Source organism: Flavobacterium sp. AC105, assembly GCF_979258495.1.
Window position 1 is genome coordinate 3,286,644 of the sequence record NZ_OZ409860.1, and the last position, 57,671, is coordinate 3,344,314.

Annotated in this window: 44 protein-coding genes and 1 pseudogene (2 of these 45 cut by a window edge); 21 read left to right on the forward strand and 24 right to left on the reverse strand. The window is 35.1% G+C overall.

Annotation, left to right across the window (positions count from 1 at the left end; genetic code table 11):
- The 5 genes from ACZ0AH_RS13390 to ACZ0AH_RS13410 all read right to left on the reverse strand — a co-directional run.
- Positions 1-1,665 carry the 5' portion of a glycoside hydrolase family 2 protein gene (locus ACZ0AH_RS13390; protein WP_463476297.1) on the reverse strand. Its footprint begins 156 nt before the window's first position, so 1,665 of the gene's 1,821 nt are visible here — the first part of the coding sequence; it begins with the start codon at positions 1,663-1,665; its stop codon lies off the left edge, out of view.
- Between the two features lie 177 nt (positions 1,666-1,842).
- A complete protein-coding gene (locus ACZ0AH_RS13395; RefSeq protein WP_463476298.1) occupies positions 1,843-2,865 on the reverse strand; it encodes a glycoside hydrolase family 43 protein in 1,023 nt (340 codons plus the stop codon).
- A 376-nt stretch (positions 2,866-3,241) separates the two neighbouring features.
- A complete protein-coding gene (locus tag ACZ0AH_RS13400; protein WP_463476299.1) occupies positions 3,242-4,360 on the reverse strand; it encodes a cellulase family glycosylhydrolase in 1,119 nt (372 codons plus the stop codon).
- An 82-nt stretch (positions 4,361-4,442) separates the two neighbouring features.
- Positions 4,443-5,969, reverse strand: a complete 1,527-nt coding sequence (locus ACZ0AH_RS13405) for a RagB/SusD family nutrient uptake outer membrane protein (RefSeq protein ID WP_463476300.1) — start codon at positions 5,967-5,969, stop codon at positions 4,443-4,445.
- A gap of 16 nt (positions 5,970-5,985) precedes the next feature.
- Positions 5,986-8,991, reverse strand: coding sequence for a SusC/RagA family TonB-linked outer membrane protein (locus tag ACZ0AH_RS13410; protein ID WP_463476301.1), 3,006 nt, complete (start codon positions 8,989-8,991; stop codon positions 5,986-5,988).
- 387 nt (positions 8,992-9,378) lie between these two features.
- Here ACZ0AH_RS13410 and ACZ0AH_RS13415 point away from each other — a divergent pair, with 387 nt between their 5' ends.
- Positions 9,379-13,329 carry a hybrid sensor histidine kinase/response regulator transcription factor gene (locus ACZ0AH_RS13415; RefSeq protein WP_463476302.1) on the forward strand — a complete coding sequence of 1,317 codons (3,951 nt, stop codon included), beginning with the start codon at positions 9,379-9,381 and terminating at the stop codon, positions 13,327-13,329.
- Between the two features lie 242 nt (positions 13,330-13,571).
- Positions 13,572-14,853 (forward strand): annotated as a pseudogene (locus ACZ0AH_RS13420) (acetyl-CoA C-acetyltransferase).
- A gap of 444 nt (positions 14,854-15,297) precedes the next feature.
- On the opposite strand, the gene ACZ0AH_RS13425 reads toward ACZ0AH_RS13420, so the two are convergent.
- Positions 15,298-15,909: an FMN-dependent NADH-azoreductase gene (locus ACZ0AH_RS13425; RefSeq protein ID WP_463476303.1), complete on the reverse strand. Its 612-nt coding sequence runs from the start codon at positions 15,907-15,909 to the stop codon at positions 15,298-15,300.
- 114 nt (positions 15,910-16,023) lie between these two features.
- Between ACZ0AH_RS13425 and ACZ0AH_RS13430 the strand changes: the two genes are divergently transcribed.
- A complete protein-coding gene (locus ACZ0AH_RS13430; protein ID WP_463476304.1) occupies positions 16,024-16,395 on the forward strand; it encodes a winged helix-turn-helix transcriptional regulator in 372 nt (123 codons plus the stop codon).
- Positions 16,396-16,458: 63 nt separating this feature from the next.
- Positions 16,459-19,374 carry a PQQ-dependent sugar dehydrogenase gene (locus ACZ0AH_RS13435; RefSeq protein WP_463476305.1) on the forward strand — a complete coding sequence of 972 codons (2,916 nt, stop codon included), beginning with the start codon at positions 16,459-16,461 and terminating at the stop codon, positions 19,372-19,374.
- Between the two features lie 172 nt (positions 19,375-19,546).
- On the opposite strand, the gene ACZ0AH_RS13440 is transcribed toward ACZ0AH_RS13435, so the two are convergent.
- The gene (locus ACZ0AH_RS13440) at positions 19,547-21,145 is read right to left on the reverse strand and encodes a Na+/H+ antiporter (protein WP_463476306.1); all 1,599 of its coding nucleotides are present in this window, start codon (positions 21,143-21,145) and stop codon (positions 19,547-19,549) included.
- 548 nt (positions 21,146-21,693) lie between these two features.
- Here ACZ0AH_RS13440 and ACZ0AH_RS13445 point away from each other — a divergent pair.
- From ACZ0AH_RS13445 to ACZ0AH_RS13470, 6 genes are all read left to right on the forward strand, one after another.
- Positions 21,694-23,148, forward strand: coding sequence for a sulfatase family protein (locus ACZ0AH_RS13445; RefSeq protein ID WP_463476307.1), 1,455 nt, complete (start codon positions 21,694-21,696; stop codon positions 23,146-23,148).
- A gap of 194 nt (positions 23,149-23,342) precedes the next feature.
- The gene (locus ACZ0AH_RS13450; protein WP_463476308.1) at positions 23,343-23,777 is read left to right on the forward strand and encodes a DUF1810 domain-containing protein; all 435 of its coding nucleotides are present in this window, start codon (positions 23,343-23,345) and stop codon (positions 23,775-23,777) included.
- 238 nt (positions 23,778-24,015) lie between these two features.
- On the forward strand, positions 24,016-24,342 hold the full coding sequence (locus tag ACZ0AH_RS13455; protein ID WP_463476309.1) for an ArsR/SmtB family transcription factor: 327 nt from the start codon (positions 24,016-24,018) through the stop codon (positions 24,340-24,342).
- A 59-nt stretch (positions 24,343-24,401) separates the two neighbouring features.
- Complete coding sequence (locus ACZ0AH_RS13460; RefSeq protein ID WP_463476310.1) at positions 24,402-24,869, forward strand: DUF6428 family protein; 468 nt, start codon at positions 24,402-24,404, stop codon at positions 24,867-24,869.
- A gap of 130 nt (positions 24,870-24,999) precedes the next feature.
- On the forward strand, positions 25,000-25,416 hold the full coding sequence (locus tag ACZ0AH_RS13465; protein WP_463476311.1) for an arsenate reductase ArsC: 417 nt from the start codon (positions 25,000-25,002) through the stop codon (positions 25,414-25,416).
- A gap of 210 nt (positions 25,417-25,626) precedes the next feature.
- A complete protein-coding gene (locus ACZ0AH_RS13470; RefSeq protein WP_463476312.1) occupies positions 25,627-26,301 on the forward strand; it encodes a VOC family protein in 675 nt (224 codons plus the stop codon).
- 29 nt (positions 26,302-26,330) lie between these two features.
- Here the strand turns inward: ACZ0AH_RS13470 and ACZ0AH_RS13475 are convergent, their stop codons facing one another.
- A complete protein-coding gene (locus ACZ0AH_RS13475) occupies positions 26,331-28,907 on the reverse strand; it encodes a CotH kinase family protein (protein ID WP_463476313.1) in 2,577 nt (858 codons plus the stop codon).
- 135 nt (positions 28,908-29,042) lie between these two features.
- Between ACZ0AH_RS13475 and ACZ0AH_RS13480 the strand changes: the two genes are divergently transcribed.
- From ACZ0AH_RS13480 to ACZ0AH_RS13505, 6 genes are all read left to right on the forward strand, one after another.
- Positions 29,043-29,441: a tautomerase family protein gene (locus ACZ0AH_RS13480; protein WP_463476314.1), complete on the forward strand. Its 399-nt coding sequence runs from the start codon at positions 29,043-29,045 to the stop codon at positions 29,439-29,441.
- A gap of 237 nt (positions 29,442-29,678) precedes the next feature.
- Positions 29,679-31,355 carry a circadian clock protein KaiC gene (gene kaiC, locus ACZ0AH_RS13485; protein WP_463476316.1) on the forward strand — a complete coding sequence of 559 codons (1,677 nt, stop codon included), beginning with the start codon at positions 29,679-29,681 and terminating at the stop codon, positions 31,353-31,355.
- Between the two features lies 1 nt (position 31,356).
- A complete protein-coding gene (locus tag ACZ0AH_RS13490; protein ID WP_463476317.1) occupies positions 31,357-31,653 on the forward strand; it encodes a circadian clock KaiB family protein in 297 nt (98 codons plus the stop codon).
- 3 nt (positions 31,654-31,656) lie between these two features.
- Positions 31,657-31,956, forward strand: coding sequence for a circadian clock KaiB family protein (locus tag ACZ0AH_RS13495; protein ID WP_463476318.1), 300 nt, complete (start codon positions 31,657-31,659; stop codon positions 31,954-31,956).
- A gap of 1 nt (position 31,957) precedes the next feature.
- The gene (locus ACZ0AH_RS13500; protein ID WP_463476319.1) at positions 31,958-33,211 is read left to right on the forward strand and encodes an ATP-binding protein; all 1,254 of its coding nucleotides are present in this window, start codon (positions 31,958-31,960) and stop codon (positions 33,209-33,211) included.
- Positions 33,212-33,613: a response regulator gene (locus tag ACZ0AH_RS13505; protein WP_463476320.1), complete on the forward strand. Its 402-nt coding sequence runs from the start codon at positions 33,212-33,214 to the stop codon at positions 33,611-33,613.
- A 103-nt stretch (positions 33,614-33,716) separates the two neighbouring features.
- Here the strand turns inward: ACZ0AH_RS13505 and ACZ0AH_RS13510 are convergent, their stop codons facing one another.
- The 3 genes from ACZ0AH_RS13510 to ACZ0AH_RS13520 all read right to left on the reverse strand — a co-directional run bounded on the left by ACZ0AH_RS13510 (position 33,717) and on the right by ACZ0AH_RS13520 (position 37,263).
- Positions 33,717-34,109 carry a hypothetical protein gene (locus ACZ0AH_RS13510; RefSeq protein WP_463476321.1) on the reverse strand — a complete coding sequence of 131 codons (393 nt, stop codon included), beginning with the start codon at positions 34,107-34,109 and terminating at the stop codon, positions 33,717-33,719.
- A gap of 198 nt (positions 34,110-34,307) precedes the next feature.
- Complete coding sequence (locus tag ACZ0AH_RS13515) at positions 34,308-36,224, reverse strand: tetratricopeptide repeat protein (RefSeq protein ID WP_463476322.1); 1,917 nt, start codon at positions 36,222-36,224, stop codon at positions 34,308-34,310.
- A 160-nt stretch (positions 36,225-36,384) separates the two neighbouring features.
- On the reverse strand, positions 36,385-37,263 hold the full coding sequence (locus ACZ0AH_RS13520) for an NmrA family NAD(P)-binding protein (protein ID WP_463476323.1): 879 nt from the start codon (positions 37,261-37,263) through the stop codon (positions 36,385-36,387).
- A gap of 96 nt (positions 37,264-37,359) precedes the next feature.
- Here ACZ0AH_RS13520 and ACZ0AH_RS13525 point away from each other — a divergent pair, with 96 nt between their 5' ends.
- The gene (locus ACZ0AH_RS13525; RefSeq protein ID WP_463476324.1) at positions 37,360-37,719 is read left to right on the forward strand and encodes a winged helix-turn-helix transcriptional regulator; all 360 of its coding nucleotides are present in this window, start codon (positions 37,360-37,362) and stop codon (positions 37,717-37,719) included.
- Positions 37,720-37,792: 73 nt separating this feature from the next.
- Here ACZ0AH_RS13525 and ACZ0AH_RS13530 read toward each other — a convergent pair whose 3' ends face one another.
- The 6 genes from ACZ0AH_RS13530 to ACZ0AH_RS13555 all read right to left on the reverse strand — a co-directional run bounded on the left by ACZ0AH_RS13530 (position 37,793) and on the right by ACZ0AH_RS13555 (position 46,285).
- Positions 37,793-39,787, reverse strand: coding sequence for a heavy metal translocating P-type ATPase (locus ACZ0AH_RS13530; protein WP_463476325.1), 1,995 nt, complete (start codon positions 39,785-39,787; stop codon positions 37,793-37,795).
- A gap of 299 nt (positions 39,788-40,086) precedes the next feature.
- Complete coding sequence (locus tag ACZ0AH_RS13535) at positions 40,087-41,316, reverse strand: efflux RND transporter periplasmic adaptor subunit (RefSeq protein ID WP_463476326.1); 1,230 nt, start codon at positions 41,314-41,316, stop codon at positions 40,087-40,089.
- A gap of 1 nt (position 41,317) precedes the next feature.
- Positions 41,318-42,589 (reverse strand): TolC family protein, encoded by a 1,272-nt coding sequence (locus tag ACZ0AH_RS13540; protein WP_463476327.1) that lies wholly within the window; start codon positions 42,587-42,589, stop codon positions 41,318-41,320.
- Positions 42,570-42,725, reverse strand: a complete 156-nt coding sequence (locus tag ACZ0AH_RS13545) for a hypothetical protein (RefSeq protein WP_463476328.1) — start codon at positions 42,723-42,725, stop codon at positions 42,570-42,572. Before ACZ0AH_RS13545 ends, ACZ0AH_RS13540 begins: the two co-directional genes overlap by 20 nt.
- A gap of 19 nt (positions 42,726-42,744) precedes the next feature.
- Entirely contained in the window at positions 42,745-45,864 is a 3,120-nt protein-coding gene (locus ACZ0AH_RS13550) for an efflux RND transporter permease subunit (protein WP_463478111.1), read from the reverse strand.
- Positions 45,865-45,961: 97 nt separating this feature from the next.
- Positions 45,962-46,285, reverse strand: coding sequence for a DUF6660 family protein (locus tag ACZ0AH_RS13555; RefSeq protein WP_463476329.1), 324 nt, complete (start codon positions 46,283-46,285; stop codon positions 45,962-45,964).
- Between the two features lie 316 nt (positions 46,286-46,601).
- Here ACZ0AH_RS13555 and ACZ0AH_RS13560 point away from each other — a divergent pair, with 316 nt between their 5' ends.
- Both ACZ0AH_RS13560 and ACZ0AH_RS13565 read left to right on the forward strand, forming a co-directional pair.
- Positions 46,602-47,723, forward strand: a complete 1,122-nt coding sequence (locus ACZ0AH_RS13560; RefSeq protein WP_463476330.1) for a hypothetical protein — start codon at positions 46,602-46,604, stop codon at positions 47,721-47,723.
- Between the two features lie 10 nt (positions 47,724-47,733).
- The gene (locus tag ACZ0AH_RS13565) at positions 47,734-48,507 is read left to right on the forward strand and encodes a porin family protein (protein WP_463476331.1); all 774 of its coding nucleotides are present in this window, start codon (positions 47,734-47,736) and stop codon (positions 48,505-48,507) included.
- On the opposite strand, the gene ACZ0AH_RS13570 is transcribed toward ACZ0AH_RS13565, so the two are convergent.
- From ACZ0AH_RS13570 to ACZ0AH_RS13595, 6 genes are all read right to left on the reverse strand, one after another.
- Complete coding sequence (locus ACZ0AH_RS13570; protein ID WP_463476332.1) at positions 48,504-49,094, reverse strand: chemotaxis protein CheB; 591 nt, start codon at positions 49,092-49,094, stop codon at positions 48,504-48,506. The genes ACZ0AH_RS13565 and ACZ0AH_RS13570 overlap by 4 nt on opposite strands.
- A complete protein-coding gene (locus ACZ0AH_RS13575; protein WP_463478112.1) occupies positions 49,076-49,624 on the reverse strand; it encodes a CheR family methyltransferase in 549 nt (182 codons plus the stop codon). The genes ACZ0AH_RS13570 and ACZ0AH_RS13575 overlap by 19 nt, the downstream gene beginning before the upstream one ends.
- Before the next feature lies 1 nt (position 49,625).
- The gene (locus ACZ0AH_RS13580; RefSeq protein WP_463476333.1) at positions 49,626-49,886 is read right to left on the reverse strand and encodes a hypothetical protein; all 261 of its coding nucleotides are present in this window, start codon (positions 49,884-49,886) and stop codon (positions 49,626-49,628) included.
- 18 nt (positions 49,887-49,904) lie between these two features.
- The gene (locus tag ACZ0AH_RS13585) at positions 49,905-50,270 is read right to left on the reverse strand and encodes a response regulator (RefSeq protein WP_463476334.1); all 366 of its coding nucleotides are present in this window, start codon (positions 50,268-50,270) and stop codon (positions 49,905-49,907) included.
- 189 nt (positions 50,271-50,459) lie between these two features.
- Positions 50,460-54,029: a response regulator gene (locus tag ACZ0AH_RS13590; RefSeq protein WP_463476335.1), complete on the reverse strand. Its 3,570-nt coding sequence runs from the start codon at positions 54,027-54,029 to the stop codon at positions 50,460-50,462.
- A 15-nt stretch (positions 54,030-54,044) separates the two neighbouring features.
- On the reverse strand, positions 54,045-55,259 hold the full coding sequence (locus tag ACZ0AH_RS13595; protein WP_463476336.1) for a hybrid sensor histidine kinase/response regulator: 1,215 nt from the start codon (positions 55,257-55,259) through the stop codon (positions 54,045-54,047).
- A 322-nt stretch (positions 55,260-55,581) separates the two neighbouring features.
- Here ACZ0AH_RS13595 and ACZ0AH_RS13600 point away from each other — a divergent pair, with 322 nt between their 5' ends.
- Positions 55,582-56,430: an SDR family oxidoreductase gene (locus ACZ0AH_RS13600; RefSeq protein WP_463476337.1), complete on the forward strand. Its 849-nt coding sequence runs from the start codon at positions 55,582-55,584 to the stop codon at positions 56,428-56,430.
- A gap of 143 nt (positions 56,431-56,573) precedes the next feature.
- On the forward strand, positions 56,574-56,834 hold the full coding sequence (locus tag ACZ0AH_RS13605; RefSeq protein WP_463476338.1) for a SemiSWEET family sugar transporter: 261 nt from the start codon (positions 56,574-56,576) through the stop codon (positions 56,832-56,834).
- Between the two features lie 227 nt (positions 56,835-57,061).
- Here the strand turns inward: ACZ0AH_RS13605 and ACZ0AH_RS13610 are convergent, their stop codons facing one another.
- On the reverse strand, positions 57,062-57,671 hold the 3' portion of the coding sequence (locus ACZ0AH_RS13610) for a hypothetical protein (RefSeq protein ID WP_463476339.1). The gene runs 221 nt beyond the window's last position; only the last 610 of its 831 coding nucleotides appear in the window; its start codon lies beyond the right edge, outside the window — the gene reads right to left on this strand; the stop codon is at positions 57,062-57,064.

The following is a 57,671-nucleotide window of genomic DNA, read 5'->3' on the forward strand; positions in this document are numbered from 1 at the left end:
TGTTTTTACAAGGTTTTTCAAGGTTTGGGCGTATTTGATATATTCAGCCGTAACTTCATCTTCATTTTTGAATTTAATGTAACCCCAATTGTCATTGGCGCGCCACAAATGCCCTTCAAGAGGCAAACCAATTCCGCCGTATTCTCCTAAAACCGTAACTCTGCGGGCATCATATAAATACAAATCAGGTTCGGGATAATTGTGTAAATCTAAGATATCTCCAGTTTGAAAATGATTTCCTCCGCTTGATGAATTCGTTAATCTGCTTGGATCGTAATTCTTCGTCCATTCTGTAATTTCAACGGTTTTAAATTGTCCCCAGGCTTCGTTAAACGGAACCCAAACCACAATACTTGGATAAGAATACAAATGATCCATAATCTCTTTCCATTCTTTTTTATAGATTTCTTCTGATTTTGCGGTTCTTTTTAATTCATTTCCTTCAAAATACATCGTATTCTGCCAAACCGGCTGATTATCACCGCTTGGCATATCCTGCCAAACCAAAATTCCTAATTCATCGCAATGGGTATACCAGCGCTCCGACTCTACTTTTACGTGTTTGCGGATCATATTAAAACCTAATTCTTTGGTTTTGATAATGTCATATTTCAACGCTTCATCTGTTGGCGCAGTATATAATCCGTCAGGCCACCAGCCTTGATCTAATGGGCCATATTGAAAATAATCTTTGTTGTTTAACTGCATTCTCAAAATACCAAATTGATCACGTTTGGACGAAATTTTTCGCATGGCAAAATAACTTTTTACCTCATCAACTACTTTATCATCGCTAATTAAACTGATTTTTGTCTGATATAAAAAAGGATTTTCTGGTGACCATAATTTTGGATTATTCAAAACAATATCCAAATTTTCTCCAACAACCGCTTTTTCTTTTGCAATTTCTTTTCCACCGTCAAAAACCGAAATTTCAATAAAATCCCCTGCTTCTGCTCCGGCAACATTTGCTTTTACAGTAACACTGTTTTGATCGATATTTGGTGTGATTTTTAATTCGGTAATACTAGTTTTATTGACAGGTTCTATCCAGACTGTTTGCCAAATTCCGGTTACGGGCGTGTACCAGATTCCTTCGGGATTTTTAACTTGTTTTCCTCTCGGCTGCGTTCCATCGTTTGACGGATCCCAAACTTTTACCACTAATTTCTGCTTTTTTCCTTTTTTTACAAATGGTGTAATATCAAACGAAAACGGCGCATATCCGCCTGTATGCGAGCCTACTTTTATGTTGTTTATCCAAACTTCGGTTTTCCAGTCAACCGCGCCAAAATGCAATAAAATATTTTTCCCTTTCCATTTTGAATCTAAACTGAAATTGGTTTCATACCAAAGTTCTTTTTCGGCTCCCACTTGTTTCATAACACCCGACAAACTGGACTCTACAGCAAACGGAACCAAAATTTGTCCGTCGTATTTTGAAGGCGCTGTTTTTCCAAAATCCTGAATGGCGTAATTCCATAAACCATTCAGGTTTTTCCACTGACTGCGCTCCATAATCGGACGGGGATATTCTGGTAATGTTTTAGCCGGATCGACTTGTTCTGCCCATTTTGTTTTGATTTTATCTCCCTGTGGTTTCCATTGTGCGCTTGCCATAACTCCAAAAAAAAGGAATAGGAAAAACGTTATTTTATTCTTCATATTATATATTTTCTACGATTTTTTCTTTTAATCCTAATAAATCACCAGGTTATATTTCCCTTATAACCTGGCAATTACAAAAACTAACTTAACTAACCAAATCTTTTGAATTTTGAGTTATAAATTATGAATTAATAGTTCAATTCAAATCCTAACTCAAAACTCATAATTTATAACTCATAACTTTTTTCCAAATTTCTTCACCAGACTATCATATTCGTTTCTTGAAATCGAAATCATGCAGCCGTGGCGTACTTTTTCAGGCAAACTGTATTTATCCCAATCGGCAAAAAAAGTATAACCAGACGCTTGAAACCAAGGTCCGTTTAAATTATCTGCAATCGATAATCCGTATGAAACTCCGGGATATTGTTCGTAATACATGTACCAAATTTTATCATCAGGAGAAGGAATCAACATGGGAGCTTCTCTAAAATTGGGGCTTATCGATTGTTGGGGCAAAGAATAAGGGCCTAAAAGTGATTTTGATTTTGCAATTCTGATCGTTTTTCCGGTTGTCCAATACAAAGTTGGGTAGGTTTCATCTTTAAGAACTGCGTAGTAGGAATCGCCAACTTTACGGATAAAAACGTCAATTGTTCCCATATCCCAATCGAATAAACGTTTTGGGGTTCCTTCAAAAGTTTTTAAATCTTTAGATAAAACATACAACGTTCTCTGGCTAGCCCAATACTGTTCCGGATCTTCTTTTGTTCCGTCCAGATGTGGCGTGTGCCAAGTCATAATGAACTTTTGAGAATCTTTATCGTAATATAATTTTGGCGCACCAATTCGCTGTAAAGCGTTTGCGTAATCGGGCGTACTTTTTAAATCCGGCGTATAATCAGCGTGTTTTTTCCAGGTAATTAAATCCTCCGAAACCCAGATGTTGATACTTTTGGCATCATCGCCTGTATTTCCGGCAATATAATATCTTCCGTCAGGACCTTTGCAGATATCCGGATGTCCTTTATAATCTTCAAAAACTCGTTTTCCGTCGTTCAGATTATCCCAATGCAATCCGTCAAGACTGACTGAATAATACAATCGGCCGTAATCGCTGTGCGTCATGTGCGCAAATAAATAAGCTTCGTTCTTCGGTTTTTCGCTGCCTTTTACTTGTCCCGGCGGATCTGGTTGTTGCGCTTTCGCGGAAATTCCAATCCACAATATTCCCAGAAAAATAAGTTGTTTCATCATAAGTTTAATGTGTTAATGTGCCAATTGAAAATGTGTCAATGTGCCAATTAGATAATTAGATAATTCTGCAACTGTGTTAATTATCTAATTGATACATATTCTAATTATTTTGCCATAGGTTAAATGATTAAAATTATTTTTTTTAACACATAGAAACATAGCTTTTTGGTATGCGTAAAAGACGTTTCACTTGTAATAACGCTCATAGATTGCTATGTGTGAAAGCTTGCTTTTTTTGTAACCTTTTTTAAAAAAGAAATTAAACGAGAATCAGAAAATCTATGTTCCTATGTGTTTAAATTTTTCGCATCAAAAATTATCTAATTTTCTAATTGACTAATTTTCTAATTGACTAATTTTCTAATTGACTAATTTTCTAATTTTTTGCGCTAGTCATTTTCCTGATCAAATCCGTTTCTGCTTTTATGTATGGCGTTCCATCCGTATGAAATACTTCGTGAAACCAAACTTCAGGATCTGCGTCGTATTTTTTAGTCCAGCTGTCCCAGGCAAATTTGGTTTGGGTTTTTCCGTCTACTAATCCCCAGTTGATCATACCTACATTGTATTTTCTGGCAATTGGCAAAAAGCCTTCAAACGTACTTCCGTTTGGTCTTGCCATGTATTCCGTACAGATTAATGGTTTTCCGTAACGCTGTAATTGCTTGATTACTTTTTCGAAATCTTTTGGTGTATTGTAATTGTGAAACGTAATCACATCTGATTGTTCGATTTGCAGTTTGTGCATTGGCAGCATTTTTTTAGGATCGCTCCAATCTCCTACCCAAACTCCGGATGTCAACGGTTGCGACGGTTTGCTTGCTCTTGCCCAAACGAAAACTTTCTTTAACAACGGCAAAATCAATTCGGCTTTGTTTTTAATTTCAACTGCTTCATAAGATGGTCCGGTCATATTATCTGGTTCGTTCCATACATCCCAGCCTAAAATACGATCGTCAGCTGCAAATTCTGAAACCGTTTCTTTTACATATTTCTCTAAACGAGGATATTGCAAAGAATCTTTCAACACTTTTTGTCCCGGACTTTGCACCCATCCTGAATTGTGTGTGAAAGGTTTTGGCGCTCTTTGTTTGCCTAATGCCGGAAACGGATCCCAACACGAATCAAACAAAACAAATAAAATTTTAATGTGATGTTTTTCGGCAATTTGCAGGAAGGTGTCCATTCGTTTATAAAGTCCTTTTGCATCTTGTTTGTGTAATAAATCGTGCAGGTAAACGCGCATTACGTTCATGCCAATATCTTCGGCCCAGCCTAATTCCTGATCGATTCTTTTGGGGTCAAAACTATCGGCCTGCCACATTTCTAACTGATTAATGGCTGTACTTGGGTAATAATTGGCACCAACTAACCACGGTTGTTTTCCGTACCATTCATTGGCTTGTTCTTTTGTCCAGATTTCTCTTTTTTTATCGCAGCTAAACAATAATAGTCCGGCTAACACTAAAATTAGATACAGTTTTATCTTTCTCATTATAAATTTTCTTAAGTATGAACAATCGTTCTTTTATGATAAGGAAATCAGATTTTGAGGTCTGATTTCCTTAAAAATGTTTTTAATATTCTGGGTGTTGTTTTAAGTTTGGATTGTTCTCTACTTCTACCTGCGGAATTGGTAATCTTTGATTTTTACCAACTGTAAAGTTTTTGAAATCAGGATCACGAAGCGAAATCTTATCTACAGAAGCCTGAGAATCTAAATCTCCCCAACGTTTTAAATCTTCCCAACGAACACTTTCGCCAGCCAATTCAAGAACTCTTTCTGTTTTTAATCTTTCTAAAAATTTATCGTGATCGTTGCCAATTTCAGGATGTGCAACGGCTAAAGTGTTCATGTTTACACGCGCTCTAACCTGATCTACATATTGATACGCTTGCGCAGTAGCGCCTGTTTCGTTTAAAACTTCTGCATAACGAAGCAAAATATCTGCATAACGAACCAATCTGTAATTGACCTGATTGTAATAATCTTCGTTTGTTCTGTAATAATCTCTGGCCCCTTTTCTGAACCACGCTTCATCAGCGCCCCATTGCCAGTCTTTACCGTATACTTTATCACCAAAATCAGCCAATAAACCAGGATAAAATAAAGTATGTTTTAATCGGATATCGATTCCGTTGTTTTTATCTTTTTCTTGTTTAAAAGCATTTACCAGCCAAAAACGAGCTTGTCCGTCAGACCATCCAATACTTCTTGGCGCAAAAAACTGAGCGCGGTTGCTGGAAACTGCCGCACTTTGGCTTTCGTCTGTTCCTCCTTTTCTCTGATCTCCAAACTGAATTTCAAATACAGATTCGCTGTTGTTTTCGTTAGCGTCTGTAAAGTTGTCTTTGTAGTTCGAAACCAAACTGTATTTAGCGCCCGGACCAGAAATTAAATATTCTAAAGCCGCTTTTGCTTCCGGCCATTTGTGCTGTTGCATGTATACTTTTGCCAGAAAAGCTTTTGCAGCACCTTTATCCGGTCTTCCGGTTTGGTCTGATGCCCAGTCTGTTGGCAAATCGGCGAAAGCCTCATTTAAATCGGTTTCGATTTGAGCCCAAACTTCGGTTACATTTTTTTGTTCCGGTAAATCATTTGGTGATGACGGCGTTAAGACAATCGGAATGTTTTCCCATAAAACCGCTGCATAATAATAATGTAACGCTCTTAAAAATTTAGCCTGAGCCAGAATTTGTTTTTTATTTTCTTCGTTCTGAAAAGTAATATTCGGAACATTTGCCAAAACCTGATTGCATCTAAAAATAGCTTTATACGTATCTCTCCACGTTACTACGTTTCCTTCCCAGAAATTATAATTGATATAATTAAATCTTGTCCAGTCTGCTAGTTCTGTCCACGGGCTGTTGCTAAATCCTTCATCAGAGGTTAAATCCAAACGGAAATAAATCCATCTTGCCCATAATCCGTCTTTATAAAACATCGCATAAACAGAATTTACGCCTGCTTGTGCATCACTTTCGGTTTTCCAATACTGATCTGTTGTCAGCGCATTTGGGTTGGTTAGTTCAAGCTCATTATCGCATGAAGATGTGAACATGAGACTAACTAAAACTGCCGTTATTACTATTATTTTTTTCATTGCTATTTTTTTAAAATTAAAAGCTAAACTCAACACCAAAAGAATACGTCTGTAAATTTGGGAAAGCGCCGTTATCAACACCTCTTTCAAAAATATTAGGATTACTAAACTCAGGATCCAATCCTTTGTATTTCGTAATCGTAATCACGTTTTGCGCAGACAATGTTAATCTTGCTCTTGTAATACCAGATTTAGCTAAAACACTTTGCGGAATATTATATCCAAAACCAATGTATTTCAGGCGGATGAAATCGCCGCTTTCTAAAAATCTGTCGCTGTCTCCTCTTGAGTTCAAAGTTGTTCCTTTTACAATTCTAGGAAAATCAGTATTTGGGTTTTCAGGCGTCCAGGGCTGAATTCCTGTTCTGTAATTACTATTGTCATCAAAACGGTCCACAACGCTTCTAAATCCGTCGTAAACAGTAGCTCCGTGAGATGCAATCCAGTTCATAGAAAAATCAAAACCTTTGTATTCTGCTCCGGCATTGAATCCCATTTCAAATTCCGGCCACGGACTTCCTACGATGTCTTTGTCTTCGTTTGTAATTTCGCCATCGCCGTTAACATCTTTAAAACGAATATCTCCGGGCTGCGCGTTTGGCATAATTACTTTTCCATCAGCATTTTTGTAGTTTTGAACTTCTGCTGCAGATTGAAATAATCCGTCAGTTTGCAACACATACCACATTCCTACTGCATTTCCGGCTCTTGTGATGGTATTTCCCTGAATACTTTCGTTTTGTCCGTTTCCTAATGAAACCAGTTTGTTGTTTAATTTTGTAAAATTGATCGAAGCATTAAAAGAGAAATCATTGATTTTTTTGCTGTAAGCCAATTCTAATTCAAAACCTTTATTTTCTACAGTTGCAGCGTTAGAAATCGGGTTTCCACCGTCATTTCCAGTTGTAAATAAAATTGGGAAACCAAATAATACATCTTCTGTACGTGCTATAAAATAATCTCCTGTAAAACGTAAGTCATTGTTTAATAAACCTAAATCAATTCCAAAGTTGGTTTGTTTCAGTTTTTCCCAACGCAATTGCGAATTCGCTAATCTTACCTGTGCTGCAGATGGATACAAAGTTTGTCCGTCGCCCAAAACAATGGCTCCAAAAGTATTCATGAAACCCTGATACTCATAATTTCCGATGTTTCCGCTTCCTAATTCTCCGTAACTTGCTCTAAATTTTAAATCTTTAATAGCATCCACTTTAAAGAAAGGTTCGTTGCTTAATCTCCATCCGGCAGAAACAGAAGGGAAATTGCCCCATTTATTTTCATCGCTGAATTTTGATGAACCGTCACGTCTGATAACGGCATTAAATAAATAACGATTATCGTAGTTGTATTCTAATCTTCCTAAGTATGAAGTTAAGGCAGCTTCGTTTTTAAATCCACCAACTTCCGGTAAATCTCCTAAATCCAAAACATCAAAATACTGACCTGTACTTGGGTTTACCAAAAGATTTCTTTTTGTTCCGTAAATTTGGTTGTAATTGTCTTTCTGAAAAGTTTGTCCCACTAAAACTGTAAGATCGTGTTTGCCAAATGCTTTTTTGAAAGTCAGCGTATTTTCATAAAGAAGCGTTTCAGATCTTCCTTTATTTTGGTTGATAAATGATTGTTCTGCTGGTTGATTTAAAGTCCAGTTTCCTAATTTTCTCATGAAATTATAGCTGTCAAAACTAGTTTCATATCCTAAATTGAAACGGTATTTTAACCACGGCGCAAATTTTAATTCTGTCCAGACATTTCCTCTAATTCTGAAATTTTCATTTGTAGCATTAGAAAAATCGGCAAGTGCCAGCGGATTTGTACCAAAAGTATCTGCAACACCTTGTTTTCCATAACCATAACCTCCAGGATTAGAAGCATCGTAAACCGGAATTGTTGGTGTTAATCTGTACACATCAATAATTGGATTTCCGGACATTTCATCTGTTTTAGAATTGCTGATGGCTAAATTTTCACCAATACTAAAAATTCCTTTTGATCCGCTTGAATTTACACGGAAAGAGATTCTGTCAAAATCAGTTCCCACAACGGTTCCGTCATTTCCAAAATAATTTCCCGACATAAAAAACGAAGAGTTCTCGCCACCTCCGGCAACACTTACGTTATAATCCTGAATCAATCCGTTTTCAAAAACTTCATCCTGCCAGTCTGTATCGACAGCCATATTCAGGTTTTGTCTTGGGATTCCGGCATTATCATACGCCTGATTGTTTAATTTTGCAAACTCTTCTGTTTTCATTAAACTATATCTTGGAATAGACGTAAAACTTGATTTTGCAGAAGCTTCTATTACAAGAGGTCCTTTTTTACCTTTTTTAGTCGTGATGATAATTACACCATTTGCCGCTCTTGAACCGTAAATTGCCGCTGCAGATGCATCTTTAAGAACCTGAATCGTTTCAATATCATTCGGGTTAAAATCTCGGTTTGCAGAGGTAACCAAACCATCAATTACGTATAATGGGTTTGTGTTTTGAAGATTTTTAAGACCACGAATCTCAATATTGGCTTCCTGTCCGGGTCTTCCGCCGCCACGAACTTTTACGCCCGTAACCAGACCCTGCAATCCGTCAGCAACTGTTGTAATTTGTCTTTTTTGAATTTCTTCGGCTTTTACTATAGAAATAGCGCCTGTTAAATCCTTTTTTGCCTGCGTACCATACCCCACAACTACGACTTCATTTAATGAAAGTGCATCGGGTGTCAAAGCAACATTTATAGAAGTTTGATTGTTTATCGAGACTTCTTTCGATTTGTAACCCTGCGAGCTAAACACCAAAATATCTGTTGGTTTTGCCGGAATCGAATAACTTCCGTCAAAATCTGTAACAGCACCATTTGTTGTGTTTTTGATTAACACATTAGCAAACGGAATCGCTTCTCCGGTTGTCGAAGCAACTCGGCCTTTAATCGTAATTTGTTGTGCGTACGTTTGCTGTAATAATAAACTAAAGAAAAACAAGAGGTAATATCTCTGCTTTAAAATTTGAGTGAACTTTGCTTTCATTGATTTTTCATTTTAGATAATTTCTTTTTTGGTTGGTTTTGTAAATGTGCTGTAAAAATTTAATCATCTCTGATACGAGCGAAAAAATAGTTAATATTGCTCTTTAGTAATAATGTGTTCATTTAATTTCAAAATTATTAAAGGTGTATTTTTTCAAACATAATTTTATTGATACTATATTTTTTAGCCTTAAAAATTATCAATATCATTTATTTGAAAATCCAAAGTAGACGATTTTTATTCAAAATAAAATGCTTGATTTGTGTCAATTTCTATCTCAAATGATTCAAATTGTATAAAAATTGAGAACAAATTAAAGTTTTGCAACATTTTGTAGAAGATTGACACGATTTGCAGAAACCTATTTTTATTATAAAAAACATAACAATGCGTAAATTCTTTCTTTTTTTATTTTTCTTTCTTTTTTCGATAAATTTTATTCAGTCGCAGGAATATTATTTTAAGCATTTTCAGGTTGAAGAAGGACTTTCTAACAATACCGTAATCACCTCAATTCAGGACGAAGACGGATTTATGTGGTTTGGTACAAAAGATGGTTTAAACCGTTATGATGGCTATCGTTTTAAGACTTACCGAAGCCAAAACGATCCCATACACAGTTTAGGAAGCAATTATATACAATCGCTGCACGCCTATCAGGGCATTATTTGGGTAGGAACTGATAAAGGTTTGTATCAATATGATAAAAAAACAGATCAGTTTACGGTGCTAAACGAAGCGATAAACGACAGAATTAATGATATCAATCACGATAAAAACGGGAATATCTGGTTTATTTCGGGAAATATTTTATACAAATACGCCATCAGTAAAAAAGAAACCAAAACTTTTAATCCGAATAAATATTTTATTGCAACCTCGATTACCAGAGATGCAAACGGCGAAATCTGGGCTTCGTCCTTAAATAAATTATACCATTATTCTGAAGAAAGTCTTTCGTTTGAAAATATCGCTTTAAATCCGTCGGCCAATAAAGCCAGTTTTAGAATTACAATTGTTTACGCTTTAGATAAAGACAATATTTTGATTGGCACACAAGATCACGGCGTTCTGGTTTATACAAAAAGCACCAAAACGACGTCGTCGCTTCAATTTGCGGATAAAGAACCTGTTTTTGTACGTCAGTTTAAAAAGAAAGGAAATCAGGAACTCTGGATTGCAAGCGAATCCGGCGTGTATGTCTATAATCTTAAAACTAAAAAAGCTGTAAATCTCAGAAAAAATTACAATGATCCGTACGCGATTTCAGATAATGCGGCTTATTCTATTACTATTGATAAGGAAAACGGGGTTTGGATTGGAACTTATTTTGGCGGAATTAATTACCATCAAAAACAATACACGCAATTCAAGAAATATTTCCCTCAGAAAAATCAAAATTCAATTAGCGGAAGCGCCGTTCGTGAAATTCATAAAGATGATTCAGGCGATTTCTGGATTGGTACCGAAGATGCCGGTTTAAACCGATTTAATCCCAAAACAGGAAAATTTACATCTTATTTACCAAACGGAAGCAAAAGCGGTGTTTCCTATTACAATATTCATGGTTTATTACCAAGGAAAAATAAAATTTGGGTGGGAACTTTTGAGCACGGTTTGGATGTTTTAGATCAAAAAACCGGAGCCGTTCTCAAACATTATAGTGCAAATGATCCTTCGACAGGTTTGCGAAGTAATTTTATTTTTTCGTTTTCCGAAACAAAAAAGAAGGATTTAATCGTCGTAACTACGATGGGAATTTATCAATACAATGAAAAAAATGACAATTTTGATATCCTGAAAATATTCCCGGAAACCACACATTACACCAATTTTAAAGAAGACAGCGACGGAAATTACTGGGCCGGAAGTTATAGGGATGGTTTGTTTTTTTATAATCCGAAAACCAATAAAAAAGAGGTTTTTATCTACGATTATAAAAACGCAAAAGGAATCAGCAACAATTCGATCAATTCTATTTTTGAAGACAGTTATAAAAATCTGTGGTTTGCAACCGAAAACGGCCTGAATTTATTCGATAAAAAAACAAGGACTTTTACCAAATTCACCACCAAAAACGGACTTCCGAGCAATGTTGTGTATTCGGTTTTAGAAGATGATACCAAAAACTTGTGGTTAACGACTTCTAAAGGTTTGGTAAAATTTAGTCCAAACCATAAAAAGATAAAAATTTATACCACGGCAAATGGTTTATTGAGCGACCAGTTCAATTATAGTTCGGCTTTTAAAGACAATAACGGCGATATGTATTTTGGAAATTTAAACGGAATGATCAGTTTCAACCCGAAGAATTTTACCAAAAACAAATACACGCCTTCTACTTTTATTACCAATCTTCAGATTAACAATAAGGATGTCGATGCCAACGAAAATGATTCGCCCATAAAACAATCTATTTCGCATCTTGACGAACTTGAACTCAACAACGATCAATCGTCTTTTAACCTTGAATTTGCTTCGTTAAATTATACCGCGCCTGAACTTACAGAATATTGGTATAAACTCGAAAACGTAAACAATGACTGGGTTTATCTCGAAAGAAACAATAAAGTTTTTTTTACGGAATTAGCGCCCGGAGATTATGTTTTTAAAGTAAAATCGCTGAATAGTTTTGGCGTTTGGAGTAAAGAAGTCGAACTAAAAATCGTCATCTTGCCTCCGTTTTGGGCCAGTTCGTATGCTTATTTCTTTTATTTTCTGTTGATTTGCGGTTCGTTTTATTACATCATTCGTTATTCTCAAAATCTGACTCAGATCAAGAATAACCGAAAAATAAAACACCTGAACGACGAAAAAGAAAAAGAAATCTATCAGGCAAAAATTGACTTTTTTACGAATGTGGCACACGAAATCAGAACGCCTTTAACGCTTATAAAAGGACCATTGGAAAAGCTTTTGATTATGGAACATCAAGCGCCGGAAGTGCCGCAGAATCTTTCGATAATGAAGAAAAACACGTCGAGATTATTGAAATTGGTAAACGAATTATTAGACTTTAGAAAATCCGAAATTGGCGGTTTGAAACTCACTTTCGTGGAAGCAAATATTTCGTCAATGGTTCGAAATTTACATTTGAGATTTAGTCAGTTAATCGAAGAAAGAGGAATTGAATTTGATTTGGAACTGGGAGAAAAAGACATTTTTGCTTTTGTCGACAAAGAAGCTTTCAAAAAAATATTGAGCAATTTAATTAGTAACGCTATAAAATATTCGAATGATAAAGTTTCAATCACGCTTTTTAGAGATGAAAAGAAACTGACTTTAGTGGTTAAAAACGACGGAAATTTGATTCCGTTTCAACTAAAAGACAAGATTTTTGAGCCTTTTTTCAGAGTTGATAATATGAATTCGACATCCGGAACCGGAATTGGACTTTCGCTGGCGCATTCGTTAACGCAATTGCATAACGGAACTCTTCTGTTGATTGCGGATCCAAAACTGAATATTTTTGAACTTGCTGTTCCGTTACATCAGGAAGAAGAATTTATGTTTTACAACGAAAATGAAAATGAAAAAACACAAAAGGAAACCGAAAAAATTGAAACTGAAAATAAAAATGAAAAACCGCAAATTTTAGTCGTTGAAGACAATGAAGATCTTCTCAATTTTATTACTGCAGAATTGGCTTCGTCATACACGATTTTAAAAGCTGATAATGGCGAAAATGCACTTAAAATAATCCACAACGAAAACATTCAGCTTGTTATAAGCGATGTTTCGATGCCTGTTATGGACGGAATTACGATGTGTAAAAACATCAAAACCAATCTCGAAACCAGCCATATTCCGGTGATTTTATTAACGGCAAAAAACTCCCTGAAATCGCAAATTGACGGACTTGAAGTGGGTGCAGATGCGTATATCGCAAAACCTTTTTCGATGGATTATTTGAAAGTTCAGGTTAATAATCTGATCGAAAACCGAAAACAAATCATGAATTATTATGCGAGTTCGCCGCTTTCGCACATTAAAAGCATCGCACACAACAAAACCGATGAAAAATTCCTGAAAAAACTCGATGACGAAATCCTGAAAAACATTACTGATCCTGATTTAAGCGTAGAATCTCTCGCCGAAATCATGAATATGAGCCGCTCAACTTTATATAGAAAAATCAAGGATATTTCGAATTTGAGTCCGAACGAATTAATTAATATTGTTCGCCTAAAAAGAGCCGCAGAATTGCTTTTAAACGAAAACTATAAAATGTATGAAATCGCCGAAATGGTAGGTTATAAATCGCAGACAAGTTTTGGCAGAAACTTCCAGAAGCATTTTGCGATGTCGCCGTCTGATTATATTGCAATGAATAAATAGAATTAGAGAATGTGTCAATTAGATAATGAGATAATTTAATTTATGATGTTTATAATTTTTTAATTGAAACATTCTCTAATTGACTCATTTTCTAATTGGCACATTCTCTAATTGACACATTTTCTAATTGGCACATTATCTAATTGACACATTCTCTAATTGACTCATTTTCTAATTGGCACATTTTCTAATTGTCACATTTTCTAATTACCTTTAATTTTCAAAACAAATCTAGTTTTAAGATGAACAATACCACCACAATCAGAAAAGTAGCCATTGTAGGTTATAACCGAATTCCTTTTGCACGCGCCAATACCGCTTACGCAGAAGTTGGAAATACTCAAATGATGACCGCTGCACTAAACGGACTTATTGACAAACACAACCTTAAAGGAAAACTGCTTGGCGAAGTTGCCGGAGGAGCCGTTATCAAACATACGTATGATAATAATCTGATCAGAAGAATGTGTTATGAAAACGTCTCTTGATCCTGCAACTCCAGCTTGTGATTTGCAGCAAGCCTGCGATACCGGAATTGAAAGTGCGGTTTATATTGCCAATAAAATTGCGCTTGGACAAATAGAATCCGGAATTGCCGGCGGCGTAGATTCTATCAGCGATATGCCCATCGCGGTAAGTGAAAAATTGAGAAAGACGTTGTTGAACGCCCGAAAAGCAAAATCATTAGGCGAAAAAATAAAACTATTTTTAAGCCTTCGCCCGAAGGATTTATCGCCTTTGGTTCCTAAAAACGAAGAATCACAAACGGGACTTTCGATGGGCGGACATACTGAAATTACGGCCAAACATTATAACATATCTCGTGAAGATCAGGATAATCTGGCGCTTAAAAGTCATTTGAATATGGCAAAAGCGTATGACGAAGGTTTTTTTGACGATATGATTACGCCCTTTAACGGACTTGAAAAAGATAATAATCTTAGAAAAGACAGCACAATTGAAAAATTAGCGTCTTTAAAACCTGCTTTCGATAAAACAAACGGAACGCTGACAGCAGGAAACTCAACTCCGCTTACGGATGGCGCATCATGTATTCTTTTAGCCAGCGAAGAATGGGCAAAACAACACGGACTTCCTGTTTTGGCGTACATTACTTTTGCTGAAATTGCAGCAATTGAATATGTCAAAAATCAGCAAAATCTTTTATTAGCGCCTTTATTTGCTGCCAGCAGAATGCTCGAAAAAGCAGGATTAGAATTGCAGGATTTCGATTATTATGAAATTCACGAAGCTTTTGCCGCACAGGTTTTAGCTACTTTAAAAATCTGGGAAAGCCCTGAATTAAGTCAGCAATTGGGTTTAAAGAAAGCACTTGGCGCCATTGACCGCAATAAACTAAACGTAAAAGGAAGCAGTCTTGCTGCAGCACATCCTTTTGCCGCAACCGGAGGAAGAATAATTGGCGTTATGGCAAAATTATTAAATGAAAAAGGCTCAGGAAGAGGTTTTGTTTCGATTTGTGCCGCAGGCGGACAAGGTGTTACGATGATTATTGAGAAGTAATTACGAATGTTCTACGAAAGACCTAACAGGTTTTAAATACCTGTTAGGTCTGTTATGCGCAACTATCTTTGTCAAAGTTTTTAAACTTTGACAAAGATTCGACAATCTATAAATTCTCCATCTACAGCAAACCCGACAGGTTTTAAAACCTGTCGGGTTACTGATTTTATACAAATTAACTCCCAGCGGGACGAAATATTTATAGAAAAATAGAAATTCACACAATCGAACCCCATCGGGGTGGTATTACAATTTTCAATAAAATTACTATATCGCTCCGCTGGAGCTTTATTTCAATATCCGTTCTTAACATTACTATAAATATGGTGCTCCTATGGAGCTTGACAAATACATTAACTATTCTACAACAAAACCCGATAAATTTTAAAAACTTATCGGGTTTACTACTTACGAAAATGTCCAACTCTCGTAATTATATTTCATTTAAAAAGCAAATTCTTCAACAGCTGTTATAGCTTTTGGTAAAGCGGTTTCAGCAAAAGCGGGCATTGCGGTTCCTTCTACACGAAAAGTGGTAACATCGGTAATTCCTAAAAAACCTAATACGGTACGCAAATACGGTTCAGAAAAATCATAACTTTTATACGGACCTTCAGAAAAGATAGCGCCGGAAGCAATCGATAAATATACTTTTTTGTCTGTTAATAAGCCTTTTGGTCCATTTTCATCATAACTAAAAGTCTTGCCTGCTCTTGCAACCTGATCGATCCAGCCTTTTAAAACTGCCGGAATTCCAAAATTATAAAGTGGTACGCCAATTACAACAATATCCGCTTCCAAAAGGTCTTTTGTTGCTTCATCAGAGTTTTTAAGGATTTGTTTTTGTTCTTCTGTATGCTGATCAGCAGGCGTATAAACTGCATTTATATGCGAATCATTCAAATAAGGGAAAGGTGTTTTTGAAAGGTCAAGCGTTTGCACTTCGGTTTCGCTATATTCAGTTTTTAATTTTTCCAGGATAGCATTCGATAATTGGTTACTAAATGAAACAGCACCTTTGGTACTTGTTACTATATTCAGAATTTTTTTGCTCATAATATTACGATTTGTTTTATGATACAAACTTATATACATTTGCTATACATTTTATAGTACTATCCTTGAGGATAGCGCTATACTTGAGGATAGTAACATAAATACAGTATAAAAATGTTTAATAAAACAGATCAAATTGAAGACGTGGAGCACTCTCAACAAGCTTGCAACGGAGCATTAATGGCCGTTAGAGATGCTTTGGAAGTTTTAAGCGGACGATGGAAATTACCCATTCTGATCGCTTTGGCTGAGGGACCAAAACGTTTTAAGGAAATTTCAAAAGATATAGACGGAATTACAGATAAAATGCTTTCGAAAGAACTCAAAGATTTGGAAATAAACAAATTGGTAATCAGAACTGTTTACGACACATTTCCGCCCACTGTTCAATATAAAAGAACAGAACACAGTCAATCTTTGGGTAATGTTATTATGGCTTTAAGAGAATGGGGCGTTTTACATCGCAAAGAAATCATTGGAAATTAAATAATTAGGAAGAAAAAGATTAAATTTGGTTTACCCAAATTATTAATCCTATTCTGAATAGTTATGAAAAAAAATCTACTTCCTAAATTCAAAAGGCGACAATTAACACCTTTATTGTATGCTTTATTCTTCTTGATTTCGTGGCAGGCAAACTGCCAATACATCACACAAAACCTTGCTCCTACTGCTGTTATTAAAGAAGGACTTTCTCTGGAACAATCTTCTGATGGCCGAATATTTATTGCAGAAAGGGGCGGAATTGTAAAGGTATTTCAGAATGACGCTGTTTCAACTGTTTTTACCGTAAATACTGTTACGGACAACGAACAAGGTTTGCTTGGATTAACTTTGCATCCTGATTTTGCTACAAACGGCTACATTTATGTGTTTTATTCGATCAACGACGGCGTAATCAGACATAGAATCGAAAGAATAAAAATCGACAATGCAAATCAGGTCGTTAACAGACAAGAAATCCTATTATTAGAACCTATTGGTGCGGGATTTCATAATGGCGGCGATCTAAAATTCTTTAACGGATTTTTGTATGTAACCGTTGGTGATAGTCAGCAAAACACCAATTCTCAGGATTTAGATACTTACAAAGGAAAAATCCTCCGACTTACGGAAGACGGACAGCCAGCGCCCGGAAATCCCTTTTACGGAAGTGGTTCTGTACAAAAACAAAGCATCTGGGTTTATGGTTTTAGAAATCCGTGGAGATTAGTTGCCAATAAAAAAGCGAATAAATTATTTGTTTTGGATGTTGGAACTTCATGGGAAGAAATCAATGAAATCAGTAATCCCGCCATTCGCAATTATGCCTGGGGACATCCGCAAGGAGGCGACGGAAAACAAACGGAAACCAATTTATTTACCAATCCCATCTTTACCTACGCAACCGGAAGTATTGGTAATGCTTTGACCAACGGTGTTTTATACAACCCAACTATTCCTCGTTATCCTAATCTTGACGGAAAATTTATCATTAAGGATTTTGTTCGAAATGCAATTCGTTGGTTCGATCCTAATGTTGCTGATCCCGTTTCTACAGAATTTTACTCGGCACCACAACAGCAAGCCCTTGGAATGATGTTGGGCAATGACGGCTACATTTATTACTGTGCTTACGGAAATAACGGTGCTTTAATCAAACTTGATTATATCGAAACTGCTGCTCCAACAATTGTAAATCATCCGTTATCGCAATCTGTAATGGAAACAAAACCTGCAACTTTTACGGTTTCGGCAAGCGGCACAGGATTAACGTATCAATGGCAATTTAACAATGTAAATATTCCAAATGCAAATGCGGCAACGTATACAATCGCAAATGTTACAAATGTAAATGCAGGAGTATACAAAGTTATTGTGACGAATACTGCCGGAAATGTAACCAGTAATCCTGCAACTTTAACAGTAACTCCTTTTAGTAATGCACCAACGGTTTCGATAATTTTGCCGTTACCCACTTTAAAATGGAATGCGGAAGATATCGTTCATTTTGAAGCCACAGCAACAGATGTTGAAGACGGAACTTTGCCTGCAAGTGCCTATTCCTGGAGTATTGATCTTTTTCATGAAGACATTCCCGGAGCCGGACATTCACATCCCGGAGGAAGTCCGCAAGGTGTTAAATCCGGTGATTTTATCGCATCAAATCAAGGCGAAAAAACACCAAATGTCTGGTATCGCTTTACGGTAAAAGTTACTGATAGTAATGGTTTAACGGCTACTACTTTTGTTGATATCAAACCTAATTTAGTCGATGTTACCGTAACCAGTTCTCCGGCTTTATTGGCTTTAGAATTCAATCAAAAACCCGTTACAGCGCCTTCAACCAAACAAGTTGTGGCAAATGCAACTGTACAAACCCTCAATGCGCCTACTCCGCAATATGTTGGCAATATCAGATACGATTTTGATCATTGGAGTCAGGGCGGAAATGCGAATCAAAACTTCAAAGCGCCGGCATCAGGAACGATAACGTATACGGCATTTTATACCGCAACAACGCTTCCTAATGCGCCTTATCTGGGAACTATAGCTCAGATTCCGGGCACTATTGAAGCTGAAAATTATGATGTTGGCCCAAGTGCTTTTTTGGATAAAAATGGCGGCGGAGATAACGTGTACAGAATTGGCGATGGCGTAGGAACTGAAGCTTGCAGCGAAGGAGGCTTTAATCTTGCTTATGTTGCTAAAGATGAATGGCTCAAATATACGGCAAGAGTAAATACTACCGGAAATTATACCATCAATTTAAGAATTGCATCTCCTTATAATACCAGAAAATTACATCTTGAAGTGGACGGCGTAAATGTAACCGGAACTGTTAATATCCAGAATACCGGAGGTTTTCAGGCGTGGCAAAATGCTGTACTTTCGAATGTCGCTTTGACGGAAGGCGTTCATGTTATTACTTTATATTTTGAAGAAAACGACATCAACATCACTAAAATGGAATTTATCCTTACGGGAAATACTGCTTCTCCAATTGCTGATTTTGAGGTAAATACTCCAATGGGATGTGTGAATACACCTGTTACTTTTACTTCGGTTTCAGTAGGAACGGTAGATAATTATGTTTGGAGTTTTGGCGATGGCGCACAGCCTGCAACCGCAACCGGAATTGGCCCGCATAGTGTAGTTTATAGTACCGAAGGAGATAAAGAAGTTTCCTTAACAGTTACAAATGCAAATGGCAGTAACACCAAAGATGTTTCTTATATGGTTCATAATTGTAATCTTGGCGTAGAATTCCCCAATGAAGAATCAAGTAAATTAAAGGTTTTCCCAAATCCTTCAACCGGAATATTTCATTTATCGAAAGAATCAGAATGGAGCGTTTTTTCTCCTTTAGGAATCAAAATAAAACAAGGAAAAGGAAGTTTAATCTCTATTTCAGAACATCCAACAGGAATTTATTTTGTAAAAACAAATTTATCAACTAAAGCAATTTCTATTAGTAAACAATAGTTTATAATAAACAATTGTCTATGATTTGATTTTATTAATTTAAAACCCGTTGTATAGCAGGAATATGCCGTACAACGGGTTTATAATATTGATCAAATTTCTTTCTCTTGACTCTTTAATCTATACTCTATACTCTATACTCTATACTCTTGACTCTTGACTCTTGACTCTTTTATTCCTCATACATTTCCATCCAAAGTCGGGTTTCTTCAAGATCCAGTTCTTTTTCTATTTTACGAAAAATCTCTTCATTTACAGAACCTGCTTTATGCATCGTTTCCAGTTGCCCGCGTTCCACATTTAATAAATCAATTTGAAGTTTAGTGAATTCGTTGAAGATTTCCCCTCCCATCAATTTTCCTTTTCCAAAGAAATTTGCCGGAAGTTCCGTTTTCTGCAGCCTATTGAATTTTACTTCATATTTACTTTTGATATTGTGAAGCAAATCGTCGTTTAATAATGAAAAATGATCTTCGATATGATTAATGGTTTGCGAAACTACTATATTTCTAATCTCATATTCTTCGGCCAATATAGAATAAGGTTCCAATTTAAGCTTACGGATAACCCACGGAAGCGTAAGTCCCTGAACAACCAAAGTCGAAAGTATGACACAAAATACCAGATAAATAATAAGATCCCGTAACGGAAATTCCTGATTGCCATTCATCGTTAAAGGCAAAGCCAACGCCGCCGCCATTGATACAACGCCACGCATTCCTGCCCATCCAAAAACAATCATATTCCGGTAATCAAATTCCTCCTTCCTGATTCTTTTACTAATAAATCTCGGAACCAATGTCGCCGGAATAACCCATAAAAAACGCACCAAAATAACGACAATACTTACCGTAGCGCCCCAAATAAACAAAGACATTCCTGAATAATTACTGATTCCGGAAATAATCTGACGAAGCTGAAGTCCGATTAATATAAAAATCAATCCGTTTAAGATATTCGTTAAAATACTCCAGATTGTTCCAGCCATGATTCGGCTTTCATGAGTAAAAATCATACTTGATCTTGCTGAAAGATACAATCCCGTTGTTACAACAGCCAAAACGCCAGAGCATTCAAAATGTTCTGCAATTAAGTAAGATGCAAAAGGCGTTAAAAGCGTCAGTGTTGCTTCGATAATATCATCGCAGACAAACTTTTTATGAATAATACTCATGACATAACCTACCAATAAACCAATCGCAATACCGAGTGTTGACATGATGAAGAAATTCAATCCTGCCTGCCATAAAATAAAATTTCCCGCAGTAATCGCCGCCAAAGCATATTTGTAAGCCACCAAACCACTGGCATCATTCAGCAGACTTTCGCCTTCAAGAACCGCAATAAGCCTTGGGTGCAAACCTAATCCTTTGGTAATTGAAGTTGCAGAAACGGCATCCGGAGGCGAGACAATTGCACCTAATAAAAATGCCAACGGCCACGAAATATCATCTATCAGCATATGTACTGCAACCGCGACAGCAACGGTTGTAAAAAGTACCAACCCAACAGCGGCAAGCGTTATCGGCCGAATTGCATGTTTAAAATCTGTCCAGCTTGTGTACCACGCAGCATGATATAAAAGCGGCGGTAAAAATATAATAAATACAACTTCAGGATTTAAGGCAATTACCGGCAAACCCGGAACAATACTAATAATAACTCCGCAAAGCACCAAAACTATAGGAATTGGGAAATTATATTTTTTGCTTAAAAGACTCAGGAATGCAACCCCAAACAGCAACATAATAATGACCGTTATATTTTCCATTTTAGATGATGTGAATTGGTTTATTTAATTAAATATTCTTTTTTGAAAAGTACTAATATAATATTTTATGTTAATTATAATATGCTAGATTCAATTTTTCTAAATCAATCAAAAGTGTAGTTCCTACGGGACAATTGCATTTTGGGGTAATTTTTTTTCTACCGCCATTTAACTCCTAACGGAGTATATTAACGATGACATAATACCTCGTAGAGGTTACATGTTGGTAGAAATAGATTTTTTGTGTTTTTAATTGTCCCGTAGGGACTATACTAACACCAATTATATGTAGTCCCTATGGGACATTTATTGATAACGTCATTTTATTTTCTACCGACATTAACCTCTACGAAGTATATTATTATTGACTAGATACTCCATTAGGAGTTAAATGTCGGTAGAAAAAATAATTCCCGCAAAATTCGATTGTCCCGTAGGGTCTACATATCTAAACCTTTAATTATTTTTAACACATAGCAATTACACCCCGCACGTTAATTATATTTGTATTCTCATCAACTAACTATTATAAAATTGAACTTTTAAATATGAAAAAAAGTCTGACCGTACTTTTATTACTCATTTCATTCCTTTACTGCACAAAAACGATTGCTCAAAATTCAAAACCTAATATTGTCATTATCAATATGGATGATATGGGTTATGGCGATACGGAACCTTATGGAATGACGGGAATTGCGACTCCAAATTTTAATAAAATCGCACAGCAAGGCATGCGTTTTACCAATTTTAATGCTGGTCAGGCCATTTGTACAGCATCAAGAGCGGCTTTATTAACAGGCTGCTACCCAAACCGAATTGGAATGTCCGGCGTATTGCTTCCGGGAGCAAAACATGCCCTTAATCCAAAAGAGGAAACAATAGCTTCACTTTTGAAGAAATCAGGCTATAAAACTGCCAATTACGGCAAATGGCATTTAGGAAATGAGTTGCCATATTGGCCTACAAATTATGGTTTTGATGAGTTTTTCGGGATTCCGTATTCACATGACGTTTGGCCAATTGATTACGACGGCTATTCAAAAGTTACAGATCCTAATGATATGCGTTCCGGCTTTCCTCCGCTTCCGCTGATTAGCAATACGACGATTATTGATACAATTCAAAATATAAAACAAGCGTCAACATTAACCACACTTTTTACTGAAAAAGCGGTTGGTTTTATAAAAAAGAATAAAAAAAAGCCGTTCTTTTTATATCTCACACATCCTTTGCCACACGCGCCTTTGGCAGTTTCAGATAAATTTAAAGGCAAAAGCGATTTGGGTCTTTTTGGAGATGTTATCATGGAAATTGATTGGTCGATTGGTGAAATCCTGAAAACACTCGACAACGAAGGTCTTACCAAAAACACGATTGTAATTTTAACGAGCGATAACGGACCGTGGTTGGTTTTTGGAGATAATGCAGGATCTTCGGGCGGATTTAGAGAAGGAAAATCGACTACTTGGGAAGGCGGAACAAGAGTCCCGTTTTTAATTCGCTGGCCGGGAAAAATCGAAGCCGGAACGGTAAACAGTTCGCTTTTTACAAATATGGATTTATTGCCTACAATTGCTGCTATTACGGGTTCTGCTTTGCCCGAAAATAAAATTGACGGTTTGAATTTTCTGCCTTTACTGACCGGAAAAACAAACAAAGGCCCAAGAGATACTTTTTATTATTATTTTGGAGTAGGAAGCAATAATCTCGAAGCGATACGATACAAACACTGGAAACTGATTTTTCCTCATAAAGGCACAACGTACAACAAAACATTGCCCGGAAAAGACGGTTTTCGCGGTCAGGGCGCAACTGCAGATGTTCCGATGGCATTGTATGATCTCTCGCATGATCCGGGAGAAGCGCGTGATGTACAGGAATTATATCCTGAAATTGTAAAACAAATACAAGATATAGCCGAAACTGCCCGAGAAGATCTTGGAGATGATTTAACCAAAAGAGTTGGCAAAAATGTTCGAAAACCAGCAATTATAAATTAAAAACAAAGCCTGATTCTCTCCGAATTGGGCTTTTGTTTTTTATACAAATTTTAAAATCCGATAAATACTACAAGATCATTTTTTGCTTAATATATTAAAAAAAAACAGCTGTAAAAAAAATTTAGTATTGTACAACTACATTTATTTTCAGTAGTTTTACGACCTGATTTCCCCAAATAAACAATCAGTACATAATGGCCAATAACAAGAATGAATTGCTTCGGTTTTTAGATGCTCAGAATAAATTATACTTAGTAGCTCTGGAAGAAATTAAAAAAGGAAAAAAACAATCGCCGTGGATGTGGTTTATTTTTCCTCAGATAAAAGGAATGGGATCAAGCGACACTTCTAAATTTTACGAAATTAAAAATGCAGATGAAGCGATTGCCTTTTTAGAACATCCAATTCTGGGAAAACATCTTATTGAAATTACAGCCGAATTAATCAAAAAAGAAGAACAAACCGCAGAAGAGATATTTGGACTTGCTGATCATGAAAAACTACAATCCTGCATGACACTTTTTGCAAGTATTCAAAATACAGAACCTATATTTCAAGAGGTATTGCATAAATATTTTGACGGATCATCTGATTTTCATACCCTTCAATTGTTGTATAGCAATCTATAACTACATCATTAAAACTGCATCATCACATCATCTGTTTTTTCGCCATATAAGTGATAAGTTCCTATTATAGCTTGGTTTTTCCTTGCTATAAATGTGACATGCTATAATATATTTTATAAAAGAATCAGAAAAAACTTAAATTTACTTATATCATTTATATGGTGAATCCATTTATTTTATATTTAATTTTGCATTTTAAAATTTATATCGTAATATTGCGATATTAAAATATAAATTTATGGGAGCCACTAAAACAGAGCATTTTACAGATAAGCAAAATCAGATTGCAACAATCGCCAAAGCATTAGGGCATCCGGCAAGAATTGCAATAATTGAATATCTCTTAAAAGTAAATGAATGTATTTGCGGTGATATTGTAAATGAATTACCATTGGCCCAACCAACTGTTTCACAACATTTAAAAGAGTTGAAAAACGCAGGACTTATAAAAGGAAATATTGAAGGAAATGCTATTTGTTATTGTATTGATGAAACAACTTTCGATATTCTAAAAAGCTATTTCTCCAATATTATAGCAGTCGTAAAAGATCAAAAATGCTGTTAAGGCGTTTTTTTAATTAACTATATCGCAATATTGCATTATAACTATAAATAAAAAAAATTATGAAACTATCAGAGATTAAAAAAATACTTCCGAATTTAGAAAACGTAGCGTTTCAATTGGAAAACGGAAGTTTTGTCCCGGAACATTTTCATGTGACGGAAGTGGGAATAATTACTAAAAACTTCATTGATTGCGGTGGCGTAATTCGCAATGAGAAAGCTGTAAATTTTCAATTATGGAATGCAGATGACCTTGAACATCGTTTAAAACCGGCGAAACTTCTCCATATCATCAACCTTTCTCAAGAAAAATTACAAATTGAGGATTTTGATATCGAAGTCGAATATCAAAATGAAACAATTGGCCGATATGATTTAGAATTTAACGGTGAAAATTTTATCCTAAAAAATAAAACTACAGCGTGTTTAGCGCAAGATGCGTGCAATGTTCCGGCACAAAAAATAAAATTGACAGCATTACATTCAGATGCCAATAATTCATGTTCGCCAAATTCAGGTTGCTGTTAATATGAATGAGAAATTAATTAAATATAAAAAACCAATTATTATCACAACATCTGTAATTGTATTGCAGTTTATTTTTGGCTTTGAGCCGAAGTTTTGCATAATCAATCTCATTTGGCTACTCGTTTAAGTTATGACAAAGAAAATTCTGGTACTCTGCACAGGAAACAGCTGCAGAAGTCAAATTGCCGAAGGTTACCTAAAACACTTTTTAGGCGCTAAAGCAGAAGTTTACAGCGCTGGTATTGAAACACACGGCGTAAATCCAAGAGCTGTTGCAACGATGAAAGAAGATGGAATTGATATTTCAAATCATACCTCAAATCACATTGACGAATATGAAAATATTAATTTTGATCTTATACTTACTGTTTGCGATAATGCGAAAGAACGATGTCCATTTTTTCCTTCAAAAGCTCAAAAAATTCATCAAAACTTTCCGGATCCGGCCAAAGCAACAGGATCTGAAGAAGAAATTTTAGAAGAGTTCAGAAAAGTGAGACAAATGATAAAAAAATATTGTGAGGAATTTACAAAACTTGTAGCATAAACTTGTTTAAACAAATTTATTAAAATATGGCTTTAGGTACTGGATTTACAAAGACTAAAACCTCAACTTTATTTATTTGACAACTCTTTATAATATTTACTATTCCTTTATTGACGTATAAAATGACTTGGCAATCATAATACAATTGGCATTTTTTAAATTTGTTTGAAAACAAAGAAGTAGCTTTAAGCCGATTTTAAAAATGTCACTATGAAATTAGAACATATACAAATTCAAACAAACGACATTCAAAATACTACACTATTTTATCGGGATGTTCTTGATCTTCCAATCATAGAAAAAACGTCACAATCGGTTACTGTCAAAGCGGGAAATTCGATTTTAAAATTTGTCGAAAATCCTGATTTTAATTCCATGTATCATTTTGCATTTAATATTCCTGAAAATAAACTGGACGAAGCAATTGAATGGTGCAACAACAAAGTAGATTTAGTCGTTATCGAAGATATACGCGTAATTGCCCATTTTGAAACCTGGAATGCCAATGCTGTTTATTTTTACGACAACAATGGCAATTTATTAGAGTTTATCGCAAGGCATGATCTTGATAACTTTCAGATTAAGGATTTCAGTTCTAAATCAATATTGAATATTAGTGAAATTGGTATTGTTGATGAAAACCCAATGGAATTAGGCGAAAAATTGATAGAAAAATATGAATTGGAGTTTTTTACCAAAAATTACAACAGCGAAAATTTTGCTGCAATTGGCAACGATGATGGTTTACTGATTATTGTACAGCCTTATCGCAATTGGTATCCAACGCAAATTCCTTCAAAAAGGAATCATACAAAAATTAGAATCGAAAACAATAATAAACATATTGATTTATTTTTTGATATAAAAAATCCCGATCAATTATAATCGGGATTTTGCTTTTTAATCTTGATGATTTATTTAATAATCTTTTTAACCACTACTCCATTTGTAGTATAAATGCGCATCATATAAACCCCTTTTTTCAAAAATGAAACATCCATAGGCATTTGCTGTGGTTTTATTCTTTTTATTAATGCACCGTTTACAGCATAAAATTCAACTTCAAGAATTGTATTTTCAGGAGCATTAATACTCAGTTCATTTTCTGTTATTGGCACAGGATAAATGGTAACTTCATTTACATTAAATACTTGTATTGATTCGTCGATTGTTTTTTTCTCTGATAAAATTTGATCAGGAGATTTCATTTCATTTTCATTATTTAATATTCCACTTGTATCTTCAACTACTTTTTTTGTTTGAGGATTGTTATCATAAACTGCCGTAATAACAACATTTAACGCTTTTGCAGGTATTACGCCTGAATAAGTAACACCAAATTCTTTACTGCTTACATTGTCTATATTTATATCCCAATAACTAAAAGTGTGACTGGCTTTGGCTTTAGCCTCTAACGTATAGGAAAGACTTTGCAGGTATTTACCTTTAAAATTATTGGCCAGTTTAATAGTATTTAGCAACACATCGCCTTTTTCAAATTCATTATTTACATCAAAAGTCATTTCGTTTCCGGTTAATCCAAAAGAAGATTTAACGTGTTTTGTGGCATACGGCTGTCTTTTGCCCCAATACTCTTTTAATGTCTGAATATTCTTTTTCCAGCTTGATAAAGTTGGCACAGATGAATGTACATCATGTGTATAGGAGATTTCATTTTCAATATTTCTTGCAAGACTGTCAATAATTGGCGTTGTTCTCGCCGGATTAAAAGTTTGATAAGCATGAACAATATATTGACCCGCAAATTTTTGCTTGAACTGTGCATTTTTACAAAGACTATAAAAAACATAACCCATAGAACTTGTTGAACTTTTTTGCGTACGTGTTATATTATTATCGGCTGATGAATATACAATCATCGCTAAATCAGCATCGTGCAAAATGTAACGCCATTTTGTTTTGTTTGCATAAGGTCGCCAGGCTTTAATGTTATTATCCGGCTGATCGCGATTATTGATATAGGTTTGTACCAAAAAGTAATTCAAAACTTCTGGTTCATCTATGTATTTATCAATGTATTTAAGGTAATTGGCATCTGTTTTAAGATCATTAGCCTTCAAATAAGCAATCATTTCATTCCATTGGTTCATATTTCCCTGAGAAGCCCTTATAGAAGAATAATCATTGTGTTTTCCCAACAAATCATATTCAGTTTGCTCTAAACCATAATTAGATTCCAGATAATCTTTTTGGGTTCTTTCCCTGATATTCATCAATCCGTTATAATTACCGTTAATATAAACAACAGCAGGTTCATAAGCTCTTCGGTCAATATCCATTTGATCTTTGATCAGAACATGTACTAAAGCGTCCTGCATCATTGTTTTACTTCCGTCCTGACCTGAAGTCCTCAAAGTAATTGATTTCCTTTTCTGACCTTTCTTTTCATTAAAGAAATCATATTTCAGACGGTTATTTCCCTGAAATCTTTTATCAGCAATAATATTAAATTGTTTGTGTTCTTTGGCACGTTGGCTTGCGGCAAAGATTTCAACATTCATCTGATAATTAAAATTGGATGTTCCGTTTTGCGATGGAAAAAACTCAACATTTGAAGGTCTTTTCATAATCGCATTATTATAGTTTCTCCAGATTCCGAGTGTTCCGTCTTTTCTGTATTTTTCATTTATGGCAACAGAAAAAACCGGCAAACTTATGTTTCTCTTGTTTTGAAGATAGGATTGAGAAACAACCGTACTTGGCAAATAACCTGCAGAATACGCCTTTGCACGTATAACTGCATTTGTAACCGCAATGGGACCTGTGTATAAAATCGCTTTATTGGTAAGCATTTTAGCCGCATCTGTAATCTGAGTTGCAGGATCAAAAGGTTCATCTCCGTTTAAGGTGTAATAAATTACTGCTTCCGGAGTTTTGCTCGTTAAGGTAATTTGTTTTGGACTATTGATAAATCCGCCTGGTTCGCTAAACAAAGGTTCATCGACGCGCTGTGTTGCAGGATAACTTTTTGTATTGGTTGTTTTTGGAGTTGGATAGGCCATTAAACCCCATTCTGTACCGCCATCAACTATTCTGGCATACGATATATTGCCGTTGTTTAAGGTTGGATATGTAATTTTATCTACCAGATTTTTAGCGGCATCAAACATATATATCGTACCGCCTTTTGGCTCCAGCCTGAAATTGGCATTTGTACTCGTATTTGCCTCATCAAAATATACGAGAAAATATCCGGTTTTGCTAATACTTGCACTCGAAGTGGTGATTTGCCATTTTGCTGGCTGATTTAAATCATCTGAAAAATAATAATTCCGGAAATTAACCGTAGAATTTGAAGGATTATATAATTCTATCCAATCTGAAAAATTATATTCTTTTGGGTCGTAACTCATCGTGTTGCTCACCATAACCTCATTAATCTTAATTTGAGCCGTAGCAATACCTGAAGCCGATAATAAGAGGATTAATAAAAATAAAGGTTTTAAAATTTTGTGTAAAGTTCGAATCATAATACTGGTTGTGTAAAGTTTAGATATAAAGGATCAAATATGCTTTTAAATCTCACTAATTATTACCAATAGAAGTTTTATGAATAATAGTAAAAGACATTTATCTTTGTAATACATCACAATAAAAAAATCCAAATGCCATTTGTCCGAATCAGTTTGCCGAAGAGACTTTCACAGCAAACAAAAAATACAATCTCATTAGCTGTTCATGAATCTTTAATACAGGAATTTCATATTCCGAAAGATGATTATTTTCATATTATTGAAGAATTAGAAACTTCGCAAATAAAATATCCTGAAAGTTATCTCGGAATTTCACATTCAGAAAACATTATTTACGTTCAGATTACAGCCGGAGAAGGCCGAACTTTAGAACAAAAGAAAAAATTGTATCATGAGATTGCTGTCAGAATTTCATCGGAAACTGAAATTACGATTAACAATGTCATTATTGTTTTATTAGAGAATAATGGACGCGAAAATTGGTCTTTGGGAAATGGAGAAATTCAGGAACCTAAACATTTAAGGAAATAAACTGTAATACTTATTCAAATAATTTCTAAAACGCCTGTAAATAATGGGATTACAAAAATTAAAAGTCACTTAAATTTTAAATTTATTCCTTTATTTTAGCTTATATTGCTTTTTATGTGCTAAGATTTTTTCAAAAAAAGCTCATAATTTAACTAAACAGCTGTTAAATCTTTAATAAAAGTTAATTGTTAATATTCTAGGAAAACGTATATTTGAGTAAATAGAATAGTAAATATCGTGCAAAAAGAATCAAAATCACACAGTTTTATATTTCCAAAAACTCCTACAGGAGTAGACGGCCTCGATGAGATTACAGATGGTGGATTTCCGAAAGGACGACCTACATTAATCTGCGGCGGGGCCGGCTGTGGAAAAACATTGTTATCGATGCAATTTCTTATTAAAGGGATTACAGAATACAACGAACCAGGGGTTTTCATGTCTTTTGAAGAACCCTCAGATGACCTTACTTTGAATGTTAAATCCCTTGGTTTTGACCTTCAAAAATTAAAAGCTGATAAAAAACTTATCGTAGATTACGTTAGGGTTGAAAGATCAGAAATCGAAGAAGCAGGAGAATACGACCTTGATGGTTTATTTATCCGATTAGAACATGCCATAGATGCTATAAAAGCGACCCGTGTAGTTTTAGATACTATCGAATCCTTATTTTCCGGTCTGGATAATCAGGCGATTCTCAGGGCAGAACTTCGACGATTGTTTCATTGGCTTAAAGCAAAAGGCGTAACAGCCGTTATTACCGGCGAACGAGGAGAAGCAACACTTACACGCCAGGGATTAGAAGAATATGTATCTGATTGTGTAATTGTCCTGGATCATCGTGTTATTGAGCAGGTTTCGACGAGAAGGCTTCGAATTGTAAAATACAGAGGTTCAACTCATGGTACAAACGAATATCCGTTTCTTATTGATGAAAACGGGATTTCTGTGCTTCCTATTACTTCTCTTAAACTAAATAATGAAGTTTCTTCGGAAATTGTGCCTACAGGACTTCCCGGATTAAATGATATGTTTCAGGGCGGCGGTTTTTATCGCGGAAGCAATATACTGGTTTCCGGAACTGCAGGAACTGCCAAAACCACGATTGCGTGTTATTTTGCGAATCAGCAGTGCGAAAACAAAGAAAAAACAATCTACTTTGCTTTTGAAGAATCGCCTCAACAATTGGTTCGAAACATGAAATCGATTGGTGTTGATCTTCAAAAACATATTGATAATGGTAATTTGCAAATACATTCTTCACGCCCTTCGCTTAACGGTCTTGAACTGCATTTGCTGACGCTGAGAAAATACATCAAGGAGTTTAAGCCAACAACAATTATTATTGACCCAATTAGTAATTTAATTACCGTAGGCAGTCAGCATGAAGTACGTTCGATGCTGGTAAGGCTTATCGATATGCTAAAAGTCAATAATATTACAGCTCTTTTTACTTCTTTGAACAAACAAACGGATAATGTCAGACCTGATCTTGCCGAGGAATCTGTATCATCATTAGTAGATACCTGGATTACGGTTCGTGATATGGAAGGAATTGGCGAAAGAAACCGTGGAATTTTTATTGTGAAATCAAGAGGAATGGGACATTCTAATCAGGTTAGGGAATTTGTTATTACCAATAAGGGAATAGAATTGCTTGATGTTGAATTAGGTCCGCAGGGAATTCTTACCGGTGCTGCCAGAAAATCACATCAGTTCAGAAAAACAATATCTGATATTAAACTTCAAAATGAAATTAGCCGAAAAGACAGGGAAATTGAACGCAAACGTAAAGTTCTTGAAGCAAATATAGAAGCACTCAAAAACGAGTTCGAATCGGCAGAAGAAGAATTGAGTATATTGAAAGCAACAGAAGAATTGCAGGAAAAAATGTCTGCTAAAAAAAACAAATAAAATGAAAAAAGAAGCTGTAGCCGAATGGCAATTAAGGCTTTATATAGCCGGTCAAACGCCCAAATCTATTACGGCACTTGAAAATATAAAAAAATACGCCGAAGAATATCTTAAAGGAAAATACAGCATTGAAATTATTGATTTGCTTAAAAATCCGCAATTGGCAGAAGGGGACCAGATTTTGGCTGTACCAACATTGGTCAGAAAATTTCCGGAACCTATTCGTAAAATAATAGGCGATCTTTCTAATGAAGAAAGAGTACTTGTTGGGCTTAATATTAAACCCATAAACGCTTAAAATATGGAAAATTCATCTGATGGTACAAGTACGACCAAACATAAGTTCTTGCTTTTTGTTGCGGGTATGTCTGTAAAATCAGGCCACGCCATAGAAAATTTGCGTAAAATATGCGACAAATATCTGGCAAACAATTACGAATTAGAGATTATAGACATCACTCGTGATACTAAACAGGCTGTGATTCATCAAATTGTAGCAATACCTACATTAATAAAAACAAGCCCTGCTCCGCAAAGAATCATTTTAGGTGATTTATCAGATAAGGAAAAGGTATTAAGAATACTAAATATACACGAATAATTTGAAGGAAAAGAAAATAAATATTGAATCTTTATTAGCCGAAACAGATGCGCTAAAAGAACAGCTTTATGAAGCTAATAGTATTGTTGATGCCATAAAACAGGGGGATGTTGATGCTTTGGTACTGAATAACAATGGGGTTCCGCAACTTTATTCATTAGAAACAGCCGATTATACTTTTAGGCTGCTTATTGAAAAATTTGGACAAGGCGCTTTGAGTATTTCAAGAAACGGGCTTATATTATATTGTAATGATCATTTTTCTAAACTTATAGGCATTCCGTCAGAAAAAATAATTGGCAACTATATCTATGAATTCTTTAATAATGAGGACAATTTTGTACCGCTTATCGAAGCTTTGAAATACGGAATTACAACGCATGAAATTTTATTTAAAACCAATTACAGTACAAAAACTTTTCCTGCCAATATATCTTTAACAGATCTTGAGCCTGCTGTTCAGGGAATTGGAATTGTAGTAACGGATTTAACAGAAAAGAAAAAACACGAAAACTCATTAATTCAGCATCAAAAAGAGCTGGAACAAAAAATTAATGAATTAAACAGAATAAATGCTAATCTGGAGGAATTTATTCACGTAATCTCACATGATTTAAAAGAGCCTTTAAGAAAGATTGTCATGCATAACGGAAGAATAGATGCCAGTTCACTTTCTGAAACGGATGCCAAATACCTCAATATAATGAAATTATCAGCATTGCGATTGAACTCGCTTGTCGATGATTTGGTTAATTATTCGTCTCACACAGCGCAGGAAGAACGGACTCATATTAGTTTAGTCGATATTATTACAGAAGTAAGCGATGATTTGGAAATTGTGATAAAAGATAAAAAAGCTGTTATTCAAATTGGAAAATTACCGTCTATAAAAGCTTCTAAAGTGCAAATGCGCCAGCTTTTTTCTAATCTGATCTCAAACGCCATTAAATATAGTAAAACGGATAAATCGCCGGTTATTGAAATTGCTCAGATAGATGATCTTAAATTAGAAACTCCGGAACGTAATGACGGATTTATCAAAATTCAGATAAAAGATAATGGCATTGGAATGGAAAAAAATCATCTTCTTAAAATTTTTACCATTTTTCAGCGTTTACATGGCAGAAATGAATATTCAGGAAATGGTATTGGTCTTGCCATTTGTAAAAAAATTATGGAAAATCATTCAGGAAATATAACTGTAGAAAGTATATTGAATGAAGGAACTACATTTAACCTTTATTTCCCAATTTAAATGTCAAACTTGTACAATTTACATATTATCATTGCCGAAGATGATGAAGATGATGCAGATGTAATATCTGAAACTTTTAACAAAAACCCTAATTTTAATAAAGTAACGCTTGTTTCAAATGGAGAAGAACTTGTAAATTACCTCAAAGAATCTTCTGAAAAAATGCCCGATGTGGTGCTCACAGACATAAACATGCCAATACTTGACGGAATTGAAGCGCTTCAGAAAATACTAAATACCAATGATTTAAAAGATATCCCGTGTTTTGTTTATTCGACAAGTATAAATCCTTCTTATAAAGAAAAATGCGATTTGCTTGGCGTAAAAGCATATCTTATCAAACCTTATTCTATCGAAGATTTTGATGAAATTCCTAAAAATATACTTTCGCTAATAAAGTGATATTTTTTTGAAATAAATAGCCCTGAAATAAAATCAAAAAGGGGAATTGTTTAGAACTATTCCCCTTTTCTTCTAAAAAAAATATTTAAAATACAGATTGCTCTTATAATAATGGCTCTACATAATTTAAAATCTGAGAGTCGGTTTGCGAATTAAAAGAAGACTGAACCAATTGCACCGTCAAAAACAAAGTCTCGTCTTTTAATTCCATTTTTACATCATCATTATGGGCTGAATTTGTAAAATGAATTGTACGCACTTTTTCCTTTAGGGCTTCTTTTCCCATATCATCAGAACATATTTTTTTTACGAATGATTCTACATCATCAAAAACAATATCCAATCGCGATAAAGGATATTCATCATAAGCCGTAAAAGTATTCCAATCAATATCTACCTTAATATCATAACCCGCCCTGTCTTTTAATTTTGCTTCAAAAGCCGGAAGTTTTTCTACTTTAATCGATTCAGCTAAACGCTTTTCTGCTAATCCCATGTTTTTATGTTTATGAATTATAATGACGCAAATTTATCATCGCCGTTACTATCATGCATCATTATAAATAGTGATTTTGTTTTTTTGATTTTAATTATTTGTGGCAAATTTGGATTGTCAAATCTTTGTCAAAGTTTAAAACTTTGACAAAGATAGTTGCGCATAAAAACCTGTCGGGTTTAATAAGTTGCTTAAAAATCAATGATTTATTAAATCAATTTTTCCTTTATTATTCAAAATTTCGGTTACAATTGCAGATTCATAACCCATTTTCAGGGCTTTTTTGGCTTCTTTAATTGCTTTTGCCGGATCTCGCAGTTTATAATACATTTCGGCAAGATTACTGGTATAAGCAGGTTCTTTAGGGTTTATGGCAATTGCTTTTTCAAAATAAGGCAGGGATTCTTCATAACGAAGTTCGAGGTCCAAAATGCATCCAAAACTATTATAAATATGAGCCAAAGCCAAAGGTTCATGCTGCGTTTTCTCTATAAAATAATCTCTTTTGGCATAACAAGCTTCAAAACCTTTTGTGTACCACAATAAACGCGCTTCGAGAAAATAAGTAAAACCATATTTAGGATCTTTTGCCAATAAAAGATCGCAGTTTTTTTGTGCTGATTTGTAGTCTTTATTAAATACAAAATCCCAGGCTTCTTTTAAGATTCTTCGTTTTTCATCATCTTCCCATTTATCCACTTGTTCTTCGTCCATATCTTTTTTATGGCGCTCATTTATATCAATTTCCCAATCTGTAAAAATTATTTCCTGATCGTTTATCACCAGAGAAAATACCAATTCCTTTTCGGAAACATTTTTGAAATCGAGCGAAAACAAAACAGCAATTTCTTCACCAGATATATTTCTATCAATAATCCGATTCAATTTTTGGACATCAATATACAAAGTCAGCCACGGAAATAAATAAGATCCTCTGTAAACAAAAGTTATTTTTCTGGGAAGATATCTTAAGTCAGAAACCGCTGCAATATCCTTTTCGATTCTGTAATTTTTAAAAGAAGTGTCGGTGATTTCAATAAAATTACGTTCGTCTAAACCTGAAAAATTAAGATTCCAGAAAACCAATTTATTCTCAAGTTCAAAACGTTCCTGAATATTTTCTGCCGTTTTTATTTTTTCAATTAACTCAGAAAAATTTTCTTCTGTACTGTAATATCGGTGTGAATTACGATGTTTGTCAATCTTTGCTTTTTGGTTTTCCATACTAATTTCGGTCGGAATAGTTGTGGGATAATCCAATAAAACAACATCTTCATTGTACAATTTAAAACCTCCGTTTTGGTACAAATGCAAATACATTCGTTTTGCTTTTTTACCTCTCAGGCTTTTAGATTCGTTCGACGGATATTTTTCTTCTTCCAGTTCTATTTTATCAGAAGGAAAAGGCACATTTATTCGATAATATTGATTTTCAACAATCGAATACCAAGCCATTTCGAACTCATTTGTACCAAACGGAATATTGATTAAGCTCGAAAAAACCGATTTCTGCAAATGGTAATATTTTGATGTGAGATCCATTTCTGCCAGTTCTTCATCAGAATAAAAACAAATATCATTTTCTAGTTTTATATCCGAAATAAGACTTTTAGAAGCATTTTTAAAAGCAATTGAATCAATATAAGTCAGCAGTTCCCTGTCATGATAAACGCTAAAAGAAGCTTTAAAATAAGTATCTGCCAGATGTTTTCTGGAGTAATAATAAGATCCAAAATAATGCACATAATACGCAATTGGACTTCCTAACAAAATTATCAGCCAAATTAAAAAATACAGTTTATTAAATTCGCCGGTTTCCTGATATTTAACCAAAGCGTAAACGCCGTAATCTACAAACAGTAAAATGGCCAATGTTGTGATAAATCCCATCAGGAATTCGAAAGTTATACTGGAACTTGATTTTCCATAATAATAGAAGTAAAAACAGCCACACCAGGCAATTGCAGCATTAAAAAATAGCGCAAACCCAATGCCTGAAAAGTACAATAAACCATAACTAATGAGAGCGGCAACAAACAATAATCCAATAGGGAAAAATATTTCTCCGCTAAAATAAACAGGTTCTACTTTTTGATACGAACGATACTTTTTCATTTACTTTTTCTATTTCCTAATAAAGGCCAAATTTAGAAGATAGAAAAAGGAGAGATATCACTATAAATGATGATTTTAATCGAAGGAAAAAACGAAATATCAGCCAAAAAAAAAGAGCTGATTTTAAAACCAGCTCTTTTTTACAACATATTAAAACAAATTAAAACTGATTAGCGTATTCTTTTGCAAAATCTTCCAGCTTAGTTTTTCCATCAACAGTATGCTCATTTTTGAAGAAATCTTCCGGAATTTTTCCGCTTCTCAAACCTGCTCCCATTTCGGCATATAATTTTGCTATTTCGTCTGGTATTCCGGCTTGCGCCATACCGCCCAAAGCTTGTTCATCTGTAAATTCTACCCACGGTAATTCTGGTTTATCAATTGCAGCACCTAAAATTTTGGCAATTTCACCCGGAGTTTTTACATCACTCACAATATAACGGATATTTTTTCCTGTTGGCGTTTTTTGTAATTCCTCAGCTGCAGCAGCAGCAATATCTGCAGGATGAACGAGCGGCATCTTGGCATTGGCCGGATAATTGCTTCCCAGAATTCCTGCACCTTTAATCATGGGCACATCATTATAAAAATTGGTATAAAAGAATCCCGCACGAAGAAAAGTAACGGATACATTTTCCAGCTTATCATATATGTTTTCAATGTGATAAATTCCCTTAATTGGCCCATTTCCATCAGGCAAATCTGCGCCAATACTGCTTAACATTACGACACGCTTTACTCCTGCTGTTTCGATTGCTTTTGCAAAAGCATTTCCTGCTTCGATTGTGTTTGAGATAACATTCGAACCTCCCAAATTTGGCGGAGTCATAGCAAAAATAGCGTCAGCTGCTGTAAATGCATTTGCTAAAAAAGCAGCATCGCTTACAGAACCTATCGCAGCTTTTGCACCCAGATTTTCGATTTCCTGAACTTTATCTGAATTGCTGCTTATAACGGTAACATGATGTCCTGAAGCAACTAAGTTTTTAACTAATGGTTTTCCTATGTTCCCTAAAGAACCTGAAATTGTAATTTTCATATCGATTGATTTTATTAATTAATTGTTTTTATATTACTGAAACAAAGGTATATTTGTACTTACTTTTATACAAGTACTTACCCTAAAGTATGTATTATGACAGCAATTAAAGAATCATCGACAATTCAGGAAAATAAGCAATACGCCTTAGATACGTGCCCTGTAACGTATGTAATGGAAAAAATTGGCGGTTATTGGAAACCCATTATTATCCACCACCTTTCGCATGGCAGTAAACGCTACAGCGAATTAAAAAGGGCAATTCCGGCAATAACCGAAAAAATGCTGATTCAGCATTTGAAACAATTAGAAGCCGATAATCTTGTTATTCGAGAAGCAAAACCAGTTGTTCCGCCGTTTGTAACGTATACATTAACTGATTCAGGAAAAGGTTTAATGCCTGTTATTGAAGCCATGGCAACATGGGCTTTTAAAGAAAAAGATGGATTATTTTAATGGGAATATTTCAGTTAGAAAACGACATAAAAAAAACCGAAAATTCTCTTTTCGGGTTTTATTTTTCTTCTATCTAAAACTTCATTTTCTGAATTCGGACTGCGTTTAATATTGCTAATAAAGCTACGCCAACATCGGCAAAAACAGCTTCCCACATTGTAGCAAGTCCGCCAGCGCCAAGAACCAGAACAAAAGCTTTTACAACAAAAGCCAGCGTAATATTCTGCCAGACAATTTTTCTGGTTTGTTTGCCAATATTAATCGCCATAGGGATTTTGCTTGGTTTATCATCCTGAATGACAATATCGGCAGTTTCGATTGTGGCATCGCTTCCTAAACCTCCCATCGCAATACCTACGGTGCTTAACGCTACAACCGGAGCATCGTTTACGCCATCGCCAACAAAAGCTACGGTTTCGTTTTTTGCTTTAATTTCGTTTAGTTTATTGACTTTATCTTCTGGTAATAAATCTCCAAAAGCATTTTTAATCCCTAATTTATCAGCAACAAATTGTACTACATTACTTTTATCACCGCTAAGCATTGTGGTTTTTACGCCCAAAGCTTTTAACTTATTTACAGCCAGTTGAGCATCTTCTTTAATTTCATCGGCAATCGTTAAATATCCTGCGAATTTTTTATCGTATGCAATAGCAATTGTAGTGTAAACTACCGAATTTGGATCGATATCATATTTAATGCTGAATTTATCCAGCAATTTGAAATTACCAACATGCAATTCTTTTCCGTTGATTGCTGCTTTTAAACCATGACCTGCGATTTCCTCTATGTTTTTCAATTCAATTGTGGCATCAATTTGTCCAACATGATTATGAATCGCCGTCGCAACGGGATGTGTACTTTTTCCTTCTAAAGCATTAACGTATTTCAGGATTTCTTCTTTATTAAAATCATCCTTAATAGTAACTTCCTGAACTTTAAAAACACCTTCGGTCATGGTTCCGGTTTTATCCATTACCACATTCTGAATATTCGCAATACTATCCAGAAAATTACTGCCTTTAAACAGGATTCCGTTTTTACTTGCAGCGCCAATTCCGCCAAAATACCCTAACGGAATACTGATAACCAAAGCACAAGGACATGAAATAACCAGAAAAACCAAAGCGCGGTACAACCAATCGTTAAAAACATAATGGTCAACAAAAAGCATTGGAAGCAAACAAATCGCAATCGCCAAATACACGACAATTGGTGTATAAATCTTCGCAAATTTCCGGATAAAAAGTTCTGCCGGCGCTTTTTGAGCGGTAGCATTTTGAACCATTTCCAGAATTTTAGACAATTTACTGTCTTTATAAGCCGTGGTTACTTTTACTAAAGCAATTGTGTTTCCGTTAATCATTCCGGCCAAAACAGTTTCTCCTTTTACTTTCGTATCCGGTTTGCTTTCGCCTGTAAGTGCAGCAGTATTAAACGAAGCCGAATCTGATAATAATTCGCCGTCTAATCCTAGTTTTTCTCCCGCTTTAAGCTGAATTATCGATCCTATTTGTACTTCGGATGCTTTTACTTTTGTGGCAACATTATGCTCTAAAACATTTACTTCATCGGGTCTTTGATCCAGTAAGCTTTTAATGTTCGATTTTGCTTTGCTTACCGCCAATCCCTGAAATGTTTCGCCAATCGTGTAAAACAACATAACCGCAACGCCTTCAGGAAATTCGCCAATTGCAAAAGCGCCAATTGTAGCAATGCACATCAGAAAAAATTCGGAGAAAACATCGCCTTTTATAATGCTTTCATATGCTTCTTTCAAAACCGGGATTCCAACCGGCAAATAGGCAATACTATACCACGCAATCCTAACATAACCCGAAAACCAGGTTTGCGGAAAATAGTTGTCAAAACCAATCCCGATAAGCAATAAAACGAAGGATATTATCGCGGGCAAAAACATCTGAAACATACTTCCCTCAACGTTATGGCTGTGATCGTGATCGTGGTCGTCATCTGAAGAATGGGCATGATCTTCATGCGCTGAACAGCAACCGGATTGATTGATTTTCTTTTTGATTATTTTTTCTTCTATATGTTGATGTTCCATAGGAAAGTTTCAAGTTTTTTATTTTGTTTTATTTGTTTCAAGTTTCAGGTTTCACCCTTTGTCCGTAATGTTTTTTACACAAAGCATTGTCATTTCAAATGACAAAGATTGCGAATTATCACTCCTGAAATTACTATCTAAAGTTACATAAATTGTAACAATTGTTTTTATTTAATCACGCAAAGTTGCAAAGACACAAAGTTTTATTTTAGTTTTCTTTGTTTCAGGTTTCAGGTTGCGTTACTTGCGAACTTTGCGGTTAAACAAACCTGAAACAAATAAAACCTGAAACAAAATTTTTAGTGCTCATGTTCCCCACCGCCTTTCATCGCCGAAAGCAAATAAAAAGCGCCTTTTGTAACAATTTTGGCATTAGCAGGAACTTCATCAACAAATTTAACTTCGGTAAAACCTAAATCTGTTGTTCCGGGAATCACTTCAATGGCTTTAAAATGGACTTCGTTATGTTCTTCTTTTTGTGCTGCTTCTTTCTTTTCTTCATGTGCTTCTTCTTCGATATACACAAAATATTTATCCCCATTTCTTACTACGGCATCTTTTGGCAAAGCCGGAACGGTGGCATTTGTGATGTTGATATTTGCCGAAACATACATTCCCGGAATTAATCCCTTTGCGTCTGAAGGTTCAATTTTAGCGTGAACGGCAACGGTTTTACTTTCGTTAGAAAAAGATTTATTGATTCCGAAAATTTTCCCTTTTATCGATTTATTGGATTGATTGGTTAATACAAAATCAATTACCTGTCCGATGGAAATTGAGCCTAAATCTTTTTCATACACATTCAAATCCAAATGCATCTGACTATTGTCAACCACTTCAAACAACGAAACTCCGGTTTGCGCAAATGCACCTTTTGCAATACTGATTTTCCCAACATAACCGCTAATTGGCGCCACGATTGGCACTAACGAAGTACTTCCTTTTGTACTAATATGCAAGGCTTCTAATTTATTTTTTGCTGCCTGAGCCCGTGCTTTTTCTGCCGCTAATTTTGATTTTACTTCCTGAAAAATTTTCCTCGGATTTACATTTTCGTCACTCAGTGTTTTCTGACGGTTGTATTCTAATTGCAGGTATTCGATATTGGCTGCAGCCGAATGATAATCTTCCTGCATTTCAATGACTTCAAGGTTTTGAATGGTTGCCAAAACTTTTCCTTTGTTGACAAAAGTCCCTTCCAAAACAAAAATATCCTTCACCGTTCCTCCTATCAAAGTCGAAACTTCTGCAGAATTTTGTGGCGGAACTGTTGTGTAGCCATTCGCTTTTATGACTTTGTTCAGGTTTCTGTCTTCAACAAATCCCGTTTCAATTCCGATCGTTTTGTATTGAGATTCTGTTAAAGCTACTTCAGTTTGCGATTTTTCTTCTTCCGGTTCTTCCGTTTTCTTTTCATTGCAGGAAATTAATATTCCGCTACAGGCTATAAGCAGTAAGCTATAAGCTAATCTTCTTTGCGAACTTTGCGATAAAAACTTTGCGAACTTTGCGGTTAAATATACTTTCATTTTAATTGTTTTTGAGGGTTGGAAATTGAAGTTCAATGGCGCTTTGATTAAAGCTGTGGGTTGCTTCTGTATATTGTTTTTTGATATCAATTGCCTGATTCAGAAAACTGATATACGACCAATAACTCATATCGCCGTTTTCGTAGCTTTTTTGAGCTGTATTGATAATTTGATCCGCATATTGCAAACCTTCATTTTGATAATAATCAAGTGCTTTTTGCTGTTTTTCGAAGTTATTCCGCAATTCTTCTTTTTGTAAATTGAATATAATTTTACTTTTATCCAAAGCCAATTGCGATTGCGAAATACTGATTTCTGAAGCTTTGGCTTTCGCCGAATTTACGCCGCCAAACAACGGAATCTGTAATCCTGCCGTAAATCCCTGATATAAGCCTTCGGTATTAATGGTTTGGGCAAAATAACCCAATCCTAATTTTGGCGTTCGCATCGCTTTAAAGGTATTGGCTTCTTTTTGGTAAACCGAAATTTGCTGTTGGTAATAATCTGTCACTAAAATTTCTACTTTCGAATTTTCTTCTTTCAGAATTGAATATTGTAAAGCCGTTTTTTCGTCGGGAATAATATTTTCATCCGTTTGAACAAAATATTGAAGCTGTCTTTGGTAAATCGCCAAATCATATTCTAATTGCGCTTTTTGGGTTTCAATCTCTTTTACTTTCGCTTTAGCGCTAATAACTTCAATGTTTCCGCTTTCTCCGGTTTGAAAACGCAATTCTGCATTCTTCAGGAATTTGGTATAAATATCATTTAATTCCGAGTTTAATTTCTGAATCGAAACGCCATACAAATACTGATAATATGCCAGCGTTACCGCTTTTTCTATTTCGTAAGAAGATAAAGCTTTTCGTTTTTCGGCCAGTTTTACTAATTCTTCCTGCAATTGTCTGTTTGCTTTCGTAATATTTCCTATCGGGAAAAACTGCTGAATGGAAACATTATGATCAAAATCGGCACTATTAAATTGTCCGCCCTGATATTGCACCTGAAGCGGTTCTGTCTGGAAAGCGGTCTTTTTTAGAACGGTTTGTTTTTCGATTTCTTTATCGGCAATTTTTAAATCGATATTGTTTGATTTTGCAAGTTCTATTGCTTTTTCAAGACTAATTTTTTCTTGCGCTTGCGAGTAAATGCTTGCTAATAGAAATGCAATTAACCGCAATCCCAATAGCCATCGGGAGCAATCTTTTTTTGCAATTGTGATAATTGTCGAGTGCAAGATTTCTTTTCTGTTTTTATATTTTAAATTTTTCATCTTTTAAATTTTTTGTTTCTCGCAGATTAAGCAGATTAAGCAGATTTAATAGAAAACGAATAAAAAAATCTCCTAAATCTGCAAATCTGCGAGAAAAATCATTTTGCTTAAAGTAGTTGTTTTCTAATTTTCTCATTATCTAATTATCTAATTATCTAATTAGTATTGCGGTTAAACTTCTCTAACATCAAATACAAAATTGGCAAAACGATCAACGTCAATAAAGTTGCCGAAACGAGACCTCCAATAACAACGGTTGCTAAAGGTTTCTGAACCTCTGCTCCTCCGCTGGTTGATAATGCCATTGGCAAAAATCCTAAAGAAGCTACGGCGGCAGTCATTAAAACGGGACGTAATCTGGTTTTTGTTCCTATTAAAACTCTTTGTAAAGGATCGAGCATCCCTTCTGATTTTAACTGATTGAAATACGAAATCAACACGATTCCGTTTAAAACAGCGATTCCGAATAAGGCGATAAAACCAATTCCTGCCGAAATACTAAAAGGCATTCCGCGTAATGAAAGCGCAAAAACACCGCCAATTGCCGATAACGGAATTGCGGTAAAAATTAAACCTGCCTGTCTGAAACTTTTAAAAGTAAAATAAAGCAACACCAATATTAATCCTAAAGCGATTGGCAATGCAACCGAAAGCCGTTTTGTGGCTTCGATTAAATTCTCAAACTGACCGCCGTATGTAACATAATAACCTGCGGGAAGTTTATAGCTTTTATCGAGTTTTTGCTGAATTTCCTCGACAACGGTTTTAATATCGCGCCCGCGAACGTTTAATCCAATAGTGATTCTTCGTTTTCCGTCTTCACGGCTTACTTGTACCGGACCTTGCTCATAATCGACTGTGGCAACTTGCGAAAGCGGCACTTGCTGACCGTTTGGCAACGGAATAAACAAATTGCTGACATCTGTAATATCGGCGCGATTGTTCTGATTCATTCGCACGACGACATCAAATCTTTTGCTTTCTTCGTAGATTTTTCCGGCACTTTCTCCGGCAAATGACGAACGGATTATGCGATTAATATCAGAAATATTCAATCCGTACAAGGCAATTTTATTGTAATCGTATTTGATCGTAATTTGAGGCAATCCGGTTATTTTATCCGCTTTTAAGTCGGCGATTCCTTCTATATTTTTAATTTTCGAAATTAACTCGGCGGCTTTTGCATCGAGAATTTCCAAATCATCTCCGAATATTTTAATGGCAATATCGCTTCTGCTTCCTGTCATTAATTCGTTAAAACGCATTTGAATGGGCTGCGAAATTTCAATATTAGCACCCGGAATTACTTCCATTTCTTCTTTCATGGCATTGGCCAAATCTTCCCAATTATGGTATTTTCCTTTCCATTCTTTTTTGTCTTTCAAAACAATAATCAAATCGGCACTTTCAATAGGCATTGGATCTGTGGGAATTTCTCCGCTTCCTATTTTCGAAACTATGACTTTGATTTCCGGAAACTTTTCTTTTAAAATTTTCTCGTATTTCGTTGTCGTTTCTACCATCTGCGTAAGCGAACTTCCGGTCATAATAGTAGCATTTATTGCCAAATCGCCTTCTTCGATTGTGGGGATAAATTCGCCGCCCATATTCTGAAAAATAATCAGTGCAAGTGCAAATAATCCTAAAGCGATTCCTAAAACTACTTTTTTAAATTGCAGCGCTTTGTTTAAAAACGGCGTATACCAATTTTGGAATTTCAGCATCATTCTGTCACTGAAATTTTCTGTATGTTGGGTATTTTTAGATAAAAACAAAGCGCTCATCATGGGCACGTAAGTCAGCGAAAGTACAAATGCGCCAATTACGGCAAAACCAACTGTCATGGCCATTGGTTTAAACATTTTTCCTTCGGTACCAATTAGTGCGAGGATTGGCAAATAGACAATCAAAATAATGATTTCGCCAAAGGCAGCGCTATTCCTTATTTTTGATGCCGAATTATAAACTTCAACATCCATTTCGGTTTGCGATAATTCTTTTTTACGTTTAAGTTGCTGCAAATGATGCATCGTGGCTTCGACAATAATTACGGCTCCGTCTACGATAATTCCGAAATCTATCGCACCTAAACTCATTAAATTTCCGCTTACGCCAAAGACATTCATCAGGATAACCGCAAAAAGCATTGCGAGCGGAATTACCGAAGCTACGATTAAACCCGCACGAAGATTCCCCAGAAATAAAATCAAGACAAAAATGACAATTAGCGCGCCTTCGAGTAAGTTTTTTGTCACTGTCCCGATGGCATTATCGACCAGTTTTCCTCTGTCAATAAAAGCTTCGGCAACAACGCCTTCGGGCAGACTTTTATTAATCTGAATCATTCTTTCGTGAATTCTGTTTACGACAGCGCTGGAATTTTCGCCTTTGAGCATCAAAACCAAACCGGAAACAATTTCGCCTTTTCCGTCTTTTGTTGAAGCTCCGTAACGCAAGGCAACTCCTTCGCGAACCTCAGCAACATCACGGACTAAAACGGGAGAACCATTTCGGTTTTTAACGACTACATTTCCTAAATCTTTGGTGTCTTTTGCCATTCCAACACCGCGAATAAAATAGGCATATTGATCTTTTTCTATATAAGCGCCACCTGTATTTTGATTGTTTTTTTCTAAAGCATCAAAGATTTCGGTGATTGTTACGCCTAAACTATTCAGCGTATTTGGGTTTACGGCAATTTCGTATTGTTTCAGTTTTCCGCCCCACGTACTTATTTCCGCAACGCCTTTTATTCCCTGCAATTGCGGAATAATAATCCAATCCTGAATGGTTCTTAGTTTTATGGCGTCGTATTTGTTTTCGTAGCCTTTTTTGGCATAAACATCATATTGGTAAATCTCGCCTAAACCTGTCGTAATTGGTGCTAATTCTGGCGATCCGGCATAATCGGGAATGTTTTCTTCGGCTTGTTTTAAACGCTGAAATATTTGTTCCCTTGCCCAATAAATATCAACATTGTCTTCAAAAACAACGGTTACGACTGATAATCCAAAACGCGAAATACTGCGAAGTTCTATAATATCGGGAACGGTTTTTACGGCTTGTTCTAATGGATATGTAATTAATTGTTCGATTTCCTGACTTGCCAATGTTGGTGCGGTTGTAATGATCTGCACCTGATTATTAGTGACATCCGGCAAGGCATCTAATGGTAATTTTTTAAGCGAATAGCTTCCCCAGGCAATTAATACAAGGGTAAATAGTAGTATAACGAACTTATTCCTTATACTAAACTGTATAATTTTATCTAACATTTGAATGGTATAATGATGTGAGAAATCGGGCAAAATTTTGCCTATTTAATACTGTGGAAAATCCACAACTCTCTAACCCGAATCTAATCGGGCATCATTATGCTATTTGTGGCGGCTGCCAAATACTTCCGTAGAAATTGGAAGCAAAAACGGAATTATAATTGTGTAAAGGTGTCGAAATGATAGCGAAACTTACAGGAAAATCAATACTTACAGAAGATTGATAGCTTAAAACCTGAGCGCCGCAGCAATTGCAAACACAAAACGGAGAACATAAATCGTTGTCTTTATCATGCGAATGATTTGTTTCTGATGAAAACTGAGCTGTTTTATGGGCAACACTATTTACTTCCATATCCGCACAAGGCATCGATGAAAGCGCTATTAGATAAAGTGATAATATTATGGTGATCCATTTCACATCGTAAAAGTACTATTTATTTTTTTTACAAAACTCAATTGTTTGAAAATGATGCAGCTAATATGCCTAAACTTGTAAGAAATTAGACGGTATTATTTTTTATTTAAAATTGTACTTTCTTAAAAAAAAGTATAAATCGTAAGAAAATTTATTTAACTTTAACAATAATTAACATATCTACAAAAACAAGCCACAATACCATTTTAAATCCAATATACTGAAAAACAAGCTATAAGCCTAAATTCTTAAGAATACACACATTAGTACATATTTATTTTACGCAGTCTATTAATTAATTTTATAAAACTACAAATCAATGAAATGTAATACACTAATATCAGCCTCGTTATTATTCTTTAGCATGCAAATTTTTGGACAGGTTTACACCGATAAAATAGTTGGTAAAAAAAATGAACAGCTAAAAGACAGTCTTAAAATCGAAAAATATCCATATTCCCTGCCAATCTGGGGAGAAAAAGTAGCCCAAAGAGGGTATAATCTTCCTTATTCTGCAGGACTTTCAATAAATTACTTCTGGCAGGATTCTCAAATTACAATAAAAGACTTAGAAGTAGGATTTAATAATGGCCCATTATACAATCTGGATGAAATTGTTCGTTTTGATAAATCTTCTGTCGAAGCGGGTGCATTAACGATCAGACCGGATATATGGCTGCTGCCGTTTTTGAATATCTACGGAATTTTTGGAAAAGCAAATACGGCTACTAAAATCAATGCCGGAATCTGGGTTCCTGACGCTGAGAATAATTGGTCTCAAGTAGCGAGTTTTAGCACAAAAGCAAATTTTAACGCTACAACATTTGGATTTGGGATGACGCCTACAATTGGAATTGGCGGCGGTTGGTTTGCTCTTGATATGAATATGTCCTGGACCGATATTAGTTCTCTTGATAAACCTGCTTTCTCGTATATTTTTGGACCAAGGCTGGGTAAATCTTTCAAATTTCACAAACCGGAACAAAATATAGCGCTTTGGGTTGGTGCTTTCAGGGTTCATATTTCAGGAGATACAAATGGAAATATTCCTTTATCTGATATTTTTGATTTAACCAATGCACAAACAAAAGTAGATGACGGATTGGCGAAAGTATCTGAAAACCAAACAAAAGTAGACAATTGGTGGAATGGTTTAACGCCTGCACAACAAGCAAATCCTGTAAATGCAGCCAAACATAATACGGCAGATCGCGCATTAGAAAAAGCAGGCACTTTTTTAACGACTTTAGATGGTGCTTTGAGTACTGCAGATAATTCATCTGTGCAATATTCGCTTCAAAAAGCGCCAAAAGATATGTGGAACTTCCTTATAGGAACTCAATTTCAATACAATAAACATTTTATGTTTCGTGCAGAAGTTGGTTTTCTAGGCAGTCGTACACAAGTTTTAGGTGGTCTTCAGTATCGTTTTGGACTTTAAACCCAATTATATGAAAAAAGGTTTATTAGTATTTATCGCTTTATTTAGCATGGCTTCTGGACATTCGCAAGTTTTAATTTCCCTTATTTTTGGCGATAAACTGAATTCTCCTTTTTTGGAATTTGGTTTAGAAGGCGGAATTAATTTATCGACGATTTCTAACCTGGATTCTTCCGGAACAAATCCGGGGTTTAATCTTGGGTTTTATTTTGATATTCGGTCAAAAAAAAATCCGGCGTGGATGATTAATACGGGTGTAATTGTAAAATCGCCTATGGGTGCGCACGGAATTCCTCTTTATTCTTTAGACGATGCCAATCTGGATAATACTTTTGCCGGAGGAAGCGTAAACCGCGAAATCAGGTATTTTAATGTTCCTATTTTGATTAAATATCAGTTTAAAAATAGGATTTATATAAAAACTGGACCGCAATTTGGTTTACTCGCCAGCGCTTTTGATCAGTTTAAGAATGAAATAAATGATGATGATGTGGTTTATAAAAAGAATATCCGCGATGAAATACGTGTTATTGATGCCGGTATTGCACTTGGCACAGGTTATCATATGAACGTTGGCAATGGTTTGAATATTACAGTTCAATATTATTACGGATTGGTTCCCGTAATGAAAGGTGACGGACCTAATGTATACAACAGATCTTTGTACATAACGGCGGGAATACCAATAGGAAAAGGAAAAGCAGCGCAAAGAAGGGCAGAAAAAGAAGCCGAATTAAATAAAATTGTTCTTCCGGCAGACGAAGCGCCTAAACCTAAAAATTAACGCTTACTGTTAATAAAAACGAGCAGTCTTAATATTTCGTTTGTATTCAAAATATAATCAGGAGTGGTGTTTAAAATAGCATTATTGGGCATAAAAGGCATTTCGGCAGAATGTGGACTTTGAACTACAATCGTTCCTCCGGCGGCCTGAATTGCTTTTAAACCTTGTGTTCCGTCTGCGTTTGATCCTGATAACAAAATACCAACCAAAGCGGGTCCGTAAACTTCTGCTGCAGACTCGAAAGCAACGTCGATACTGGGACGGCTATAATTTATTTTCTCTGAAGTATCTAAAGCCAGTATTTCATTTTTCTCAAATAATAAATGATAATTGGATGGCGCAATATAAATAAATCCGTGTACAAGCGGAACTTTATCTTCAAGCGGCTTTACCGGAATACTTGATTTTAAATTAATAAGATCTTCTAAAGTCTGATCGTCTGTACTTTTTCTGTGTAATACAATTACGATTGCAAAATCTTTCAACGGCGGTAATTCCGGCAATATAAGCATCAAAGCATTTAAACTTCCTGCAGATCCGCCAATAATAACTACTTTGCAGCCCAATATTATTTTATCTTCCTCCATATCTTTTCTTTATCCAATTGTTTGTATGTATTTGGAGCAACTGAATATTTTATGGTTTCTTTTGTTCCTAATGCCAAAAAGCCAAAAACAGCCAAACTTTCATCAAATAAATTAATGACTCTTTTTTGGAGATTATTATCAAAATAAATTAAAACATTGCGGCATAAAATAAGATCAAATTCATTGAAAGAGGTATCTGAAACTAAATTATGCTGAGAGAAAACCATTTTTTCGGCCAGTTCTTCGTTGAATTTTGCAATGCCGTAATTGGCAATATAATACGATGAAAAATCTTCTTGTCCGCCTGCATCACGATAATTTTCAGAGTATTCTTTCATCATCCGCAAGGGGAAAATTCCTTTTTTAGCGGTTTCCAAAACGGTAGCATTTATGTCTGTAGCATAAATTAAGGATTTATGCAGCAAACCGGCTTCTTTTAGCATAATTGCCATAGAATAAACCTCTTCTCCCGTCGAACAGCCTGCGTGCCATAATCGTATGAAAGGTTTTGTTCCCAGTAATGGTAAAATTTCATTTCTGACGACGGCATAAAATCCCGGATCGTCGAAACATCTCGGTCACATTAACCGTAATTTCGTCGACCATTCTTTTATAATATTCCGGGTCGTATCGAACTTTTGAAAGAAATTCATGAAAATGTTTAAATCCATCTAAATGAAATAACCTGTCAACACGTCTTTTTAGCGACGCCCTGGAATAACTGCTAAAGTCAAAGCCATAATATTCGTAAACATCATTTATAAGCGTTTCCAGTTCAATATCTTCAATCATAATTCACTCAGATTTCACTCAGATTTCACTCAAAATATGCAATAATTTATCTACATCAACCGGTTTCGAAATATACGAATCTGCCCCGGCCTCTAAACATTTTTCTTTATCACCTGTCATTGCCTGAGCTGTTACTGCAACAACAAAAGTCGATCTTCTTCCAGGAAGCGCTTTTATTAAAGGTATTGCATCATAACCATCCATTTCAGGCATCATCATATCGATCAAAACAGCATCAAAATGCGCATCAGAATCTAATAATTTTAAAGCTTCTTCTGCACTTAAGCAAGACAAACAATCGAATGATCTGGCACGTAAAGTGTTTTCTAAAGCAAAAATATTTCTAGAATCATCATCAATAATTAAGAGTCTTTTTTTAGTCATGTTCCCCAACATTTTTTTATTTATTTTTTCCGCAGATTTTAAAGATTAAAACAATTTTTCCTGCATAATCTTAAAATCTTTGCTCTATTTTACTATTATAACCCAAATTTTTTTGCCACTAATTTCACTAATTTGATCCTGAATCGATAATTGATTCGTGCAAATTAGTAAAATTAATGGCTATATTATTTATATTTTATCGTAAAGCCAAACTCGCAATAACGATAATAACTGATCAATATCGACCGGTTTTGTAATATAATCCGAAGCTCCGGCTTTGATGCATTTTTCTCTGTCGCCTGTCATTGCTTTTGCTGTTACGGCAATAAGCGGCAGGTTTAGGAATTTAGGAAAACTACGAATTTTTTCGGCTGTTTCGTAACCGTCCATATTTGGCATCATCATGTCTAATAAAACCACATCAGTATCCGGATTTTCATTCAAAATTTTTATGGCTTCTTTACCATCAAAAGCGGTAATAACGTTCATTTTAAAAACTTCCAGCGCTTTTGTCAGCGAATAAATGTTTCGAACATCGTCGTCTACAATCAGCACCTTTTTTTCATGCAGGATATTATTTAGTAAATTTAGCTTTTTATGGCTTTCCTTTTTACCATTTCCTTCTTTTTTATCTTCAACTAAATGAAGGAAAAGCGAAACCTCATCCAGCATTCTTTGATAAGAATGTGCCGTTTTTACAATAATAGAATCGGCATATTTTTTAATTTTAACTTCTTCCTTGATCGATAAACTTTTTCCGGTAAACACAATAACCGGCAGGTTTTCCAGTCCCGGATTTTTCTTTACGCCATCTAAAATTTGATAGGCTTGCTTATCCGGAATTCCCATATCCAGAATCACACAATCTACTTCAGTCTTTCCTAATGCCTGTAAACCATCAGAAACTTCACTTTTAATTTCTGAATTAATGTTGTAAGTTTCTAAAAAGTAAGCCAATGCTTTTGCATGTTTCGGATTATCCTCAATAATCAATACTTTTTGGGCTTCTTTATTAATGATGTGCTCGATTCTTAAAAACACATCCGGAATTTTATCAAATGCAACCGGTTTGTCTAAGAAATCTACGGCACCTTTTAACAAACTTTCCTGTTTTAATTTATGCGATGACATAATATGCACCGGAATATGTTTGGTTTGAGAATTGCCTTTTAATTCTTCCAAAACTTCCCAACCGCTTTTTATTGGTAATTCTATATCCAGTAAAACACCAATTGGTTTGTAAATTAAAGCATAATTTAAAGCATAATCCCCTCTTACAGAAACAATTGCTTTATATCCTTTTTTCCTTGAGAAGGCCAAAAGTGATTTTGCAAAATTAATATCGTCTTCTACAATCAAAATTACTTTATCATCAGGCAGAATAGCATCTCTGTCATCTTCTATTTCATCCGGAATTGTAGCACTTAAATACTTATTTTTAGCATTTTTCTCCTCAGATTCTTCCGTTTCTATAATCTCTAACGGAGGTGTTTTTTCTACTTCTACTTTTTGAGCTGCTGATCCAAAAACAGGAAGACATAACGTAAATGTACTTCCTTCATTTTCTTTACTGTTCAGCATAATTTCTCCTCGCAGTAATTTTGCTAATTCACGACTGATGGATAATCCTAAACCGGTTCCGCCATATTTACGTTTTGTTGAACCGTCTGCTTGTTGGAAAGCTTCAAAAATCAAAGGCTGTTTCTTTAACGGAATTCCAATTCCGGTATCTTTTACAATAAAACAGATAATTTTATCATTGTCTGTATTTATTTTAATTTCTACACTTACAGAACCTTTATCTGTAAATTTAATCGCATTCGAAATCAGGTTTTTCAGAATTTGCTCCAAACGCATTTTATCGGTTTTGATAATAACCGGCGCATCTTTGGCAATAATTTCAAACCCAATATTTTTTTCTTTTGCAACCTGAGTAAATAAACCTGATAAATTATCCGTGATTTCTTTAGTGGAAACATCTAAAAATTCAAGCTCCATTTTTCCGGCTTCAATTTTAGATAAATCCAAAATTTCATCAATTAATCCAAGCAGACTATTTCCTGAACTTTGAATTACTTTTGCAAATTCAATTTCTTCAGAAACCATTGTTTTGTTATTATTTTCAGATAATAATCGGCTTAAAAGCAAAATCGAGTTAAGCGGTGTTCTTAATTCGTGCGACATATTTGCCAAAAACTCTGATTTATAACGAGTTGTTAATTCAAGCGCTTCTGATTTTTTCTGGATTTCGTTGTTTTTTTCTTCTAATAAAACACTTCTTTCCGATAATTCTTCATTGGTTTGTTCCAATTCTTCCTGTTGCACACGAAGTTCTTCTTCAGAAGCCTGTAATTTCTCGGTTTGCGCTTCTAATTCTGCATTTATAGCTTCTAATTCGCTGTGCTGTACCTGAAGTTCTTCTGATTGCGATTTGGTTTCTTCCAGCAATTCCATCACTCTTTTTCTGTTTTGAGTCGATTTTATTGCGATTCCAATATTGTTTGCAACCAATTTTAAAAACTCAATATGCAATGCCGAAAACCCGTAAATACTCGCTAATTCTACTGCGCCCTGAATCGTATTATCTTTTAAAGGAAGAGCTACAATATGCGTTGGTTTTATTTCGCCTAAAGCATAATTGATCTGAATATTATCTGGTTTTAAAGCTTTTAATTCCAGTAATTTTCCTGATGTAATCGCCTGGCCTATTAAACCATCGCCTTTTTGAATGCGTTCGCGATTTTTACTCGGAATATAACTGTAACCTCCTGAAACATAAAGATCATCATCTTCTAAAACATACAAGACTCCCGCGCTGCTATTGGTATATTGGCATAAAAATTCAATTACATCTTTCGATAATTTCTGAAGTGATTTATCGCCCAGCATTACATTATTAAGACTGGCAACCCCGCTTTGCATCCATTCTTTTTGAGAAAGCAAATCAAAAGAGTTTTTTAAGGAAACGCCCATATTATTGAGCGATTCTCCTACAGCTCCTAAAGCATCGGATTTTGTATCATCAACTCTGATATCATAATTTCCGTTAGCAATATTAACGGCAATTGAACTAATTGCTGCAATTCTTTCTGCCGTTTCCTGATCTTTTTTCTCCAATTCATTCTGAAGAAATAAACGCTCGTTAAAATCTTTCAAAATTCGGAACAAAAAGACAACCGAAATTATGAATGCAATTATAAAGGCAACAATAATCAAAATAATACTGTAGGTCCCGTAACGCTCAGAATTCGCATTTCTTTCCTTTAAAAGTGCTTTTTCGGTATTTTCGATACTTGTAACATGATCGCGCAATTCATCCATCATCTTTTTGCCTTCTTCAAGATCAAAAGTTACGGCATCTTTTCCTAATCGTTTTTTAACGACCTGATTGTTCAGGTATTTGAAAAAATTAGACCTTATTGGCTTTAATTCGTTTAGTTTAGCTTGTTGAATGGGGTTATCAATCGTTAATTCCTGCAGTTTATCAAAATACACATTTGCTTCGGCTTCGGCATTTGTATATTGATCCAGAAATATTTCATTGCCTGTAATCAGATAACCTCGCATACTGGTTTGTGCATCAGTAATAATCGAAGAACCTTCTCTTAAATTATAAATAACATCCTGAGTATGATTAACCCACGAATTACTGTCTAATAAACTTTTGATGCTAAAAAATGAAGCAGCAGAACTGATCATTAAGACTAAAAGCGAAACAAATGAACTGATTAATAAATTTCTTTTAAAGTTATTCTTCATACTTTTTAATTATAATTATTCGTATTTTAAAGGAAGTACAATAATAAAGCTCGCGCCCTTGCCTACCTGACTTTTTGCTGTGATTAATCCGTTATGTTTTTCGATGATTTTTTTGGCAATTGCTAATCCAATTCCGGTTCCTTCGTAGGTTTGGCGGTCGTTTAAACTCTGAAAGATGATGAAGATCCTGTCCAGATAAATTTCATCAAAACCAATCCCGTTATCTTTTACTTCAATACGGCAAAATTTTCCGTCTGGCGATACAGGACTATCAAATGATTTCTCAGAAATTAATTCAGAAGTAATTTCGATTAATGGTTTATCCGTATTTCCGGAGAATTTAAGGGCGTTTCCAATCAAATTCTGGAAAACCTGTCGCAATTGACTCGGAATACTGTCTATCGTAGGAAGTTCGTTGGTTTTTATCGTGGCGTTTTTACGTTCAATAAGATAATCAAAGTCAGAAAGCACTTCTTGCAAAACCACATTCAAGTCTGTAACTTCTGGTTTAACCTGCGATGATAATCTGGAATATGCCAGTAAATCAGTAATCAGGGTTTGCATTCTTTCTGCTGATTTTATGGTTCTGTCAACATAATCGACAGCTTTTTCATCATTTGCCAAATAAAGCTCTTTGATGATTTTTATAAAGATCTGGATCTTTCGGATTGGTTCATTCAAATCATGCGAAACGACCCAGGAAAATTGCTGTAATTCATGGTTTTTCATCTCTAATTCCTCGTTCTTCATCACCAGTTCCTTGGTTCTTTCGGCGATTTTAATTTCGAGATTATCCTGCGCTTCTTTCCTGATTTTGATTTCTTTTGAAAGAAGTTCCTTAATGCCTTTTAATTCGTTTTGCTGTTCGTAAAGTTTCAGGAATGTTTTTACTTTCAGAATCAATAAATCCGTATCAACCGGTTTTGTAATATATTCGACTGCACCGGTTTCATATCCTTTAAAAATGTATTTTTTTTCGATATTAAGTGCCGAAAGAAAAATAACAGGAATGTCTTTGGTTCGTTTATTGCCTGAAAGAATTTTAACGACTTCAAAACCATCCAGACCCGGCATCTGGACATCCATGATGATCAGGCAGTAGTTTGTTTTCAGGATTTTCTTCAGGGCTTCTTCACCAGATTCTGCAGTGTCTACATCGATATTGTGCAACTCTAATGTCTTTTTTAAGGCAATTATATTTGCTCTTATATCGTCTACAATTAATATCATGCTGTCTTGGGGGTAAAGCGTTATGAACTAAAATTGTTTAATTTAAAATTATATTCAGAAAAAATTTGCTGTTTTTTAATTACTTACATTATAATAAATAATGTCCGACAAAACTTCCAAATTTATTAAAAAAAATGAATAACATCTTTTATCGAGTTTTAAATTCGTTACATAATTCCCATGTTTAGTTTGAAATACTTTTAAAACACAAATAAAACCATATCCTGTTTTATTGGGATAATCTTGAAATTTTTTCAGTTAAAATATTCATTAGGTGTTGCTTATTTTAGTTCATAAATTAATTGCTCTAAATTAAAGTATCATGAAAAAGACGAAAACATTTCCCGAACAAAAACAAAATCTTCCCGGCAATGAATATCAAATGAATCCTGAACCTGAGATTATGAGAGAAAACTATACCGGAAGCGGCAAACTTTTAGGAAAAGTAGCTTTTATAACCGGCGGTGACAGCGGTATTGGCCGCAGCGTTGCTGTTCATTTTGCAAGAGAAGGCGCCAATATTGCGATTGTTTATCTTAAAGAAGACAAAGACGCATTGACAACAAAAGAATTGATTGAGAAAGAAGGCCGACAATGCCTTATCATCGACGGTGATTTAAAGGATGAGAAGTTTTGTAAAGCGGCTGTAAAAAAATGCCTTACTTTATTCAAAAAAATAAATATTGTGGTTAATAATGCCGCTGTTCAATTTCCGCAAACTGAATTTGAAAAAATAACTACACCACAGCTTCACAAAACTTTTGAAACGAACATATATCCTTATTTTTATATTACAAAAGCCGCATTGCCATTTTTAGAAGAAGGCGATACAATTATCAATACAAGCTCCGTTACGGCTTACCGCGGAAGTGAGCATCTTGTTGATTATTCGAGTACAAAAGGTGCAATTGTAAGTTTTACGAGATCACTCTCGACCATGCTTGCCAAAAGAAAAATCAGGGTTAACGGCGTTGCGCCCGGACCAATCTGGACACCGTTAATCGTAGCAAGTTTTGATAAAATATCCGATTTTGGAAAAGACAACCCAATGGGAAGAGCAGGCCAGCCATCAGAAGTTGCTCCGGCTTATGTGTTTTTAGCCTCAGAAGACAGCAGTTATATTACGGGGCAGTTTATACATGTAAATGGCGGTGAATTGATTAATGGCTAAAATAAATGCTTGTTAAAAGCTGTTTTTCTTACGTAAAGATTTAATCTCGCAAAGACGCAGAGTCGAAAAGAATTAGACTTTAAAAAACTTTGCGCCTTCACGTCTTTGCGTGATTAAAATCATCATACTTAAACCAAAAAACTATGAATTTTACAGACTATATTGGGTTGTTTGCCGGAACTTGCGTCACAATCTCGGTAATTCCGCAGATTTATAAGGTTTGGAAAACAAAAAAGGTAAAAGAAATTTCGCTTAAAATGTTCGGAATCCTGACTTTTGGAATTGCGAACTGGATTGTTTATGGTATTTTAAAAAACGATCTTCCTATTATAATCACAAACAGCGTTTCTTTATTTTTGAACCTGGTTATGGTTTATTTTATTATTTATTATGAAAAAGAATGAGTTTTTTTTTTACGGTTCTGAGGTTGTATAAAATGCGTATATACGTTGCGGGACTTCGACTACGCTCAGTCTGACATACGTAGACAACAAAATTCATAGGAAAAAAATCTGCATAAATCCGCGTCATCCGCGTGCCATTTCACATTTCACATTTCACATTTCACAATAAAAAAAACAGCCCGTAAAAGCTGTTTTTTTGAATGTAGAAGTAGTATATATGATGCTTATTAGCTAGCTAATTTTTGATTATATGGCTTGTATGATAAATGGTATTTTTCTTTAAAAATACGTGGCAGATAGTTTCTGCTGGCTAATCCTGCAACATGCAATACTTCTGCGATATTGATATTCGAAATTCTTTTTAATTCGTTTATTTGTCTGTTTGCCAGGTTTAAAATTGGCTCAAAGGTTTTTAGATAAGCAGAACTATGTTGGGCTATCTCTAACTCTAAAACACTGCTTAAGATACTTCTTTGAAGCAGATTTCTAACAATTCCTTTTTGAGGTATTTTTGTAAATTCGTCCAGTTTTTGTGCAATTCTTGGATTCTGAGCTCCCACATATATAAAGTTTCCGGAATCGTTTGTGAATCTTTTTCTCATTTGAAGGATTAAATCGGCATTTTCATCTCCCAATAAAGAAGTTGTTGGCATCCCGATTAAGGTAAACTGAATATGTTTATGGCTTTCAAAATACAAAACACTATTTATAGATGATGTATTATTTAATATTCCGGCTTGTTCTTTCTTAATGGTTTTTATTTCGCCATTTGCTCCAAAACTATGTCCTAAAGATCCTTTTTGGCAATAAGTGAAAAACACAGGCGCAAGCTGAAAA

Coding starts and splice junctions, on each gene's coding strand:
- ACZ0AH_RS13530 (WP_463476325.1), bottom strand. CDS start 39,787: ATGGAACATCAACATATAGAAGAAAAAATAATCAAAAAGAAAATCAAT.
- ACZ0AH_RS13505 (WP_463476320.1), top strand. CDS start 33,212: ATGTCAAACTTGTACAATTTACATATTATCATTGCCGAAGATGATGAA.
- ACZ0AH_RS13435 (WP_463476305.1), top strand. CDS start 16,459: ATGAAAAAAAATCTACTTCCTAAATTCAAAAGGCGACAATTAACACCT.
- ACZ0AH_RS13430 (WP_463476304.1), top strand. CDS start 16,024: ATGTTTAATAAAACAGATCAAATTGAAGACGTGGAGCACTCTCAACAA.
- ACZ0AH_RS13560 (WP_463476330.1), top strand. CDS start 46,602: ATGAAATGTAATACACTAATATCAGCCTCGTTATTATTCTTTAGCATG.
- ACZ0AH_RS13565 (WP_463476331.1), top strand. CDS start 47,734: ATGAAAAAAGGTTTATTAGTATTTATCGCTTTATTTAGCATGGCTTCT.
- ACZ0AH_RS13400 (WP_463476299.1), bottom strand. CDS start 4,360: ATGAGAAAGATAAAACTGTATCTAATTTTAGTGTTAGCCGGACTATTA.
- ACZ0AH_RS13585 (WP_463476334.1), bottom strand. CDS start 50,270: ATGACTAAAAAAAGACTCTTAATTATTGATGATGATTCTAGAAATATT.
- ACZ0AH_RS13535 (WP_463476326.1), bottom strand. CDS start 41,316: ATGAAAGTATATTTAACCGCAAAGTTCGCAAAGTTTTTATCGCAAAGT.
- ACZ0AH_RS13540 (WP_463476327.1), bottom strand. CDS start 42,589: ATGAAAAATTTAAAATATAAAAACAGAAAAGAAATCTTGCACTCGACA.
- ACZ0AH_RS13440 (WP_463476306.1), bottom strand. CDS start 21,145: ATGGAAAATATAACGGTCATTATTATGTTGCTGTTTGGGGTTGCATTC.
- ACZ0AH_RS13450 (WP_463476308.1), top strand. CDS start 23,343: ATGGCCAATAACAAGAATGAATTGCTTCGGTTTTTAGATGCTCAGAAT.
- ACZ0AH_RS13520 (WP_463476323.1), bottom strand. CDS start 37,263: ATGAAAATTACAATTTCAGGTTCTTTAGGGAACATAGGAAAACCATTA.
- ACZ0AH_RS13515 (WP_463476322.1), bottom strand. CDS start 36,224: ATGAAAAAGTATCGTTCGTATCAAAAAGTAGAACCTGTTTATTTTAGC.
- ACZ0AH_RS13475 (WP_463476313.1), bottom strand. CDS start 28,907: ATGATTCGAACTTTACACAAAATTTTAAAACCTTTATTTTTATTAATC.
- ACZ0AH_RS13600 (WP_463476337.1), top strand. CDS start 55,582: ATGAAAAAGACGAAAACATTTCCCGAACAAAAACAAAATCTTCCCGGC.
- ACZ0AH_RS13510 (WP_463476321.1), bottom strand. CDS start 34,109: ATGGGATTAGCAGAAAAGCGTTTAGCTGAATCGATTAAAGTAGAAAAA.
- ACZ0AH_RS13455 (WP_463476309.1), top strand. CDS start 24,016: ATGGGAGCCACTAAAACAGAGCATTTTACAGATAAGCAAAATCAGATT.
- ACZ0AH_RS13410 (WP_463476301.1), bottom strand. CDS start 8,991: ATGAAAGCAAAGTTCACTCAAATTTTAAAGCAGAGATATTACCTCTTG.
- ACZ0AH_RS13445 (WP_463476307.1), top strand. CDS start 21,694: ATGAAAAAAAGTCTGACCGTACTTTTATTACTCATTTCATTCCTTTAC.
- ACZ0AH_RS13405 (WP_463476300.1), bottom strand. CDS start 5,969: ATGAAAAAAATAATAGTAATAACGGCAGTTTTAGTTAGTCTCATGTTC.
- ACZ0AH_RS13470 (WP_463476312.1), top strand. CDS start 25,627: ATGAAATTAGAACATATACAAATTCAAACAAACGACATTCAAAATACT.
- ACZ0AH_RS13465 (WP_463476311.1), top strand. CDS start 25,000: ATGACAAAGAAAATTCTGGTACTCTGCACAGGAAACAGCTGCAGAAGT.
- ACZ0AH_RS13525 (WP_463476324.1), top strand. CDS start 37,360: ATGACAGCAATTAAAGAATCATCGACAATTCAGGAAAATAAGCAATAC.
- ACZ0AH_RS13605 (WP_463476338.1), top strand. CDS start 56,574: ATGAATTTTACAGACTATATTGGGTTGTTTGCCGGAACTTGCGTCACA.
- ACZ0AH_RS13395 (WP_463476298.1), bottom strand. CDS start 2,865: ATGATGAAACAACTTATTTTTCTGGGAATATTGTGGATTGGAATTTCC.
- ACZ0AH_RS13590 (WP_463476335.1), bottom strand. CDS start 54,029: ATGAAGAATAACTTTAAAAGAAATTTATTAATCAGTTCATTTGTTTCG.
- ACZ0AH_RS13425 (WP_463476303.1), bottom strand. CDS start 15,909: ATGAGCAAAAAAATTCTGAATATAGTAACAAGTACCAAAGGTGCTGTT.
- ACZ0AH_RS13545 (WP_463476328.1), bottom strand. CDS start 42,725: ATGAGAAAATTAGAAAACAACTACTTTAAGCAAAATGATTTTTCTCGC.
- ACZ0AH_RS13480 (WP_463476314.1), top strand. CDS start 29,043: ATGCCATTTGTCCGAATCAGTTTGCCGAAGAGACTTTCACAGCAAACA.
- ACZ0AH_RS13460 (WP_463476310.1), top strand. CDS start 24,402: ATGAAACTATCAGAGATTAAAAAAATACTTCCGAATTTAGAAAACGTA.
- ACZ0AH_RS13495 (WP_463476318.1), top strand. CDS start 31,657: ATGGAAAATTCATCTGATGGTACAAGTACGACCAAACATAAGTTCTTG.
- ACZ0AH_RS13595 (WP_463476336.1), bottom strand. CDS start 55,259: ATGATATTAATTGTAGACGATATAAGAGCAAATATAATTGCCTTAAAA.
- ACZ0AH_RS13550 (WP_463478111.1), bottom strand. CDS start 45,864: ATGTTAGATAAAATTATACAGTTTAGTATAAGGAATAAGTTCGTTATA.
- ACZ0AH_RS13580 (WP_463476333.1), bottom strand. CDS start 49,886: ATGATTGAAGATATTGAACTGGAAACGCTTATAAATGATGTTTACGAA.
- ACZ0AH_RS13490 (WP_463476317.1), top strand. CDS start 31,357: ATGAAAAAAGAAGCTGTAGCCGAATGGCAATTAAGGCTTTATATAGCC.
- ACZ0AH_RS13415 (WP_463476302.1), top strand. CDS start 9,379: ATGCGTAAATTCTTTCTTTTTTTATTTTTCTTTCTTTTTTCGATAAAT.
- ACZ0AH_RS13570 (WP_463476332.1), bottom strand. CDS start 49,094: ATGGAGGAAGATAAAATAATATTGGGCTGCAAAGTAGTTATTATTGGC.